The organism is Mesorhizobium sp. M0074 (assembly GCF_040322975.1).
Taxonomy (GTDB): Bacteria; Pseudomonadota; Alphaproteobacteria; order Rhizobiales; family Rhizobiaceae; genus Mesorhizobium.
Genome location: NZ_JAMYUM010000014.1, coordinates 112,762 through 168,860, shown reverse-complemented (window position 1 = coordinate 168,860; position 56,099 = coordinate 112,762). Strand labels below are relative to the sequence as shown.

Below are 56,099 nucleotides of genomic sequence, written 5' to 3'. Positions count from 1 at the left end.
CTCCGCTAAACACGGGGGCTGCGCGGCGGACACGCCGACGTCACCGCAATGCCACGCCATTTTGCAGAACTTGACGCACACAACTGTCTTGTGTTTGGAACGCAGCCACCGGCGCAACCGCACTGCAGTGTAACTGTCGAGTGCCCGGTATGCCTTGCTGGTGGTTCCTAACGAGAAGTGGTTCGCCCATCCGCGCAGCATCCGGTTTACCTTCGCTACCAACAATGTGGTCTCTTGCCATATACCCTTTCGGTCGGTCAGCGCGTGGATGTTCTCCACAGCGCGCCTGATGCTCTTCTTCGATGGCCGTTGCGTCAAGCGGGCCGCTGACGATCCTTTCCGGTCGATCTTCCAGAGAATAGGTGGAAGGGGATCTCGCCGTGTGATGGCGCTCGGGGTGCGGGCACTATAGCTCGGGCCAGAGTGACGCAAGCAAAAGCAGCACAATTCGAACGAATGCGAGATTCCAGACGAGCGAACGAACCAGCGGAACCCAGCTGCGTAGGGCGAGAGATAAACCAGCCTGGCTGAGAGCCCGCTCCCGCCCCTATCTTCCCGCCGACGTTCCCGGCATCGGCATGTTCATTGTGCTTCCCAGCCGTAGGGGGAAATGGCAGCCGAATGAATACGCCCCAACAAATGCCAGCGCTACCCGAATTCGAGGCCGATTCGAATCCTTACGTCCTTCATCTACGACTGCTCACAAGATTGTTAACAATCGGAAAAAGTTTTGTTGACAGGCAATTGATTTGAGCCTTCACTTACAAGAGTCCGCGTATCGGTCGAGTTCTGTCGCAACAATGCGCGGCCTCCAAAGGGGAAAGAACAATGATCAACAGACGTTCAATAATCACATCCGCGGCGCGCGGCGCCGTCTTCGCGCTAGCAATCATGGCCGGCGGTACAATCGCGGTGCACGCCGCCAACAAGGAACTCAAGATCGGCTTTGTCGGCGTGACGAGTGGCGCGGCCGCTGCGTGGGGCACATCCAACGTGCGCTCGATGCAGACGCGCGCCGCCTGGATCAACGAAACCGGCGGTGTGAAGATCGGTGACGAGACCTACGACATCAAAATCGTCACCTTCGACGACCAGAAGGACCCGAAGCGGGCGATCGCCGGCATGGAGAAGATGGCCCAGGAGGGCATCCACTATGTGGTCGGTCCGAATGTCGACGACGGCGCGGCGGCGGTGCGTCCCGTGGCTGAATCCAAGGGCATCATCTATTTTCCCTACGCATTCCCGAAGGAACTCTACACCCCGCCGGCGTCTAACGCCGTGCTCGGCATGATCGCCAACTACCAGTCAGCTCCGGCGATCTACAAATATCTCATGGAAAACAGGGGCGTGAAAAAAGTTGCCTTTGTCGCCGCCAACGAATCCGATCCGCTGAGCCAGCGGGATGGCGGTGTTGCCGCGGCAAAGGCGCTCGGGCTTGAGGTTGTGGCTGCCACGGACGTCTACCAAAACGATACCCGCGATTTCACGCCGGTACTGACGCCGATCGTTTTGCAAAAACCGGACCTGCTGGTGCTTTCGGGTGTCGCGCCCGGCAATGCGCCGCTGCTGATCCGCGCCGCGCGCGAGCTCGGCTACGAAGGTCTGATCTCCACCGAAACGGCGCAGGATGCCAAGGTGCTGGAAGAGGGCGCGGGCGAGTTGGCCAACGGCTTCATCTCAGTCGGCGGCGCATCGACGCCGGAAATCGCGTCCGACATGATGAAGGAGTTCGTCGACCGCTATACGAAAATGTTCGGCGAATACAATGACGAGTCCAACACCAAGGTCTACGCGCTTGAATACATCATCGAGACGCTGAAGGCGAACCCGGCCGCCATCGACAATGTCGAGGAGTTCAAGAAGACGATCGACACTTTCTCGGCGCCCAATCCCTACCTGAAGGACGATGCCAAGCTAACCTATGTCGGAATGACGTCGTTCGGCCAGAAGCGCCAGCTTTCGGTCCCGATGGTGGTCACCGAATACCGCGACGGCAAGTTCGAGACACTCTTCGTCGCCCAAGTCGATTGATGCAACTGCACTGAAGCGGATTGCCGCAGAGGCTCGTGCATTCGTCTTGAGCCTCTGAATGGCCGGGGAACCATCCTGATGGAACAAGTCATCGCCAACGGGCTCTATCTTGGCGCGCAATACGCCTTGATCGCGCTCGGTCTGACCCTGATCTTCGCGCTGATGAACGTGCTCAACTTTGCCCATGGGCAGATGTACGTTCTCGGCGGCTTCATCACCTACACCGTCTATGGCCAGCTCGGCATGCCTTTCGTCGTCGCGCTCGTTGCGTCCGGGATCACGCTGCTGGTCATTGGAGCGCTGGTCGAGAAATTCCTTTTCAGAACGGTGATCAAGCGAAGCGTGCGGGAGGAAAGTACGATGCTTCTCGCGGCGGCGGTCGCATTCTTCCTCGACGCCGTGATCCTCCTCCTGTTCGGTGAAAAGCAGCGCGGCGTGCCGAAGATCGTCAACGGCGTCTTCGTCTCCGACAGCCTCATAATGCCTTACGACCGGCTGCTGGTCGGCGCTCTTGCCATACTGTTCATCGCATCCTTCGTGCTTTTCATGCAGTACAGCAAGCCGGGACGCGCCATGCGGGCCCTGGCGCAGGACCGGGTCGCGGCGCAGCTTATGGGCGTCGAGGTCGACCGTTATTCGATGATCGGCTTTGCGCTTGGCGCCATGCTTGCCGGCATAGTCGGCGGGCTGCTGGTCGCAATCACCGGCGTCAATTCGGGCATCGGCGGGCCGATCTCGATCAAGGCGTTCTTGATGGTGATGATCGGCGGGGCCGGCGTCGTCAGCGGAGCAATCGCCGGCGGCTTCATCCTCGGCATGATGGAATCGGTCGGCCTGACAGTGCTACGCCACTATGGCGACGTTACCTATCTCGTCATCTTCGCCGCGCTGATGGTCTTCCTCAGCATCCGTCCGAACGGGCTCATGGGCAAGCCGTGGGGGTGATGGACATGAAGCGTACACGCAACATCCTCGGCGTCGCTGTCTTCCTGCTGGTCGTACTCATCGGCGTGCCCTGGCTGATCGAGGCGACCGGTCGGCTCGACCTCTACTATACGCTGACCTCGGTCGCGTTGCTCAGTATCGCCAGCGCCGGCGTATGGGTGACCTTCTACATCGGCCGCATCAATATCGGCCAGGGTGCCTTCGCGCTTATGGGCGGCTATGTTTCGGCTATCCTTGTCGTCCAGTATGGTGTGTCGTTCTGGCTGACACTGCCGCTGGCCGGGCTGTTCTGCGCCGCTGCAAGCGTGCTGATCGGACTGCCCATCCTCAGGCTCCGCGGCGTTTATTTCGCCATGGTCACACTGGTTTTGACCGAAGTAGCGCGGCTGCTGGCGCTGGCGCTGCCGATCACCAACGGTGCCAAGGGCATGGTGAGCATTCCGCTCCCCGGCGGCATTTCGATCGTCGGCCTGACCATCCTTCCCGATTTCGCGACGCTCGCCAATCCACGCCCGGCGTTCTATCTCGTCTCGGTGGTGCTGATGGTGCTGTGCTTTGCCGGGCTTTACCGCCTTGTCCATTCGCGCATCGGCAAGCTCTGCCAGTCGCTGCAGCAGAACGAGGAACTGGCCTCCTCGATCGGCGTCAACATCGCCTATCTGCGCGTCATCGCCTACGCCATCTCCTCGTTCCTCGGCGGTCTCGGCGGGGCGATGTTCGTCGCCATCTCGCAGTCGATCTATCCGTCCAGCTTCACCGTCACGGACTCGGTGAATTTCATGCTGAACTGCTTCCTCGGCGGGCTCAGCTATGTCTTCGGGCCGATGATCGGCACCTTCGTGCTCTATTTCGGCTGGGATTTCCTGTTCGAGACCGGCGAGTTCCAGTTGCTGATCTTCTCGTCGGTGCTGATCGCGCTGATGTTGTTCCTTCCCAACGGCCTGCTCAGCCTCCGGCTGTTCGGCAAGAAGCAGGGCTAGGACCATGACCGAGCTTCTCCAGATCAAGGCAGTGACCAAACGCTTCGGCGGGCTGGTCGCGGTCAACAATGTTTCCTTCGCCGTCCGCGAACGCGAAATCCTCTCCGTGATCGGTCCCAACGGCGCCGGCAAATCAACGCTGTTCAAGCTGATTTCCTCTTTCCTCAGTCCGACCTCGGGCGAGGTGCTGTTTGGCGGACAGCGGATTTCAGGCCTGGCGCCGCATATCGTCGCCCGGAAGGGCGTCGTCCGCACATTCCAGGAGACGACGATCTTCAAGGGCATGACCGTGCGCGACAACGTCATCATCGCACATCACCTGCGTTCCAATGCCACCCTTGCCGGCTTCTATCTCGGCACGACTACAGCGCGGCGCGACGAGGCCGAATTCGGGCGATCCGCCGACGAGATCATCGACTTCCTCGATCTCGGCGCGCAACGGCATGAGATCGCGAGCACGCTGCCGCACGGGCATCTGCGCGCGCTGGGGATTGCCATCGGCCTCGCCACCAACCCGACCGTGCTCCTGCTCGACGAACCCTTTGCCGGCATGAACCACGACGAAACCGTGCGTGCGGTGAAAATGGTGCGCGGCGTCCGCAAACGCGGCGTGACCGTGCTACTCGTCGAGCACGACATGCCCGCCGTGATGAACATTTCCGACCGTATCGTCGTCCTGAACTTCGGCGTCAAAATCGCCGAGGGAACGCCGAAAGAAATCCAGGAGAACGAAAAGGTCATCGAAGCCTATCTCGGCGCCGAAGACGAGACGATCGGATTTTAGCCATGAGCGAACTGCTGAGCGTCTCCAATGTCGAACTCTACTACGACCACGTCTATGCGCTGAAGGGCGTGTCGCTCAACGTCAACGAGGGCGAGACGGTAGCGCTGATCGGCGCAAACGGCGCGGGCAAATCGTCAATCCTGCGCGCCATCACCGGCCTGAAAAAAGTCCGCAGCGGCGAGATCCATTTCCAGGGCCGCCGCATCGACAAAACGCGGCCGGACGAGCTGGTCAGGATGGGCATCGCCATGGTGCCGGAGGGCCGGCGCGTCTTTTCCTACATGACCGTGCGCGACAATCTGATGATGGGCGCATTCACCCGCACCGACAAGGCCGACATCGCCAGGACGCTGGACATGGTGCTCGGGCGTTTTCCGCGCCTGAAGGAACGCTATTCGCAGACGGCGGGCACGATGAGCGGCGGCGAACAGCAGATGCTGGTGATCGGGCGGGCGCTGATGGCCAAGCCGAAGCTGCTCTTGCTCGACGAACCCTCGCTCGGCGTCGCGCCGAAGCTCGTGCAGGACATCGCCCGCTCGATCGTCGCGATCAACCGCGACGAAAAGGTCAGCGTGCTGCTGGTCGAGCAGAATTCGCGCATGGCGCTGCGCATCTCGCAGCGCGCCTACGCACTGACGACCGGAACGATCGCGCTGGCCGGATATTCGGCTGAGCTGCTTGGCGACGACCGGGTCAAGAAACTCTATCTCGGCGGCGAAATATGAAGGCGCAAATGGACATACTCGTCGTCAATCCCAACACCACCGCGTCCATGACCGAGAAGATCGGCAAGGCGGCACGCGGCGCGGCTTCGGCCGGCACCAGGATCATCGCGGCCAATCCGAAGGATGGGCCGCCGAGCATAGAAGGCTATTTCGACGAGGTCTTCGCCATCCCGGGAATGATCGGCGAGATCCAAAAACATCCGGCGGCGAGCGCCTGCGTCATCGCCTGCTTCGACGACACCGGCCTAGACGCGGCGCGCTGCGTCGGGGAGATGCCGGTGGTCGGCATCGGCGAAGCGGCGTTTCACATGGCGAGCCTGATTGCCGGCAGGTTCAGCGTCGTGACGACGCTGTCGCGTTCGGTGCCGGCGATTGAGCACAATCTGGTGCGCTACGGCCTCGCCAGCCGCTGCGCCAGGGTGCGAGCAAGCGACGTTCCCGTTCTGGAGCTCGAAGTGCTTGGCTCCAACGCCCGCCATCGAATTTCTGAGGAGATCGAGTGCGCCGTCCGCGACGACGGGGCCGAAGCGATTGTGCTGGGATGCGCCGGCATGGCCGATCTCGCCGCTGCGCTCAGCCGCGAACATAGCCTTCCCGTGCTCGACGGCGTCGCCTGCGCAGTAAAACTCTGCGAGAGCCTCGTCGGCCTTGGCCTGTCGACTTCGAAGCGCGGCGGCTATCAGGTTCCACTCGAAAAATCCTTCACCGGAATCTTTGCGTCCTTTTCGCCCTCCGGCCGTGTATCCTGATGCGTGCAAATTTGTTGACATTCCCGCACAGGATGTTCGATGTCCGGCCTGAAACGCGGTGTTCGCGCCGCTATGCGATCCGGCCGCCAGGACAATGAGACGATGGACCTGCTTGGACCAAAGACACGGGATGACGGCAAACCGGCGATGCGCTGGTTTCCGGTCTATGCCGGCCTGCGCGACGCCATCGTCAGCCACCGCCTCGCACCGGGTACAAAACTGCCCGAGGACGAACTCGCCTCGATCTATTCGGTGAGCCGCGCGGTGATACGCGCGGCGCTGCAGGCGCTGTCGCATGACCGCTTGGCCCGGCTCGAGCCGAACCGCGGTGCGTTCGTCGCCCAGCCGACCAAGCAGGAAGCGCGCGAGGTGTTCGAAGCGCGGGCGCTGATCGAGCCCAAGGTCGCGGCGCTTGCCGCCGACGTGGCAAAGCCGGCCGAGATCGCGCAACTGCGGCTTCATCTCGAAAAAGAGCACGAGGCCCTGCATGCCGGCCGCGACAGCGACGCCATTATGCTGTCGGCAAAATTCCATGTCGGCATCGCCGAAATCGCCGGCCATTCGATCCTAACCGGCTTCGTCAAAGACCTGCTGTCGCGGTCGTCGCTGATCATCGCGCTCTACTGGCGCCGCCGCGACACCACCTGCGAAAGCCAGGCCCATCACGCCCTTGTCGATGCCATCGAAAAACATGACGCAAAAGACGCGTCCGACCTGATGCGAAGCCATCTCATCGACCTGCTATCGGGCCTTGATCTGACGCTTGGCGAGAAGAAGCCCGACAGCCTGTCGGACATCTTGCGCTGATCTGCGCTGTCAAATCTTTCGCGGGAGTTCGCCTATGTCCGCGCCATGCTGGGCGTGATTGAAGGCATAGCTTCGGTCCATGACTACTACTGCTTGTTCGTTCCTGCCGTCATAATGGTAGCGCTCGTAGAGTCCCGCGGCGCTGCCCTCCGGCTGCCACTGCTCCTGCTGGGCCATAGAGTCAAATCAGTCCCTCCCGCACAACGAGCCGGTCGGGCAACGCGCCCGATCAGAGCTTGAAGCAATCATAAAGCGCGTGTTGGTCGCTCAAGCCGACCCGGTGAAACGCGATGCGCTCGAGCGGGACATCTGCGCAATGGCAGCAGTTCGTGGTGGACGGCTCCATGTCGCTTCAGGTGGGCATGATAACGGCGACAGCGCGGAAATAGACATGTGAGGTGAAAGAAGCGCTTTGGCAACGTGCGAGTCGAGGTCAGCTGGGCAAGCATCCAGCGGGACGACATTGCGAATGACAATATGTGCCGATCCGGACTTTGTGTCTCTTTCTTAGGCGTCAGGAAATGGCGCAACCTCCTGGTTCAGGAACCGGAACATCTGGTACAGTCGAGGTGTGGCGCGGTGGCGGTAGGTTGAACATATTTGTTTGCCGCCCGTTTCGTCCGGCGGTGCCTTACTGGTCCTCCTGAATCGATCAAAGGCCACGGAACGCTACGGTCGTGCGATCCTTCTTTGGCCCTCACACCCTGACCTGATCACCCCCCCCAGCCGCCTCCCCCGCCTCCGCTCCCGCCGCTCCCGCCCGAAGGAGGAATGATGACAGGCGCAGGAACAGGCTCCTCTTCAACCGGTATAATCACTTTCTTGGCGGCCCTGGGTTTGGGAGCGGGCTTGACGACCTTTGGCGGAGGAACCCTGCGAACGACCTTCGGCGGGGGCGTGCCGACCAGCGCCGTCGGTTCAAATTTGGGTGTCAGAGAATTGCAGCCCATGAGGCCCGCCAGGACGCCGGATAGCGTTGTTCCGATGATTGCTCGCTTCAATGCCCTTTCCACCATTGCCTCCTCCTTGATCAAAACAAGTCCCGACGCGGATTGGCTTCTTCCCAGACTCGTCTGGCCGCGCGAACCAGTTGAGTGTCGAGTGAACCGGACCCGGGGATCTTCGATTTCAGTTCCTGGCGCAGCTGCTTCAGCGCCGCCGTTTTCGGCTTCGGTCCGAATTTTGCCAGCGTCCTTTGGGCATCCGGCAGTTCCTTGCGCAGGTCGAGCGCAACCGCAAACGCAAGGAAACGCACTGCAATGGCCTGATCGGCCTTGTCGCCCTTTTGCAATTCGAGGGCCGCGCGATCGTAAGCTGCGAACTGATCGCCCCGCGCGATCCCAATTTCGAACAATCTTTGCGCTTCCGCTAGGTTCCGTTCCACGTCGACACCGTCCCGATACATGCGTGCGAGGCTGCCCGGAGCGTAGGGCTGGCCGAGATCGATTGCCTTCTGAAAAAGCGCCAGCGCCTCTTTCGGGTCCTTCTGAACGCCCTGCCCAGACAAGTAATTGCGGCCGAGCAGGTTCATCGAATACATGTCCTGCCGCTGGACGCCGGCCTCCAGGAAGGCAACGGCGCGGGCCGGATCGGCGGTCACGCCGTTGCGGCCCTCGGTGAAAATTGCGGCAAGATCGTTCATTGCATAGGTGTGCCCCATCGCCGCTGCCTTGAGCAGCAGGTCCAAACCCTTGCTGGTATCAGGTTTGACGCCATACCCATTGAACAAGGCGCGACCCCACGACGTCATGCCATAGGGATCCCCCTTGTCGGACGCCGCCGCGTAAAGCGCGTTGGCCTGTGCGCGGTCGACGGCCATTCCGGTTCCGGTCGCATACATGTAGCCGAGCTCGAACACGGCACGGACGTGTCCCTTCTTGGCGGCTTCCTCGATGGCTGTCCTGCCCTCCTGGACCTTGCCTGCCGCAAGGAGCGCGCGTCCCAGTTCATAGCGAAAGCGCGCGACATCGGGATAAGCCTTGACCGCGGCTTCGCAAACCTCCACCGCGCTGGCGCCAATTTCATTTGGGAGCAGGCCGGGGACGACGCCTTGCAGGTCGAGAGGCTCGCCGGCTGCCGTATCGCACGGATCCACTGTTGGCGATAATTTCATTGTGGCGGGCTTGGATGATCTGCTGTCCGCCCGGATTTCGAAGCCAACCTCGACCGTGGCTTCGGCGCCGATCTGGGGTTCGTAGCGCAGCCGGTCGACTTCACCGGACCTCAGGCTCGAGTCGGGCGCCAAGGTTCGATCGGGCAGCGAGAGCGTTCCCGTTGCCGGATAACCCGAAACTTTCAGGCTGACCGCGGGATCATCGGTCGGGAAGTCCAGGTTCAGCGCAACCGGACCGACGCCCACGGGAACATCGATGTCGCGGTTTTCGATCGCCTCGGCCGCACCGGCGATATGGATGCCACGCTCCAGCACCTGTTCCTTCTGCTCGGCTTCGAGCGAGGCCATGATCTGTTCGCCTTGCGCACCTTCGCCGCTCTTGACCCGAAATACCACGATGCCCTGGGTTTGGCCGCCCCAGTTGTCGTGCGTGGCATAGGCCAGCATATCCACCTCTTCCTGTGCAGCGACACCCTTGGGAACATCCATCTGCAGACGCGGCAAATCCTTGCCTTGGATCGGCACGCCCACCTCGACAGGCTTGCCGTCCAGCATCAAACGCCCCAGGGCGGGCGGTCTTTCGATGCTCAGGGTAATCGTACCGCCATCGACATCGACCGGTTCAGGCAGCCCCAAGTCGACGGGTCCGACTCCTGACAGCACGACCTTCTCCAGTACGGGCGGCAGCGAGGGGCGATTGCTGCGGCGCATTAGCACGACCTCGTCGATCAGCGACGAGTTCTCCCAGGGAACCTGGAGGCCGTTTGTGGCTTCCACCACATCGCGGCGCACCGCCGCCATTACGGTGCGGATCTCCTGATTCGGGGCCAGCGCGCGACGGGAAAACGCTGCCGAAAACGGGCTGAGTTCGCCGGCGCCGTCATAAGCCGCCGCCCCGGGTTCGGTGGCAAAGGCAATCAGGGTATTGAGCGAGCTTCTCACCTGTGCGAGCCCGGTATTGCCGGCGGTAATGAGCTGGTCTCTCAGCCAGTAATTCTTGCGTGGGAACGGATTGTTGCGGCAGGCATCGAGGATGATCACCTGGATCTTCGATTTCGAACGCAACTGTTCCAGCACATCGTTGAGTTTGACGGTCTGGACTTCGATGTCTGCCGCCTGCTTCAAGGAGGCATCGACCGGGATCAGGAAGTTTTCGCCGCCGATCTGGAAGCCGTGACCGGAATAGTAGACCACGGCTAGGTCGGCGCCGTCGACCGCGGCCAGATAGTTGCGAAACTGCTCCTCGAACTGCAGCTTGGTCAGATCGCTTGCGACGAAGACCTCAAAACCGGCCAGTCGAAACGTTTTGGATACGTCCTCGGCATCCCTGGCCGGGTTCTTGAGAGCGGGGAATTGTCGGTAGTCCGAATTGCCGATGACAAAAGCGACCCTTCGGTCGGCGCAAGCGTCAAAGGTGATGAAGCTCGCGAGGAGGAAGGCTGCGACGATTCCGCAAAGTCGGAGCATGGCAATTCCCTTGAACGCTATTGCCTCGCCCACAAGAACACGGCATGTGCTAGCAAGGTCCGTCAGAGAGCATGCAATCTGCCGAGACAGAAAGAGAGAAAAGCCGTCGCGACAGCGGGCATATTCCTCACTTGATCGAATGCTAAATTACATCAGGGACCGAGTGTCTGCAACGTCTGTCACACCTCCAGGCGTGCTCTTCCGATCCCTGGCGCTCTGCTCGGTCGGCCACGCGCGACTTGCGAGCCTGCCAGTTCAAGCACAGCGACGGATCGAATCCGGGTCACGAACAGTTCACGGCGACACAGAGCTGGACCCGCGCCCGCGCCAAACCATATCTCGCTAGTACAGTCGACCGGATTGAGCACTACGGCGGCCGTCGTAAGCAAACTCGTTCCCGTTGCCCAGCGAAGCGGCATTTTGACGATTGTCCCGGCAGCTAGAATTGAAAAGCCCGGCGGTTCTGCGCGGTTCGTGCACCATCGAGCCGAGGCAAGATTGTTGGGTCCGAGTGTATGGCGGAGGGGGAGGAACTCGTATCCAACCTTCTCCGGTCCGGAAGACCTCACCAGACAATCGCGTTCATATACGCGGAACGGCTCGCCGGAACAGCGATCGGTACGAGCCAGGTTGCTTAGCTGCGGCAGGCGGGCCCAAATCACGCCATGCTGTGGTCGCGTGACAAGAAGGGTACGCGTGGAACAATGGCTTCTCTAGAAAACGCCGCCAATCCCAATTCCGCCATTGATATCGGGAGGAGCAGCTGCGGGAGGCGAGGATTGCGGCTGCGAGTTTCTGGGATTTTTTCGGCTGGGAGCACCCTTTTTCCGCACGGGCGCGACATCTGAGGCGACACTTGCTCGCCTGGGCCTCTGCGGTACGGTCACAGGGTCTTTGCAGACGCGGCCGGAGTGCAAAAAGAGCTCCCCCAGAAGTTCAACGGTCGGCTCGGAGGCCGACGGTATTCGCTTGGTGTTCGTGTAATACCTGCTGAGAGCATGGAGCGAGCCCTTGCCCCAATCTCCGTCGACGGTCATGCGATAACAACCTAGGCGGCGCAACTCTGTCTGGACACTGCGTACGAGCTCGGCTTTTTTTTCAGGCTTCGTCGCATCAGCCTGCGTGCCAACGATCAATGTTTCAAGACCGGAGATCACACTTTTCCGGGCCCCTTCGAGGCTGGCAGTCTCCGTACCGACCGCATCGGCTGAAGCGCCGGATGGCGCCGAAGCGTCCACCGATCGTAAAGTCTGTCCCACGATAATCACCGCAGTCTGCAAGTCGTTGGAAGCAAGTTCTACCTGCAGTCTTTGCTTCGCGACAGGATCCGACAGGATACGCGACAAGCTGGCGCTCAACTGAGCCGGGTCGAGCACTTGCTGCTCGGTGAAGTAAAACTGCTCGCGAAGGTTGGACTGATCCCACGGGACCTGACGACCGACAGTGAGTGCTTCAGTCTCGTTGCGCACGCGGATCATCATGTCCGAAATGCTGAGCCCTGGGATCTCGACATTCTTCAACAGGGCTGTAGTGAACGGGCTGTTGTCTCCCGAGCCGTCCGCCGTGATGTTGCCTGGCTGGGTTGCAAAGGCAACAAACGTGTTTTCGCCCACTTCGACCTGCGCAAGCCCATCCATTACGCTTGGGCCTTTGCCCATCGGGTTGTTTCGGCACGCGTCGAGGAAAATGAAGGTCTGCCGTTCCCGACTTGAGAATCGTGCGATCAGGTCGTTGAGCTTGATTGCTTTCGCAGTCAGTTCCCCGATGGTTTCAGGATCGGGCGTGTCGACCGGCAGCAGGTAATTCTCGCCCTGAAGCTGCACGCCATGCCCGGCGTAGAAAATCAGCACCGCGCTGGCGCCCACAAGCTTGCCATCGGCCTGGCGAAAGAGCTTGCCGAAACCGGCAAGGGAGAGATCCACTCCCAGCAGCACATCAAAATTCAGCCGTCCCAGGCTTTCGGAAAGCCTTGTGGCGTCGTTCACCGCATTGGGCAAGTGTGGGAGACGAACACTTTGGTAATCGGAGTTGCCGATGACAATGGCGAGCCGCTTGCTTGACTGTGGCGTTGGTTCATCTTCGACCGCCGCTTGAGCGCGTACCGATCCAACCAGTGCCACCAGCAGAACCATTGTGATGCGCAGGAAGGGACTGTGGGTCATGTAACAGGCTCGTTTCAGCATGCGACAATCTCGGAGTCGTCGAAGTATCGAACCGGCTCACGCTACTCTTGCGCGTGAAACTTATGTCTCGGAGTGCAGCGGTTTTTTACACCAGAAATCACCTCAAAGAAAGCGCAAGGGTGGTGCTAGCCCGCTTTCTGGACGCAGTGCTCATCCGACAAAGTAGCGCTGGCGCGTGCAATCGACAGATCCGGTCGGCAAGCTCCGCCGCAGGTTCTAGCAAGCAGAAATCGAGCAATGTGCGAAACCCATATCCCGAGCGGCGAGAACCTGCTACACTCTTGCCAGCGCCGGTGCAATATGTTGCACCCACGCTGCCACAGCCAGATATTGCATTGAGGATCTTCTGCGTATCGCATCCCTTATTACATTAGCTTTGTAGTTAAGAGGGGAAAGGACAATGAAGGAAAGCTTCGCTCGGCGCTTATGCGCAGCGGGCATGTTCTCGTTTGCCGCTGCATTGATCTTGCTGCCTTCTCAGGCAAGCGCCTGCATTATCGACAGTGAGGGCATCTTTCTGGACACGAACTGCTATCTTGGAGGTGCGACCAACAGCGTAATTGTCGACACGTCTTTGGGGGCGCTTGGTGATGTAGTTGACAGCGTAGTCGAAGCGGACGTCGGCCTCGCGAACGGGGTTCCGCTCGCTCAGTCGACGCCGTTCGGTGTTTTCGCTTCCGGTCAGTTGGCTCGCACGGAACATGACGGCTTCTCGATTTCGAATAGCTTGGGCGTCCTTGATGGGCCGAGCTTCCGCGTAGATGAATTCTCCGCTGCCATCAGCGTCGACTTCAATGCCGCAAAGCGTTTTGGATTCGGCAGCGAGCATGGGCTGAACCTCGGCCTGTTCGCCGGGTATGCCTCGGCCAAAGTCGATTCCGATGCATTCGGGTTCATCGGGGAGGGTGAAGCAACCAACAGAAGTGGGATGTTCGGCGGCTACGGGCTCATTCGACGCGGCACAAGTTATGCGCTCGTGGCAGCATCTGCGTTCCTTGGGAACACCGACATCGAAAGGGCGGGACGCACTTTCGGCAGCTACGACACACAGGGCTATGCACTGACAGGCTCAATTGGTCGCATCTTCAACCTGACCGATCGGGTGCGACTCGACATCCGCGGCGGATTGTTGGGCGTCATCTTTACCGGCGATGGATACACAGACAGCTTTGACACTGTCTATGGAAAGAGCCGGTTGTCGTTTGGCGCAGTCAAATTCGAACCTGGAGTCTACGCTGATTTTCTGCTCGGCAATGGCATGGTGATCAGCCCCTATGCGCGATTGGATATCCAGGAGCGCTTCGGCTATTCCAACACGGCAAGCGCCGACGGTAGAGAGAGTGACTTTGACGACGCGGACTTTTCGGCTGCACTGTCGTCCGGCTTCAACCTGAAAATGTCTCAATCGATAATGCTCAGCAGCGAAATTCGCGGTAAGTGGTCTCAAGACAGTTCAACCGTCAGCGGCAAGCTGGGTGTGAAGATCGCCTTTTGAATTCGGGATTCGGATCCCGGTAATTGGGCTGACCAGCAAAAGAGCTGATCATCGCCACTGCGTATCAGCTATTCTGCGGCAGGATGCTTTTTATGCGGCTGGGTCAATAGCGCGGGCGATGACCCGGGAGCGGGTCCAGCAGGGTGGCTAAGCGCGGATGGTGGCCTTGCCGCTGGCGATGAAATGCAGATTGGCGAATCCTCGTCATCGCGTTGGTCGCTCCGCTCGGTCGGCCGCGCGAAACCCACGAGCCAACCAGCCCAGCCACAACGACGGATCAAACCGGGGTCGCGCCGAGGCAGTGCTGCTTTTCCAAGGCGCCATAGGGTCGCCAGTATCCCGGCCTTTGTGTGCCGAGCGGTCGCTCCGAACCCCTTAGCGGCACCCCATTTCTCAGCCCGCACCCGCGCACTGGCCCCGTTAACGGAATTCGGTCGAGGGGTATGGAGGCCGAGCTCCTACATCTTCGAAAGGAAGCGAGCGCCTTTGCTTTCTTTCAGGCTGCCGACGCCAGAGGCAATCCTCTAGTCGAGATTATCTTGGCGACAAATGCGCCTGGTGCCGGCTTGGAGGGGGGCCGATGTGAAACGGTTCATGGGCGGTACAAGGGCTCGATCCGCGGCCGGCCCAGCCACACATCTTGATCTGCCAGTACAGTCGGTCCGTGGATGACCGGGTTCAGCGCTGGGGGCATGCGTCGTAGGGAACTCAAACGAGCTCTCTCGATTCAGCAGTTCATCGAGGCCTCGTTAGCCGCACTTTCCGCGCACCCCTGTGCGCCGCCAGCAATCTCGCGTAGACATGCCTGCCCGCATCCGGCGCTGTGACGTGAGAACCTCATGCGAATCCTGTTGCCTGTCTTCTTCCTCTGCCTGACCAGCCTGTCGCCCGCCAAGGCCGCGGCGGGCGATTGCGGCGATGCCGCCGCGCTGGTGCAGCAGGCCTATCCCAAGGCCCGAAAGAGCGCCGACGGCACCTCGTTCACGCTTGAACCTCATACTAGCATCACCTCAACGCTCCCGGAGAGCGAAGCGCCATTTGGCCTGGTCTGCAAGATTTGGCCCGCCCATGTCGACCTGCTGTTGGTCGCAGTGCCGCTGATTGACAGGGCTAACGGCGACCACCTGCATGTCGGCGATATCGAGCTTCTGGTCGTCGACAGGAATACGCTGCGTGTGCGCCAGCGCCTGCTCCAACCCGGTCTGATGACCGATGACGCGATTGTCATCGAGAAGGTGGAATTCGACACCGGCCGCTATCCACTGGCCCCTGAGGTAACCGCCTTCGGCCTGAGCATCGAACTGGCACACCATTCGCTGACCGCTCCCTTCACTGAAACCGACGTGCGGCTCTACGCTCTCACCGGCGATACGCTACGCGTGGTGGTCGACGGCCTCGTGGTGGCCGGCTCTGGCGGCGATAGCGATGGTAGTTGCGCCGGATACTTTCATTCCAGCCAGGTCAGCCTGGCGATAAGCCCGGCGAGCCATCATGGCTATCACGATATCACCGCGGTTGAGCGGTCGAATACCGATAATCCCTCCCCCGACCAGAATGGCGAATGCCAGTCCCATCCTGACAAGCCTGTGAAGCGGACCTACCGGATGCGCTATGACGGCAGCCGCTATGCGGTTCCCGCGGCACTCAAGGTGATGGGGTTGTGACGCGGCCGCACACGTCCCTGCCTTGGTTCGTCAATGTGATCAATTCCAGTTGAAAGGGTATCGACCATTAATTCTCTCGTGGTAGGAGGCGCTCAAGGGGGCTCTTCCCAAAGGAGCTGATGATTTGTGGTGGTCAAGATTCAAAAGGGGTTTTGCAGGAACGTGGGACGACAGACTTGACGGGCTATTCTCCGCAAGGGTCGACTACGCCGGAAAATCCATTCTCGATGTTGGCTGCAATATGGGTGTTGTCGCCTATGAGATATCCAAGCTGAAACCCAGCTCGATCCACGGGATCGACATCGCCAAGCCGCACATCGAGACTGCAAAAATGTTATTGAGCGGCTCCCCGGTACATGCCCGGTTCGATCGCCTGAATCTCGGCAGCCGACGCCTCGGCAATATCCTTCTACCGAAATACGATATCGTCCTGCTGCTGGCCGTCTATCAGCACATGCAGCGCAACATCGGCCCAGGCAAGGCGCGAAGGGTGCTTTCCAACATTGTGAGGCGCACCTCAAACGTCGTTGCCCGCGTTCCGCCTGGAACGGATGGCGAATTCATCGAAACGCTTTCTGACGAGGGGTTCCAGGTCAAGAGCACTCACACATCGCCTCTTGGTAGTCATGTGCTCGTGCTTGAGAAACCTGCCTTCGGAAATCCGCAGCCATGATGACACATTGCTTGTGGTAGTCTGCCTCTTCAACATCCATGTACCAGCAGCGGGCGCAGACCCGCTGCCTGGCTGCAACTCGGCTCGGGCAGCGCCGATTCGCCGGCAGAAAGCATTTTGCGGATGGACTTCGCGCCAATGCCGTTGACATTGAGGGCCGCGGCTGCGGTGTTCTCTGCCACTAACAGACTGGATGCGCCCGTTGGCGCAGACGAATTTGGCCGTCACGGCGAGAGCACTGGCCGTCCCGCCTGCGGTCAGCGCGCCGCCGGTGTCGAAATTCAGCCATGTGCGCTATCAGCTCGCAGGCGCCCGTCCAGCGCTCTGGCTCAGGGCGCCGGGCGAGTGAACAGGGTTCGGAATAGCTCCTCAGCACGCCGCAGTCCTTCATCTGTCAGAACCACTGACTTCGCCTTGTTTGCCGGATGCGCGATCAGCCCCTTCTCGTGCAAGCGATCCAGAGCATTCCAATCCAACCCCTTCCAGGCGCGCCTGTCTTCATGCAGCGTCAGCCAAAGCAGGCCCATAACGGCATCGTTCGATCTTGTCGGTGTCGATCTCCATGCAAGCAGTTTAACACGCGAAGCGCCGCTGCCACGATCCACACCGTAGGGTTATTCCTCGCGCAACGGTTCGCCTGAAAATAAATGCTTCACCTAGGCGTCGCATGCGCGACGGCGTCATTTGGGGGGACGAGCCGGGACGGGATCCGAGTTCATCATGGTGCCTAAGCGGCCGTGGCAGCTCTTGCCGCTGGCAATGAAATGCGGATTGGCGAAATCCTCGTCGTCGCTCTGGTTGCGCTGCAGGCGAGCGGCTGACCGTCCAGCGTACGCGTCATGCCGCCGGCAGCGCCCAGTGCCACGTCACCCGCCGCAGGGTCCCATTCCATAGTGCGGCCGAAGCGCGGATACGTTTTGCGGGACGCTTTCTTTTCCGACCCGCTCTCCGACCGCAGAAGTCTCAACCTTGCCAGAGGTGAATTTTTGACCCCTGAGCGGTTATCGCGGAGCGCATTCCAACCGACGTTGCGGCATGCCTTTCACTGATCACTGTCCGTCTAGCGCCAGAATGCGAAATCCGCTGTGAGGGTCGGGGCTTCGCAACAACCGCTCAAGGTCGGTCCGACCTTGCAGGGCTGACGTGTTTTCATCGAGCCACGACTGACTCTGGTACCGTGCCGGGAATGAGCTATAGTTCAGATACTAGACTAAGACGGCCGGGCGCCTGCACAATGGCTGGACTGGGTGAACAGATTGCGCGTCAGCAGCGCACCATGGGACCGCTCCTGGTGGCGGCAGTGGTCATCGGCCTTATCGGTCTGCCCGTCGCAGCCTGGCTCGACCTCCGAGACTTATCGGAACGGATGCTGCGCAGGCAAGCCAGCGAAATCAGCCGCATCATCGACGAAATGCGCGGATTCTACGGCAGCGACGTCGTGGGACGCGTGCTGCAAGCTAACGGCGCCGTGACTGCGACGCACAACTACCGGGACGTGCCAGGCGCGATCCCTATTCCAGCAACCCTCTCGATCGAACTCGGCAAGCGCATCAGCGCTCATGACGGCTCGGTCAAATATCGGTTCGTCTCGGATCTGCCTTTCAAAGGTCGCGCGCCCCACCAGCTCGATGCGTTCGAGCGGAATGCAATCTTGGCTTTGCGCGCCAACCCGAAGGAGCCGATCATCGAAGTCTCGGGCTCACTGTTTGACCGGCAGGTCCGCGCCGCGGCCCCTGTCATAATGGGACAAGTGTGCGTGACCTGCCATAACTCACACCCGGACAGCCCCAAGACGGACTGGAAGGTAGGGGATGTCCGAGGGATCCAGGAGATATCAGTCAATCAGCCTATCGCTGCGAACGTGCTGACCTTCAAGTATCTGCTGCTATATTTCGGTTTCGCGGCGGCGGCGGGCCTGACGTTCATTCTCCTGCAGCGTCGGCAGTCCGCGTTGATTCAGGGCATCAACAAGGAGCTTTCGGAGGCAAACGACTTCCTGGCCGCGATTTCATTGAAGATCGCGAAATACCTTTCGCCTCAAATCTACAAAAGCATCTTCAGCGGCCAGAAGGACGTCACCATCGCGACCGAGCGCAAGAAGCTCACGATCTTTTTCTCCGACGTCAAGGATTTCACCGCGATCGTGGAACGGCTCCAGCCCGAGGACCTGACGCTTCTCCTCAACGAGTACTTCACCGAGATGTCGACGATCGCGCTCAAACACGGCGGCACCGTCGACAAGTTCATCGGCGACGCGCTTCTTGTCTTCTTCGGAGACCCCGAGACGCAAGGCGTCGAGGAAGACGCGAGAGCCTGCTTGCGCATGGCTGTCGACATGCAGCGTCGGCTGGAGCAGTTGAACAGGGTGTGGCATGACCGCGGAGTTGAACGGCCCTTCCGAGCTCGCATGGGCATCAACACGGGCTATTGCAATGTTGGGAACTTCGGTTCCGATGATCGGATGGACTACACGATCATTGGAGCCGAGGCGAACTTGGCGGCCCGGCTGCAGTCGATTGCCGAGCCCGGCGGCATCTGCCTCAGCTATGAGACTTACGCGCTCGTGCGCGACCTTGTCCGGGCGCGTCCATTAGCCCCTATTGCCATGAAGGGGATCAGCCGGGAGGTTGTCCCTTACGAAGTCGAGGGCCTCCTGGGTGAACTCGCCCAGCGCCCTCAGGTCATCAGCGAACATGCGACTGGTCTCGACTTGTTCCTCGATGTTGAGGCAATCGACGAGAACGGGGTGGAGCGGGCGAAGAAACGACTTTCGGAGGCGCTCCTGGCCTTAACCATCCGAAGCAAGCCCGCCGCATTTTAGGTTCTTGAACGTGATCCAAACTGGACCGTCGCCAGCCAAGTAAAGTCCGGTTCAACACCGTTCAGCCGCGCCGGGTCCCGGCCAGGAGTTCGCGCGCATCCTCATTGGTCATCAGCGCCGTCAGGGCCGAGATGTCGATGAACATCAGTCATCTCGTACAGGCTGTCGCGAAACGCCTTGTCGGCGGGCCTGCCGTGATCAGGCTTGCCCCGGGGATCGCAGATCACGGCAGAACCTGACGCCGATCTCTACCAAGGACGGTCTAGCCTGTTCGCGCTCAAGCTCATGCTTGAGCGCGGCATGGACGGCCTCTGTCAGACCAGTCCTCTTAAGTGCGGCGACCCGGCGGGCCAGTGCGTCGGTCTCGGGATTTTTGATGTGGAACGCCATCACTCGCTCGTATAGCCGTTCAAGTGTATCGGTATACAGCAATTTGGATACACCGTGTGAAGGCCCCGCAGCGTCGACCGGACACGAAGCGAATCGGCCACGCCGACCCAACTGTCGGCTGGATGGGGATCGTACCGCTGTGTTTACAGATCTAGAGCAGTATCTGAGGTCGCTTGCATAAGTCACTTGCAACACCCGCACTTTCGTACGGGTCCGGAACTGCGCAATCACCGTCTAGCCAAATCCAGCAGCCTTGCCGCTGGCGATAAAATGCGGGTTGGCGAAATCCTCGTCGTCACTCTGGTTGCGCTTGCCGTAGGCGAGCGGCTCACCATCCAGCGTGCGCGTCATGCCGCCGGCGGCGCGTAGCACCGCGTCACCCGCGGCCGTATCCCACTCCATGGTGCGGCCGAAGCGCGGATAGACGTCCGCCTCGGCGCCGGCGACAAGGCAGAATTTCAGTGACGAGCCGACCGAGACGATCTCGGCGGCGCCAAGCGCGCGGATATAGGCGTCGGTTTCCGGCGTGTTGTGGGAGCGGCTGGCAACGACGGTCAGCGGCACCATACCGGCCCTCGCTGAAATCGGCTGGCGATCGACGATCTCGTAGTCGTCATTGATCGCGATCGTTTCCGCTTTGCCCGGCCGGCCGGAAAAGAAGCGGCCGGTGCAAGGCGCGAAGACGACGCCGATCTCAGGCACGCCATGGCGAACCAGCGCGATGTTGACAGTGAAATCGGTCCTGCGGTTGACGAACTCCTTGGTGCCGTCGAGCGGATCGATCAGGAAAAAGGCGTCGCCGAGATCCGGCGCCATGATGCCGGCAGAGGCTTCCTCCTCTGCCACGCATGGAATCTCTGGAAAAGCGGCGCGTAGCCCGGCAAGGATGATTTTTTCGCTCTCGCGATCCGCCTCCGTCACTGGCGAACTGTCCGACTTGCTGTCGACCGCACAGCCGACACGAAAGACACGCATCACCTCGCGCCCTGCCGCCAAGGCAAGGTGCTCGAAGACGGCGAGCATCGCTTCGTCGTCAGATACCGCCGCCGCTGTCATATTGGTCTTCGGCAATGTCGCGCTCTATCAGCCAGTGTTCCAGGGCCTCTACCATCTCCTCGGCGGATTTGCCGAGTGTCTTGAGATGAATTTCGGGTTTTTCCGGCACCTCATACGGTGAATCGACGCCGGTGAAATTCTTGATCTCGCCGTTCAACGCCCGCGCATAGAGGCCCTTCGGATCGCGCCTGGCGCATTCCTCGAAGGGGGTATCGACAAACACCTCGACGAATTCGCCGTCGGCCATCAATTCGCGCGCCATGCGCCGCTCGGCGCTGAACGGCGAGATGAACGACACGATGACGATCAGCCCGGCGTCGGCCATCAGGCGTGCCACTTCGGCGACGCGGCGAATGTTTTCGACACGATCGGCGTCGGTGAAACCGAGATCGCGGTTGAGGCCGTGACGGACGTTGTCGCCATCCAGAATGTACGTATGGCGCCCAGTGGCGAACAGCTTCTTTTCGAACAGATTGGCGATGGTCGACTTGCCCGAGCCCGAAAGCCCGGTGAACCAGAACACGGCCGGCCGCTGGTTCTTCATATCGGCGCGGGCGCGCTTGCCGACATCGAGCGACTGCCAGTGGATGTTTTCGGCGCGGCGCAGCGAATGCAGGATCATGCCGGCGCCGACCGTGGCGTTGGTGATGCGGTCGATCAGGATGAAGGCGCCGGTGGTGCGGTTTTCGGCAAACGGATCGAAGGCGATCGGCGACCGCGTCGAGATATTGCATATGCCGACTTCGTTCATTTCAAGCGACTTGGCCGCCTCATGGGCAAAGTCGTTGACGTTGACGCGGTATTTCAGGTCGGTGACGGTGGCGCTGGTCTGGTCGGTCTCGGTGCGCAGGATGTAGGAGCGGCCAGGCAGCAGCGCATGTTCGTCGAACCAGACGATGTTGGCGGCGAACTGGTCGGCGACCTGCGGCCGCGCCGCCGGCGATACCAGCATATTGCCGCGCGAGACTTCCACCTCGTCGTCGAGGACAAGGGTGATGGCCTGGCCGGCAATAGCCTGCTGAAGATCGCCGCCATGCGAGACGATACGCCTGACACGGGAGGACTTGCCCGATTTGGCGACGACCACCTCGTCGCCCGGTGCAACCGACCCGGAGGCGATGGTGCCGGCGAAACCGCGAAAATCGAGATTGGGACGGTTCACATATTGGACAGGAAACCGGAACGGCAATTCGACCGCGGCCTCGTCGACCGAGACGGTTTCGAGATGTTCGATCAGCGTCGGGCCGGAATACCAGTCCGTCCTATCGGAACGGCCGGTAACATTGTCGCCATAACGGGCCGACATCGGAATGGGGACGATCGTCTGGAAGCCGAGGTCACGTGAGAACTGTGCGTAATCCGCGACGATCCGTTCAAAAACCGCCTCGTCGAAACCGACAAGATCGATCTTGTTGACGGCGAGCACGATGTGGCGGATGCCAAGCAGCGAGGCAATGATCGAATGCCGCCTGGTCTGACGCAGCACGCCCTGGCGGGCATCGATCAGTACGATGGCGAGATCCGCCGTCGATGCACCCGTCGCCATGTTACGCGTGTATTGTTCGTGGCCGGGCGTGTCGGCGACGATGAACTTGCGCTTTGGCGTGGCGAAGAAGCGATAGGCGACGTCGATGGTAATGCCTTGCTCGCGCTCGGCCTCGAGGCCGTCGACCAGCAGCGCGAAGTCGACGTCATCGCCGGTGGTGCCGTGCTTGCGCGAATCGCGCTCGAGCGTGGCCAGCTGGTCCTCGAAAATCTGCTTGGTGTCGGAAAGCAGGCGCCCGATCAGCGTCGACTTGCCGTCGTCGACCGAGCCGCAGGTCAGGAAGCGCAGCAGCGACTTTCGTTCCTGCGCCGCCAGATAGTCGCGGACACCGTCGGTTGGGGCGAGGCTCTTGGCCATGATGTGGCGCATACTCAGAAATACCCCTCGCGCTTCTTCTTTTCCATCGAACCGGCTTCATCGCGGTCGATCAAGCGACCTTGCCGCTCGGAAGTGCGCGCCGTGAGCATTTCGCCGACTATCGCCTCCAGAGTGTCGGCTTCCGAGTCGATCGCGCCCGTCAGAGGATAGCAGCCGAGCGTGCGGAACCGCACCATCCGGTTCTCCACTGTTTCGCCCGGCCGCAGCTGCATGCGCTCATCATCCCTCAGGATGAGCATGCCATCGCGCTCGACGACGGGCCGCTCCTTGGCCAGATACAGCGGCACGATCGGGATGTCTTCCTGAAGAATGTACTGCCAGATGTCGAGCTCGGTCCAGTTCGACAGCGGAAACACCCTGATCGATTCGCCGGCAGCGATGCGGGTGTTGAAAATCTTCCACATCTCCGGCCGCTGGTTCTTCGGATCCCAGACATGCTGGGCGTTGCGGAACGAGAAGATGCGCTCCTTGGCGCGCGACTTCTCCTCGTCGCGACGGGCGCCGCCGAAGGCTGCGTCAAACCCGTATTTGTCGAGCGCCTGCCGCAGGGCAACCGTCTTCATCACATGCGTGTGGGTGTTGGAGCCGTGGTCGAACGGATTGATGTTGTCGCGCACACCGTCTTCATTGACATGGACCAGGAGGTCGAAACCGAGCTTTTGCTGCATCTGGTCGCGAAAGGCGATCATCTCGCGGAATTTCCAGGTCGTGTCGACATGGAGAAAGGGAAAGGGCGGCTTGGCGGGATAGAATGCCTTCATGGCCAGGTGCATGAGCACGGACGAATCCTTGCCGACCGAATAGAGCATCACCGGCTTGGCGAAAGCCGCGGCCACCTCGCGAAAAATATGGATGGATTCGGCCTCAAGCCGCTGAAGGTGCGTAAGTGCGATGTTCATGGACTGCGAGCGTTCTTTCGTACCGATCCACGGAAGGGCCTGCATCGGAGGCGACCTTCAGCCGCCCGATTCAAACTGCACTTCCGGACAATCTATTCTCGTGCGGGCGTTCTAGCAGATCGTTCCGGTCCAGAACAATGCAAGACAGGCTTGCGGCCGAATGGTTCGGGAATGAATTTTCCATACAGCCGGCAAAATCGGCAAATTTCTGCTCAGCGACCAATTGCGCTTGAGAGGAGCAGGAAAATATTGCTGGGCTGGGAAGCTGAGAGCCAGGAGCCGGCTCGCCTGACCGCCGTCCGCCTCGTTCAGGCGACACCAGCCGTGGCGACGAGGTCGCTAGGACGAACGTTCGATGGGAACAAATAGCTTGTCACCATTGTGATCGATCTCGATCATCTCGCTCTTGCGGCTCAAGCGTTCTGCAAATCCTCTATGAAAGATGATGGCGTTCATATAGGCAAAGGTCATCGCCAGCGCCCCGGTTCGCAATGGGTAGTCAACCAGCGAGTGAATGAGAAGAAAAGATACCGAGAGGAATGCCGCTTTCTGCAGTGGGTCACGGCGAATTCTAACCAATGCAATCAAAAGCAATACGAAATAGCCTACCATAAGCAGGATAGCAGGAATTCCCCCCTCGAAGGTAATTTCAAGATATTCATTGTGAGCATGATTCACATACTCCCTGAAAATCATGCCTGCTCTTTCGTATATCTGATAGGCTTTCTGGAAATTCCCGAAACCAATGCCTGTCGCCCAATTGTCTTTGATGCCCTCGATTGTGGTTCGCGCAAATTCTCCTCGCCCGAACGCCGGATCAAGGGCCTGTGCATCCAGCTTGGTCCAGGCGCTTATCGTGTAGATCGAAAGCGCGATAAAAATCAGGAGAACGCCGAACCCGCTCACCCTCGAACGGGCTGAGAGAAAGACCACGGATAACACGGTGATCGCCAACCCAATCAGAACACCGGCGCGGGAACCGGCGGCCAAAAGAAGCAGCAAAAGCGCGATCAGGCCGAAGGATCCAGCCAAGAGATGTCCACGGAACAGACCGTAATAGACGACGAATGGGATAGACACAAAAAGCAACGCCGAAAAATGATTCACGTTGGCGAAAAGCCCGGCATTGATCGTAAAAGGCAACAGCCCGACAATAGCGACATCGTCGGAGAGCGAATATTGAATTGCTCCCGCCAAACCGTTGCAGATAACGCCCATGAAGAAAAACGGCAGGAGCGCGCTGACCTGCTCGGCACGCAAACGCAATACGGCCAAAAAAAACGCCGTCGCGGCCAAAAGGTAAAGCAGACATTCGACCGTGCGGCCGAGCCCAACGCTGATGAAGCGAAAACGGCTTTCTCCAACCCAGGCATCTCCGAGCAACAGCTCCGGCCGCAACCCGTTGAATATGGCTGCCGGCAATGGGACGATTTGCAAAACGATCAAAGCCACGGCGAAGATCAGTAGCCACAGAACAGAATGGGGGCTTCTCTGGCCAGGAGCTTGCGAAAAGACGGCCGCCGCCGAGGCAATTGCCGCGACTTCGATCAGCGTGTCGGTAAGGAGGCCGCTTGCCGTGCCGCCGCCGATCAGCAGCGATACGAACAAGACCGAGCCGAGGAAATATTTATTCCATTCCGACGAACGGTCATTCAAGATGGAAGTCTCTCGATGCTCAATTTGTGCATTACCAAGGTGCCGACATATCGAAATCGCCAGCTCTCGGCAATGGCGGCCGTCTGCAGTGTCAACAGTTGCATGGGGCAGTTAGTCGGCCCGACCGAAAAAACCTGACTCAGACTTTGTCGGTTGAATGTGCCCTCAGGAATGTTGAACCGTGCGATCTCACCGGCCGGCCCCAGACATCTGATCGACCAGAACAACTCCTTTGGAAGCTTCAGGTTGCGTGCAGAGGCGACCAGCGAAATCCTATAGGAGCCTGGGGGCAGCGCGACGTACTGCTGAAGGGCTGTGTTCTTGACCGGTGTGTTCAAAAACCGGACCGTCGCGCCACTCTCGCCTTCCACCGCATCCTGGGATTTCGCAAATGTAATTTCCAGGCCCGATTGATCGCGAGTCTGCCAATCGAACGGTTTGCCGCCGGCGACCGGCTCAAACGTTCCGTTGAAAATATATCCAACCAGCTTCCGTTCTTGATCGGACAGGCTGAAAAGAAATAGCCGATATGCCGGTCCATATTCCCTCTGGCGAAAATAGCCGTTGATGACGGCACTGAGTTCGCCCGAATTTGGTGGCGCGTTTGATCCGGTCAAGTCGAGCAGCAGCCGATTTGCGAAATCGAGCCCCTCGGAGGTTTTGCTAAGGGCGTAGATCAGACTGACCCTCCAGGGCGCCTCCGCCTTGATGGCCGTCAGCACGGCTTGGTATCCGTCGGGATCTGAGAGGATTTTCGGTAGGCCATCGGAGATCGCCGGAAATTGGTCTGGCCATCGCCGCAGCAATGTGTCGATCTCGCCGACAGCCCTTGACAGATCACCTGTCTCGGTCGCGTGGCCGATAGACCTCTGGAGCGCATGGATTTCCGTCTTGGACAATCCTAGGGCCTGATCGAAAAGCTTATATGCTTCGTCTTTCTCGCCTTGCCGATATTTGATCTCACCGATCAGGCTGTAGAGACGTGCGTCGGCCAGATTGAAACGAAGCGCATCCTTGGCCCTGGCAAGCAAGGCCTCAAGGTCCGGAGCGTTATTCGTGTCGTTCAGATCGCTGGTGATCTCGCTTATCAGCGCATCGACGTTCAGCGGATCCAGCGCAAGAGAAACGGCTGGCGTTTCCGTCTCAAGTAACCGACTTAGCCCGATCGACGAAGCCGCCAATACTAGAACGGATGCGACGAACCAAACGCTTGAACGCCGGAGATTTTGCATAAGCGGGCTGGTCTGCTCCATGATCCACGTTGCCCTCAATCTTCGCTGTATCCGCGCCGTAGTTGTAATATTGGTAGTTCATGTACTTGTAGGCGTAGTTGTAGTCGAACTTGTTCACCGCAAATTTGGACATCGCGGCCCCAACCACATTGGCACCGGCGGCTCGCATGCGCTTCAACGCCGCTTTGGCCGACTTGCGCGTCACCTGATTTGTAGAGATGACCATCAATGTGCCCTCAGCGAGCCGGCTGAGAATAGGAGCATCCGAAAGGCCAACGATCGGCGGCGCGTCGATGATGACAAGATCGAAGCGCTTGCCGAGATTGGTTATGATAAGAGCCATCTTCGGTGACGAGAGCAGATCCGCTGGGTTTGGCGGGATCGTGCCAGAGGTCAGAACGGTGACGTTGGGATATTTCGTCGCCCTGAAAATGCTCGCCAGATCCTCCTTGCGAACGGTGTTTGTCAGCAGATTGCTCAGTCCGATCGTATTGTCGAGACCAAACAGGCGATGGAGGTTCGGTTTGCGGAGATCGCCGTCGACAATGAGAACCCTTGCGCCGAGCGCGGCAAAATCCTGGCCGAGTTTGAACGATGTGGTCGACTTGCCTTCCGAAGGCTCCGAACTCGTGACGACCAGCGATCGTGGCGCGCCTTCCGCACCGGAAAACTGCAGCGATGTTCGAAGCGAACGATAGGCCTCCGACAGGCCGGATTTCTGATCGGCAATAGCGGCCACGAGTTCCCGGTCATCGACGAGCGGCAAGATGCCGAGCATCGCCAAGCCGAGCTCCTTTTCAACCTGCTCGGGATTGGTGAAGGTGTTGTTCAGGAGTTCGATGACATAAATGACAGACGCGCTCAGAGCCAGGAAAAGCGCCAGCGCTATGGCGACGTTGATGCCTAGGCGCGGCGAATATGGGCGATTCGGCTGGGTGGCAAAATCTACGATTGCGGCGGTTTGCGTCTTGAGTTCGGAGCTGACACCAACCTCGTTCAGCTTGGCGATGAGGCTGTCATATTGAGAACGATTTGAATCCACTTCGCGCTTGAGGATCGTGTATTTGATGTTCTTGTCGTTGAAGATAACCTGCTGCTTTTCCATCTCGACAAGTTTGGCCTTCAAATCGGCCTCCTTGTTCTGTGCCTCCTGGTATTTCAACCGCAGCGAATCCGTTATGGCTAGGACGCCGTTGTTATAGAGCCGCTGCAACTCCTTGATCTGCGACTGGAGCTGCTGCATTTCCGGAAAACCAGGCTTTAAAATACCCAGTTTCTGCTGGTACTGGCTGGTCAAATCCGCCAGCTTTTCACTGAGCTTCTGCAGACCTTCGCTTTCCAGGACGGGGGCCAAGCTCGAACCGCGGCCTTTATCTATCTGGTCTACCACCCGCCCTGCATCGAGACGATCCTGGATCGCTGTCGCAAGGGCGGTGTTCAGCGCCTCGATATTCGACCCTATCAGAGACTTGTCGTCACCGGTTGTCGTGATGCCGGCATCCTTCGCGTACGCAACCAGTTCTTCTTCCGATTTCTGAAGCTTCTGCTTCACCTGCAGGACCTGTTCCTGGATGAACTGTCGTGCCAGATCGGATGTTTCGCTTGTCTGGTCAAGGCGCTGGTCAATAAAGCTTTGCGCGACCTGGTTGGCCACATCGGTTGCATATTTCGGTTTCTGATCGACAAACGTGATCGACAGCAGGCTCGTGTTGGGAACAACGTTGACGGTGAGATCACTTAGAATGCGCCCGATCGCAATCGCCTCGCGTTGCTCCGGCGTTTTCTCCTCAATGGAGGCCGATTTGGAAATTCCAAACGCGCGGTAGAAGATGTTTCCGAGGGAAAAATCCGGCGTGGGGAACAGGAAATCCGGTTTTTCACTAAGCCCTAACTGGAAGACAACGCGCTGGGCCAATGCACGGCTTTTGAGCTTTTCACGGGCCGTCAGGAAGGCCCGGACGTCCGCGTTTTCAGAAACCACCTCGATGTCCTGGAAGACCTTGGCCGAAGGAACAAGCACCTCCAATTGCGTGGTCGCCTGATATTTTGGCGTCTGCATCATGGTAACGATGACGCCGGCGACAAGTCCAGCCGCCGCCATCATGACGATCAACCAGCGGTACTGGACAGCGTAAAACAGCAGCTTTAACGGGCTGAAGCCCTCATCCTGCTCCGAGTGGTCGCGACCATAGGGGCTATAGTTTTGCGCACCGTCATAATAGAGGTCCGCGGACAACGCCTGGCTATGTCCTGGGCCTGCAATTTGATGCTGTCTGTTACGATCGAGCATGGTGCGAGGTAATCCTAGGTTTCGTCTGTATTCCGAAATACGACCGCGATTTATAGTCCTGGGATCACGGCAATCCGGGCAGCACTTGAGGCAACACCGAGGGCGTCCTTGAGATTGTTCATCGCGATTTTCGACTTCGAGGCGAAGACGACAATCTTGTCGCCACCATAGATCCGTGGATTGCCGCTCTTGCCACCACGAATCTCCTCGACGTTGTAATTGGCGACCAATGTGGTTGGGCCGATAGTGCGATAGACAAAGACTTTTTTTGCATCCCCAACGGTATTGAACCCTCCAGCAAGGGCGATCGCATCGATGAGAGAAGAATTGCTCGACACCGGATAAATACCGGCCCTGTTGACTTCGCCATCGACGGTTATGCGCTGTCCGATCGATTCCTTGACGAAAATCGTCACGTCAGGCGACTGCAGGTATTTGGCGCCGTAAGTGGTCTCGATCTCCTGCTCCAACTGACGGACGGTCTTCCCTGCCGCGGTAATGGTGCCAATAAGCGGAAGCGAAATCTGGCCAGCAGAGTCCACTTGAACCGTTCTATTCAAGTTGTCGACCTGAAACACGTTCACCTCGAGCACATCGTTCGGAGATAGAGGCTGCTCGCTGCCGTTCTGTGTATTTTGCGGCGCAGGCAGTTCCTTCACAACCCGCAGAGCGCCGCCACCTGAAAGTGGCGTGGACGATGATGTCAATTGCAGCGCATCAACGGACGAAGATGGTGTCGTCGACGAAGTGCTCGTGCATGCGGATATCGCGAGTGAAGCGAGAAGGACCAAAGCCGTGCTCATATGGCTTGCGAAACGGAAAATGCCCATCACGCTGTCCCGCCCTTGAACAGACGGCCCAATCCTCCAAATCGGCCGGCGTTGCCGGCGTTTGGTTTCTGCGGGCGTGCTTTTCCGACCGGCTCAACGGGTCGGTTCGCCAATATTTCGCCTGGACGTTTCAACACCATGTTGCGGGCCTCGTCTTCCCCACATCGCTTGGCAGCGGCAGCGACCGCCTGCGAAAGCCCAGGACGCCGGCGCGTAGCGCTATGAGTGTCCGATGCGATAATGTCCACCCTGCCCTCGTCAATCAGCTTTTCCGAATAATAAAGTGCCGTGCGCCCAAAAGCACCAACAATCGAGTCGGCAGTAAGCTGGATCAGGCAGCCCATTGCATTCAGCCTCTCGATAACGTCGTAATTCGTTTTGATCCAGGTCAAACGCTCAGGATGAGTAAGAATTGGGATGAACCCGGCGTTTATGAGGCGCAGAACAAGATCCTCCATTCGTGGAGGTAGAACATGATGCGGCGGTTCGAACAGAAAATAGCGGGACCTGTTTAAAGTTGGCACACTGCCGGCCGCCAATCGGTCCGGAAGATCTGGCGCTATGTGAACGTCGGCGCCGATGTAAAGAGCAAGTGGTATGGCGGCGCGGCGCAGCGCCTGGTGCAACTCTTGAACTGCTCGAACGATGTTCGACGTTCCGTTTTCGTATACGCCGGGTGTCACGTGCGGCGTGCACGCCATGTGGCTCGTTCCGTCGGCCACCGCCAGTCGAGCCATTTCCAGCGATTCGGCAAGACTGGGCGAGCCGTCGTCAAGGCCGGGCAAGATATGGGAATGCAGATCGATCATAGGCGTTTGTGACTGCAACGAAGCAACGTGGCGACGTCATCCCCAAAAAGTATAAATGCGTCACCCGCACAACGGCGAATGACGCATTTGTCAAGTTCACGCGATGCGATGGATGCCAGGTCCCAGCTACTGGCGGACAGAGTTGTCGTCATCATGCGGGCCGATGATCAGCGCCGCACCGGTGGCAAAAGCGGCGCCTGATGTTTCGAGCGCTAGACACACGCCGCCCTCCGCAGGATTGATCTTGACCGTCGCGTTCGTTGTATCCGAAACTTGCACCAACACGCAGCAGCAAAAGATTGCGATTCAACAAATTTGCCTGGATAGACCGGCACTTCGCCTCTCATCCCGGCGTGTTCGCCAGCCTCGCCTTGGCTTACGCGATCCGACCGATCCGGCAGTCGCGATACCAGCATACACGCCAGGGTCGCTCTGTCGCCAACAACAGACACAGCAGAAGCGCCACACGCCTCTGCTGCCGTTGCCTTATTTAACTACGCGGTCAACTTAGTCGCTAACGGCGTGGCCGTGATCTTTGTCCGCCGTTGCAGCTAGAACACCAGCCCCAAGAGCCATGCCGCCAAAAATGAAGAGCGGCGTGTTGTTGTTTGTGTTAGGATTGCCCGTCTGGGCGGTCTTCTCAGAACCCAGGACATTGAGGCAAATCTTATTCTCGACCCGCGAGATATCAAGCGTCGAATTCGCCGGAACGCTCAGATTGCAGCCACCGACCTGAACCGAAGCCGAGCCCTTGGCGCCAACCACGACACGACTGCCGAAATCCAGCGCGCCGCCCGCTTGCGCCGGGCCGTAGCCAGCCACCTGCGAGACCATTACGTCGCCATTGACGCGGCCGAGCGATCCAATCGGATTTACGCCGTTATAGGCGGTTGCACAGGTGCACGACCCGTCCTGCGCGAAAGACGACACCGGGGCGAAGCCGGCCAACACAACAACTCCGGCCAACGCACTTTTCAAAACTAGGTTCATCCGCATCAATCCTTCTGTCCCACGTTACCTGAGGCCCACCCAACCACCAAGCTACTCATCAGCGCGTAACAGCTTTTTGCGCCAATTCCAACCCACTTCGCAAATGCGAGATAATTTTTGGTTTCTGTGTGGTTGATTAAACACACCATTAGAATATCGAAACGTATCGTCTTTACAGTCGGCCGCAAGAGCGGGCTGCCAGAAGCCGCAACTAGCGTTCATTGTCGCCCGCCGACATCATCATCGCTCCAACGCTTTCCGCAGAATCTTGCAGCCGACCACGGCCTGATATTATGCGCATTCGCGCCGTTGCGCTGAGCCAGAGAGACAGCATCACGCGCTAGCCCAAGATCAACAGCCGCGCCTGCTGTCGCTGAGAACTGGTAAATGAGGTGAGTGAGGAAGCCGGTTGAATTGATCCGACCCCGCTCGTTGCCGGTTGCACTGAACCCCAGCATGCCGTCAGCGCTGCAGAATTAACGTTGGCGCTGCGACTCGTGCCTTTGTAGAAGAATGATGGCGTGCCAGCGGTTGTTGTTGACCAGCCGCGCACGCTTCGTGTTTTGGAAATCGTCAGCATGCTTGCGCTGCCAATTTGGAAATCAGCGAGCAGCGAACCGGCGGCGCTCGCCCTATCTGTCACACTGACCTTGAGGGCGGTGAAGGTCGTGGCGATGTTGTTCCAGACGATCGCCGGCAGATTGGCCAGATCGGTGAATAGTTGCCAGATCCTCATCGCCTACCACTCCGTTGCAATGAACTTCTGCGCGGTCGTGGCCCCGATGGTCGAGATGGCGAAGACCGTCTCGATCTCGAACATGCTGTTGGTCGGGACCTTGTAGGATCCAGTACCATCGACCGCAGCAGTGCCGCCGGTCTCATTGATCCAGAGATCGCCGACGGAAATGTTCTGGCCGTTCAAGCACGGCGATCGGGATTGGCGGCAGCCAGGACCTGGCGGTACCACCTACGGTGATCGAGCCGGACCGATCCGTTCCACTGCTAAGGGTCATGACTGCGTCCCTCCTTTTCGCCGGATCAGTTTGTGACCTTTTTCCAGTCCGTATTAGTCAGCCCGGTCGACATGTAGAACTCGGCCAGGGCGGTATCGAAGTGGAACTTGCCGATGAAGGTCGGCGTCACCACGCCCGACGGCGAGGCGGCGCTGGTCGAGTAGGTCCTGCGATCCTTGATCTCGGTGCCATCGACGTGCCAGGCCGAGCCGAAGATGGCGTCGTAAGTGGATTCCGACATGGGCATTTGCGTATCTCCTGGTTGGTTCCGCGCGCGTGCGAGCATGTTGTTAAGACTCGCTCGGATAGATTGAATTTCTGCAGCGGATAGTGTGGAGTGCCCGCCGTTTGGAACGACCGGGGGTCAGATGAAATTTCGAGCCGATATCAACGGCCTTCGGGCCGTCGCCGTATTGCCTGTCGTGCTGTACCATGCCGGGTTTTCATGGATCAGCGGCGGCTTTGTCGGGGTCGACATCTTCTTCGTCATCTCCGGCTTTCTGATCACCTCAGACATCATCGATCGCATCGACAAGGGCGAATTTTCCCTCATTGAGTTTTACCATCGGCGCGTTCGACGCATTTTCCCGGCGCTGTTCGCGATGCTGGCCGCCTGCTTTGTCATGGCCTGGCTTGTGCTGCCGCCCGGCGAACTGATCGCCTTTGCAAAGAGCGCGATCGCCGCGGCGTTTTCAGCCGCGAACCTCTACTTCTACCGCAACACCGACTATTTCACCGAAGCCGCCACGTCGCTGCCGCTGCTGCACACATGGTCGCTCGCGGTCGAGGAACAGTTCTATCTACTGTGGCCTCTGGCGCTCATGGCCTTGACGCGTTGGCTGCGGCCATGGTCCTTGGTCATCGTCGCTGGGCTGTGCGTCTTGTCGATCGACATTGCCCAGCGCTTGCTGCCGGTCAGCCAGCCCTTCGTATTCTACATGCTGCCGACGCGAGCTTGGGAACTGCTCGTCGGCGGGTTGCTTGCGCTGCCTGCTGTGCGGGCCGTGGATATCGGCCATGCGAGGGCAGAGATCCTATCCGCCTGCGGTCTGGCGCTCATCATCGGGTCGTTGTTCCTGATCAACGATGACACGCCATTTCCCGGCCTGTATGCGCTGCCGCCGTGCCTTGGCGCCGCGTTCATCATCGGCATCCATCGCCAAACGATGGTCTCGAAAGCGCTGTCGATCCGCCCAGCCGGCTTTATCGGCCTGATCTCCTACTCGCTCTATCTCTGGCACTGGCCGCTTCTGGTGTTCGCCGGGATCTACAAAAACCGCGATCTGCTTGTCTCGGAGCGGATCGGCATCGTCGTTGCCGCGCTGCTGATCTCCACGCTCTCATGGCGCTTTGTCGAGCGCCCGTTCCGCCAGAAGCCGGGCGCGCATACCGCCCGCTGGAAATGGATGCTGCCGGCCGCCAGCGCCACGGTCGCGGCTTGCTGCCTCTCCCTGGTCATCATCAAAGGCGCTGGCTTTCCCGGCAGAGGCCCGGATGGCGGCCCGTCCGTTCAAGCCGTCAAGGTAGAGAGCGCCAAGTTCCAAGCCTCTACATGCCTTGAGCGTGGCGCGCTCATCCCCAAGACGGGCGAGTGCATTCTCGGCAGTGGCAACGTGCCTCCCACGGTAGTCCTATGGGGCGATTCCCACGCCGCGCATCTGGCTTCCGCCCTGGATGAGGCCGCTAAGGCAGCCGGGGTCAGCGTCCGGCAGATCACCAAGGCCGGTTGCGCGCCCTTTCCCGGAATGTATCTGCTGCCATCAAGCCCGATGCGGGCGGATTGCCCGGCTTTTAATTCGGCTGCGCTGCAGTCCATTCTTGACGACCGGCACGTCGCCCTCGTGATCATGGCGGGCCGGTGGAATACCTATTCGGTAGGCCGAAGCCTGCTTTCGCAGGATGGCCACTGGCCGTCAGAAACGGCATCGAAGGCCAACTTCACGGGCTCGATCGCGGCCACCGCCGCCAAACTCGCCGCCTATGGCATCAAGACCGCTGTTGTTGGACCGGCACCGGAACCGTCAACCGACGTCCTGACTTGCCTGGTCCGCGCTAACTTCTTGAAGGAAGACGATGCGCCCTGCTCAACGATGCCTGCCGCCCAGCATTGGCGGAACAATCAGGTCTTGGCCGCTCTGCTCCCGCCAAACGTCGGGTTCATCCCAATCATTCCAGCCCTGTGCAAGACTGGAGAATGCCCGCTCAAAGTTGGCGACGATATCCTTTACCTCGATGCGACCCACCTTTCGCGAGCCGGAGGGCATATTCTGGCCCCGCTTTTCGCGAAGACTTTTTCGCCTGCGGCCGGCAATCTCGCCGCCAAGTAGCTATGGTTTGGTGACTTCGACGCGCAACGGCCGCTGGCGAGATCGAGCGGGTTTTGCCCCGACATCATCGCGGAAAAAATACTCGACCGTATCGGCCGCGCTGACGTAGGCGTGGAGTGAGACGCCGGCCTGCGCCTGGCTGAATGATGCCCGCACGAAATCGCCGAGGACCGCGCCAGTGACGGCAATGGTGGCTGGCGTCGTGCAGGCGCCCAACGCGATGCTTGCCGGATCGACCGCGGCCGACGCGCGCAGCTTGCGCGAGGGGCTTATCTGCCGCCAGAACCCGCCGACATTGATAAAGTCCAACACGTCGCCAGAGACGCAAACCTTGTCGACGTTGTCGAGCAGGTGGAATCGGCCAGCGCCGCCGACCTGGTTCCGGATCGTCGTGAAGGCGTCGTTGATGATAAGGGTGAGCCGCTGCCCGTCGATCAGCGCCACGGTGCTGGTTATGTTGGTCATGGAGGTGCGATGGTTCGCGGTTCGCAGCACATTGATCGGCGTCGGCATCGCGTAGGTAGCCGCATTCGAGTTGGCGCTCCCGGCGTTGCCGCCACAAAGCCGGCCTCACGCCCCGACTTCAGGCGGGAGATTTGCAAATCCTGTTTGCCGAGATCACCGCCGCGAACCTGTAAGATCGATATGTCGGTAAGCAGCGAAGATGTCGTATTATAGAAGTCCGAGAACGCCCCTGTCGTCGTATTGAGTTGTTCTCAACGAGGAACGAACGCCGGTACCTTGAATATAAGAATTGCCGCTTCGGGTCGCCCCCTTGGTTGTAAAACGGGTGTTGCCACGTATCCAGACGTTGCACCCGGTTCCGCTCAAGATCTCGATTGCTGTGACAAAGGTTCCAGTAGCGCGGGCGACCATAGCCAGATTTTCAATAACAAGCTGCCCGGAGCTTTCGATAGCGATTGCCAAAGTCTTCGGCATTGCCGCCAAGAATATGAACCTAGAAGACTGCAGTTGTTGCCGGTAAAAAAGGATCGCCACCAAGCGAAAAATATAATTTTTACCTGTAATTTTATCACAGGCAAGACACTCAATGACCGTGGCGTGACCGCCGATACTGAAGCCGGCTTCACCTTCGCCGCAGTTCTAGGCATAGCAGTTTTCCAGGGCCGTACTGTTTCCAGCAAGTGGGATACTGTCGCCGCCTGTGGAGCTGAAAGAACAGCCAGACCACTTCGTTGCAAAGTGGAGATTTGCTATCCAGCCGGCCTTCTTCCATTCGAGGCAAGAACTACGAGCCCGGCGCGCAAGACTTGTAGGTTGAGCCCGCCTGCGCGGGCTGCCCGCACAGAATGCCTGCCTCGACGAGCTTTGCAGCCAGATCCGTGCCGTCGGAGGTGAGGCACTGCACGACGACGGCGTCACGGAATTTCGGCGCGACATTGCCGTCGCACGGTGTCCCCAAGCCTACGGGTTTGCATGTCAATGCGAGTCCTTGATAGTCCCGGCGCATGGACTCGGTGACCATGACCCGCATTGACGGGGGCTTGGCAAATGCGACGCCGCACAACACGATCTTGCGGCTGGCGACCCGCAGATCGTCGATTGATTGGACGTCAAGCTTGCCATCGAACGATGTGAGAGCTGCCGCCGGCTTCGGTGCCTGCGCGCGAATATTCGTTCCCTTGTTGATGACGACGAAAAGAAAGCCGCCCGCAAACGCCAGCGCTGTGAATGCAAGTGCGGCTATCTTCCCGATCGACAATTCCCTACTCCCGATTAAATGATCAATGCGCGGCAGTTTTGGTCTTCTCAAACAAGGCTTCGAGTGCTGCCGCATAGTCCCGTCGGCGGGTCTGTTGCCGGCCTTGCAGCACCGCGACGCTGTCGCGGACCAAAATTGGCCGCTGCCCAACTTCAAGGAGACGCTGGGCCAAGTCTTCCGCGTTGTCTGACTCGAAAAAGAGCGCGTTCGGAGCCTGCTCGCGATGCAGCCGGATGTCGGACAGCAACATGGGCGCGCCCAGCGATTTCGCCTCTTCAACGGTGGTCGACCACCCCTCGAAATGGGACGGGTTAATCAGACAGTCCGTTGCACCTATCAGGGCAACGACATCGTCATAGGGGATCAATCCGAGGTGTCGAAAATGGCTCTCCACCCGATACGTTTGCGCAAGGCCTATCAGACGCTTGAACAATGTCGGGTCGCGCGGGTCGGTCGTGCGCCCCGTGAGGATTATCGGCGGCAATGAGCCCAACGCCCCAAGCCGGTCTATATGCCTCAATGCCTCGACGACCACTTTGTGATTCTTGTGGATCCAAAGCTGGTTGGGGAGGAAAAAAAAGCGCTCGGGCAGATTGTGCGCCCGGCGCGCACCTTCGGTGCGCGCCATGACGGTGCCTGGATCGAGATCGATGGCGAAGCGCACGACGGCGGTCTTGCCGCGCGAGGCCGGATAGAATGTTTCGCAGTCGGCGAGCGCATCCTCGCTCGAGAGCATTATCGTGCGATTGCCGGACGTCTGCAGACGGAAACCGAGATCTCTGCGCCACCAGGCGCGGCGTGGAAACAGATGCGGCAGGCGACGGTGCTGAAAATCAGGTATCCAGGAAATGACGGGCAGCGGAAACCTGTTGCCGAACCACTGAGCGACTTCAAACACGAGATCGACAGCGTTCCTGGCGACGAGATCGGCAAAAGCGCGGTCACTTCCGCCGGCGAGTGCGACCAGCCCTCGCTTGCCAAGCCCGGCGCCCGTGACCCGATCGTCGACGATGGCAGGCGCGGCCAACATGTGATCAAAGGACGTGCCAACGCTCGCATGCTGCTCGGGCGTCAAAAACAGCTTCCCCTGGACCTTGCCGCCCAACTCGGAGGCGATGACGCTCAGCATGTTGCGCAGATAGGATTCGCCGCCGGACCAGGTTCCACGGCCGATAAGGGTGAAGCCGACGGTGATCAAGGCGCGAAGCGTCGCAAATCGCCGACCGGCTGGCCGAGAACCTCGGCGCGGTACCAATCGACATATCCGGCAATGCCCTGGCCAAGCGGCACCTGCAATCGAAGCCCCTCCGGGACGCCGGACGGATCGGAGATCAGATCGACAGGGTCGCCCCGCCGGGATTCTCCGGAAAACGAGAGGCGATGCTTGCCTCCCCAGGCTTCCAAAACCATGCCGGCAATCGTGCTGACGGACGCAGCGGCGCCGGCACCGCCATTATAGACCGCGAAGCGCGCTGCATCGGCAGGCAAAACGCGATGGATCAATCGCACGACATCCGAGACATGGTGCCAATCGCGCATTTCCGCTCCGGTGCCACCAAGCACAATGTCGGTCTCGCCTGCCGCGAGCCTGCCGCAGAGGTCCCAGAGCAGTTGCTTGCGCAGTCCCTCACCATAGACCGAGAAAAGCCGAGCCACCGAGACCGGCTGCCCGTATGCTGCACAATATGACCGGCCGAGCTCCTCCACCATGCGTTTGTGATAACCGTAAGGGGAATAGGGATCGAGCACGGCATCGACCTTGATCGGGCCGAAATGGCCGCCGCCATAGACGGCAGCGGAGGATGCCAGAACAACGGAGGCATCCGGTGCGTGACGACGCAGGAAATCGAGGACGCAAGCCGCGGAAACGGCGCTTTGTTCAAAATCCTTCAGCGGATCGGCAATCGACTGGCCAACCGTAGAGCCGCCTGCCAGATGATATACGGCCGCCGGCCGGCCGTATGCGGCCAGAGCCGCGCCCATCGTTTCCGCGGTCACGCCGCCGGAAAAGAAAGCACCGCCAGTCGCCACGGCGAAGCCAGGCGCTTCGCTTCGGCCGAAGCCGAGGACAAGGTGGCCTTGCTGGGCAAGAAATCGCGACAGGTGCAGGCCAATGAAGCCACCGGCTCCAGTCACCCAGACAGGCTTCGCCTCCTTCAGCTGTGTCACCAAATCAGCCCTTCCCTTGCTTATGGCAAAGGAAAGAGAGCAGGCGCCCAGGCCGGCGGTCAAGCAGGGCTGCTGCTCCCGCGACGGCACCGAAGGGTAGCGGGGACAAAGTCAAGCGCGCGAGCCCCGACAGGGGACCGAAGACTCCGGCGAGCCTCTTGCGAATTGCTGTCATCGGGTCATAATTCACTACGAGATTGATCCCATCGAATGTTTTGGTCTGGGTTCGGCGAGCTGCTTTATCACTCTCGCGGGATTGCCTGCTACGACGGAGTATGGCGGGACACTTTTGGTGACAACGGCACCGGCTGCGACAACCGACCCATATCCGACTGTCACACCCTTTAGAATGATTGCATTGAACCCGATCCACGCAAAGTCTTCGATAATTACGGGGCTTGAAACCACATTTGACCAGTCTCGAGCCACTCGCCTAGTGTGATTGGTAATATCGTCCCGCCTTTCGTCCACATATATAGAATGCGAATTATGATCTACAATAGTAACCCCCCACGACATTAGGACATCGTTACCAATTACTACTTTGTTTGCCGCAATTATCTGACTTTTGCCTATAAAGCACCTATCTCCTACCGTTATGATAGCAGAGTCTCGATCAAAATAGAAGCGGCAATACAATGCGTTATCTACACCTATATTCAACCGTTCTGGCACAATACGAAGGGCATTCCGTATGCGAACCTTGTTGTGCCGCTTAAGAACAATAATCTTTAGAATGGATCGCAAAAATCTCAGCACGGCTATCCACCAGTCCAATCCAGAGACGTCTATCACCTCAGATGGGCGTCGATCACGCTTCCGTAAGGACGTTGTCCGAAGCGTCCAGCTACGCTACCGTTTCTCGACTCGTCAAGTTCGGCTTATGAGGAACTCAAACTGTGCAAATTTCGGTCGCACAAAAATTCGCGGACTGGCGACGCCGGATGCCGGACGCAATGTTTTTCAAGACAGTATTTTGTATGTTGTGCCTTTTGGCCGGCGCAGTGCCCGCGACCTCGCAGATGCGCGCACCGTTCAAGCTTTTCGAGGCCATACGATTCATCGGCGGGCCTAATTTCCAGGCGTTTGGTTTCGAACACCTTACGATTGCCGACCCTCATGTTCTCGGACCGGATGTTCCCGATGCCGGCCAGGTGCGGCAAGCGCTGACTTTGCCGAGGAGCAATGAATACCTCAATATCGACATCGAAAGCTGGCCATTGGAAGGTCCCGGTCAGGCATCATCCCTCGCGAATTACCAGAAGACGCTCGGCGCGTTCAAAAAAGCGGACCCGAACGTCAAGATTGGGCTCTATAGTGTTTTGCCAATTAGGGATCATTGGAGAGCGATCGGCCACAAGGGACCTGCGGCCCTGAACGACTGGAAGCAGCAAAATACCGTTGTTGCGTCCTCTCTCGTCCCTTACGTCGATGCGCTCTTCCCCTCCCTCTATACGTTTTACGGCGACAAGGATGCCTGGGTCGCCTACGCGACAGCCAATATCGGGGAAGCGCGAAGGATAGCACAGGGGAAGCCGGTCTATTGCTTTCTGTGGCCGCAGTTTCATAAGACACTTGCCTTTTTGCCGGGCGACCTCTGGTATGCCCAGCTGGACACCTGCAGGAGACTGGCCGACGGGATCGTCATCTGGGGTACTATCGGCGGCGATTCGCCGTTTCGGCCGGCCCAATGGGACGACAAGGCGGAGTGGTGGCAGGCTACCTTGAAGTTTCTTGAGGAACTTGGGAAAGCCCAAAAAACTTAATTATTGCTGCGCGAGAATCGAGCGTCGCTATACCAGTTCAAGAAACCGCTCAAACTGGCGTTTCTTGCTGTATTCCTCACGTATGGCGCGATTGCCGGCCCAACCGATCATGTCCCAGCTTCCGTCGTCCAGCCGACGTTCGATCGCCTTCGATGCCTCCTGCGGCTCGTCATAGACGGCCATGGTTTCTCCATTGCGCATCGGTGCGGGATAATTGCCGGAGTCGGACACCAGCAGAGCGCCCGCGCCCATTGTCTCGAAACAGCGCATGTTACCGCGATCGGGGCCCGCCATGTCGATCGAGGCATTGACCACGACCTTGGCTCTTCCGAGTTCGGCATACATGGCGCGACCGAATACGGGAGGCGCGCTGACATTGCGGATGCTGCGCGGACGGCGCACCGCACCCAGGGGACCGAACCAGCCAAGCGGCGTCTCGGCGAGCGGCGTATAGCGCGACAGATCGAGATGGAAGACGACGCGGCGGCGGCTGGATAGACCTGCGACAGCTTCCAAGATCTCCCTGCGGCGCTGGTGATGACGACTGTAGCCGCCGAAGAAAAGGACATCGATATCCCTATTTCGGTTCGCGGCGACGTCATCGAGTTCCGGATCGTGGGCGGGAAAGAAGTGGGCGGTCCTGGCGCCCTGCTCTTCCCAAAGCCTTCGCATCGACGGGAAATTGCAAACGACGAGATCGTACCCCGAAAAATCGATCCTGCCGGGTGCGGCGCGCCAGGCGATCTTTCGCTTCACATGCCGCGGCAGCCGGCGCACGAAAGAGGCGTCGTAACGAAATGGATCGAGATTGTAGAAGATATCCGTTTTGTGATGCTCGATCTGGGCAAGAAGGATATCGGCCAGCGACACATGTTCGCCAAGCCCGTGTTCGAGCGCCCATGCCCGCTGCAGCGATTCGTCGTCTCCATTTGTAAAGAACGCTTCAGGGCTGCCGGCATACACCGGCAACAGGATATGCGCCGCCCCGTAGCGATCGTTCAGAAATACGTCCTTCTGCTGGTCGAACTGTTGGATTCCCGCGACAAGGGCCACGAGTCTAGCCCGATAGCTTGGCGAGAGGCCAGCATTTTGAAAAATTCGCATGGCAGTTCCTGTTGGTTCTGAGGTGCTGATTAGGGACACGGCATTAGCCGGTACGGCGGAATTTCCACCTTAGTAAGCGCGAATTTCCGAATTACGAGCTTTGGCGAGAAAACCCTGATATCCATACCAAAACGATATCGTTAGGGCGGAGGTGACCCAGAAAATTGAATTTCCCCACAGACCCCCGCTCGCCATGCCGGCGATCGCTTCCCTGACGAACAGCACGGCGGTCAGCACCGCAGCGAGCGGGAATTTGCCGGACCGAATGATACCGACAGTCGATCTTAGCGCCAAAATTATGTGAGCCGCAAACGGCAATGATCCCAGCGCCCCCATCGCCATCAGGGATTCAAGATAAATGTTGTGGGGATAGAAATTGAACTGCATCTCGACCGCATAACGCCCGAACACCGGGTCTTCTAAAAACTGTCTCCAGGCTCCAGCGAACAATTGGCTGCGTATCATTGTTGATTGATCGGCATCCACGTCGATCGTCTGAAGTCTTGCAATGACAACGTCGATGAGTTCCACGCCACTCGTGGCTAGAATTGCCAGGGCGACAACTAATGCCCCCAATATGGCGAACAATCTTTTTGACCCTTTAAGCAACAGTATGTAGATCAATAGAGACCCCGCACCAGCAATGTAAGCACCGCGAGACCTTGAAAATACAACAACCAGCAATAACATCGGTCCAAGCACCATAGATTGAATCGTCAGTCTTTTTGTCTTTCCCAGAACTAGGAAAAAGTATATCAAAAATGCAAAAGCTGTGTGCCCCATCGCTATCGGATTTATTTTGTCTATAGACATCCTCTCGCCTTGTCCGGCGAACAGGATGTCTCTGTTAAAATAGAGTCCAATCAAAAAGACTACGCAAAGCGCATTCATTACAAGGGTCAGATCTGTGTTTATTATAGCTCTATCCATAGGTGCGATAAGGAGCGTAGCGCCGACGCTAGCAACCAGGAAAACACTAAATACAAGCCCAGGACCGGGTGAGATTATTATCGAAGACAGGTAAACATTCTCAACAAGTCTCCAGAGATATAGAACGAAGAAAATCTTCATCGGAAGAAGCGCTGCCGTTGACGACCTTAACTTCGGCGGAAGAAGTGCATATGAGGCCACAGTTACCAGGGCAATGGCTACTCTTACCAGGATCGACCCGGCACTGCCTTCTGGATCAAACCTGTTTACAAAGCCGGCAAAAGCATATGTCCCAACAATGGCGAGCGCGAACGCCGTTGCTGGGGAAAACAAAATGCGCCAGTCAACATAGCCTCTCAAATGCGCAAGCCGAGTGAAATCGGCGGATATGCCGTAACGAAGATTGGGTCTCCGGGTCATGCGACTGTTCGCGCCTCAGTAGTCACACGGTGAAGTGTGCCACGCCGTGCACACCGCGGGCTATGTTCCCCTTGGAAAAAAGGGACAGAAATTTGATGCCGAAGTAATCGGCCCAGAGCCGCAATATCTGCTTTTCGCCAAGCCGATGGATATCGTCGAGAAACACGGCGTAGTCTGGCGCGAGTTGTGCCTGGAGTGCCGGAAGTGCGGGATAGCGGGCCAGTTCATATCCAGTCTTGTAGGCAGGCGGACCATCGACAAGCACACAATCGACCGGCAGATCCTGCACAGCCGCTGCAACGGCCGCTTGATCGTACCAGTCCAGGCCATTCTTGCTCAAGGTGCAAGGTCCTAATGGCGCGTGAACGACCGAGGCGAATTCGGACAGACTCAGTGCTGCGAGCCGATCTTCAACGAATGTTGCCCATTCCGCGTCGCTCTCGAAGCTGACAATCCGGCCGCCACGCTGTGACAAGATTTGGGCAATGTAGATCGTGGAAATGCCACTTCCAAATTCCACAATTGTCTTGCGGGAATTGATTTCAATTTCGTTGAGCACCACCTGCAGCGCTGAAGGAAGAAGGGACGCATCGGACCACGGCATGTACGGCAGACCCAACCGGGATAACTCGACCGCCGCTCGCGTATTGTTGGAAGCTTGCGCAAAGTGGTTCCACTTTGCCGCCATTCTGTTCAACACCGTCATGCGCTCATAGCTCCGCTCTTGCTTCTGGTCTGCCTTGGAATTGCCCGGTCAGGCATAGGCGCCTCGTCTCACGAACTTAAAAAACTCTTTAGGGGCGCGCCACGGCATTAACACAGAGCGCGACATCATTATGAAAACCGGCCTCGTTCGGCGCGGGATGGCCAAGGTAAGGTAGGAGGCCGTCGCATAGGAGAGGAACGTCGCAAGAGCGGCACCAATACTCCCATAGTGGGGGATGAGCAGGAAATTAAGCGCCACGTTCGTCAGCGCGCCCAGGCCTTCAGTGATAAGGAAGAATGTGGCGCCACTCTTTATGATCGTCCATCGCGTGAATGCGATCCGCATGAAATAGAACGGCGCAGACAGGACATGAACCATTAGCACCGGGATCGATGCCTCGTACTGAGCTCCAAAAAAAAGACGGATAATCGGACCGCCCAGCAAGAGCATCGTCGCGATGAGGCCAAGCCCCGCCAGCCACAAGACGTCGAAAATCGTCTGAAGCCGTTTGCCAAACAATTCTTGATCACTTTTCGCGGACTCGATCAGCTTGGGGAACACACTGGCGACCAACGCAGCCGGCACGAAGTATGCTGCTTCGGAAAGAGCTGCTGCCACCGCATACGTGCCAACCTCCGACGGCCCCGCCAGCCAGCGAAGCATGATCACGTCGATCTTCAGGTAAATGAACGCAAAGATAGAGCCAAGGAAAAGCAGCCAGCTCTCGGAAAGCAGGGTCTTGGCCAATGCCCGTGAGAACCGCAATGCCGATAAAGGCGGACCTTTCTGCCGCTTGTAAAAGCGGAACGAGAGCGCGGCCGCGATCAAGACCTGAACCACATTTGCAGCGGCGAACGCCACCACTCCAGCGCCTGTCCACACAAGCCCGAGTTTTCCCAGGCCGACCACCAGCGTGGATATGCTGGAGGAGATGGCACTGTACCGGGCCTGAACGTGCGCGTGAAACCAAAGTCCGAGGAACGCGGATAGCGCCGCCAAGGGTATGAAGGCCGCTGCCCAAAACAACAATACACGCTCCGTCGGCTCCACGCTGACGGACAGGGCGTAGACGACCAAGCCCGCGGCTCCGAGCAAATGCCCGGCGAACTTCAAAACGAACACCGTGCCGAGTACGCGTGGCACGTCGTCGGGGCGGTTGACGATTTCTCGAATGACCAGCCCGTCAAGCCCAAGTTGTCCGGCGACCGCAAAGAGGAGTGCCAAAGAGAATGCGTAGGAAAGTAATCCAAAATCGCTAGGCCCGAGATAGCGCGCCACCGCGGCAGCCACAAAAAGCGTCATCAAACTCGTTAGCAGCTTCTCAGCAATCAACCAGAGTGAGTTTGAAATGTATTTCCAATATCGTCCGACAAAACCTGACAATTTCTGGAGCATCATGAAGCTCTTATGTACGGCAAAATCGAGGTCTCGCGGTACGCGGGCCGCACGTGATCACCGGAGGCATAACAGCCGCCCACCTCTTGACTAGCCCCCTCAGCCTTTGCGGCACACAAAAATCCTTTCGCCTCGCCACAAGCCATATGTAACGCAGTCTTCACCAACGGCAGTATACTCGTCCAATAGGAAACCAGCAGACAGTATACGTTCGCGGAGGTCACGTCCGTAGTATCGCAGATGATCATTCTGACCAAAGTGCAACTCTCGCTCCAGCGCTCCTCTAGCATGCTGATGCTCGTAAGTTGCCTCCCATCCGTCAATAACCGGCGTCATCAGGTAAAGGATACCCTTTGGCCGCATGACACGATACATCTCGGATAAAGCACTCCGATCGTCAACGTGTTCAAGAACGTGACTACATATTATCGAATCGAATGAACTGTCTGGAAAATCGATCTGTTCTATATTGATTGTGTAATCCACGTGGTGCCCACTGATATCGGCCGTGAGATATTCTGCAACAGCTGGACGAACAAATCGCGTTATGGCGCGCTCAGGGGCAAAATGCAAAAGCCTTCCATCGGATTTTAACGGGAATTCTGACTGCGTGGCCAAATATAGCAGCCGATGACGTTCCAGCGACCCGCAACCCGGGCATTTTGCGTCCCATCTCAGTGGGGAACCGTGCGCTCGGAAATATCCTCTGAACTTGCAGATGGGACAAGTTCGCTCAAATTTCCCATTCAGTGACTGCGCTATCTGCGTGAGTTGGACAATGTCCACTTTGGGTAAGACCCTTACAAAACGTGCACTTGCCGCGAGTTTTAACCAAGCATCCGCCACCTGCGTATACAGGCTTGCCGGTAACACGCGTTTAGCTGTCCCCTTTAACGTATTCATTTTTAGCCTCCGACAAAGAATATAATCAGCGCACAGTCTGTTCTTATTACGTCGCGCCTCAGCCCACCGACGGTCCTGCTAACTGGCACTTAGCAGGGATTCATACAGGTCGATATAGCGATGGGCGATAGCCTCTGGTGAATATCTGTCGATCACGGCGCTGCGTGCGCTCACTCCAACACTCCTTAATGATGCAACTGGCAGGGCGCGTGCTGTCTCAACAGCAGCCACTACCGCGTCAGCATCACCGTGCTTTGCCAACCATCCGGTCTGCCCGTGGCTAATGATCTCCTCGGCTGGCGTTTTGATGAGCCCGATTACAGGAGTTCCACATGCCATCGCCTCGACCGTGACCTTGCCGAACGACTCCTGAAGTGAGGGCATCACGAACACGTCGGCGGCCGAATATATCTGGTTGAGAATGACGTCGTCGCGGATGAGGCCAAAACCTGTGCAGTTTTCCGGCGCCGGATCGACTAGTTCTGCAAGTCCGTTGCCAAACAAACACCAGTGAACTTTTTTGTCATCTCGATAAACGTTGAGCATGTGACGCATAATATTCGCGCCTTTGCGCGGATCGGCCAGATTCAAAGCACCGGAGGCGATTATGAATGTGTTCGCTGGGAGCCCCAATGCGCTACGCGCCTGCGCCTTGTCCATCGCTCGAAGCTGGCTCATTTGCACACTGTTGGGGATGACATGTATAGCGCGCCCGCACAGGACCGTACTCTTTCGGGCCTGCTCGGCGATCGTCTCGCTGATCGCGACGAATACCGATTGTGGCCCGTAGTGCTCGGCTTTAAATGCAACATCGTCGGATGTGATCCTCTCGCCTCCTCCACCCAAGAGTGGGCACTGGCCACAACCACTGGCATATTTCTCGCAGGCACCAGAGAAGTGACACCCGCCAGTGAACGGCCACATGTCGCGAAGCGTCCAGACTACCGGCCGCTTTTCATATCTGATCGCGCGCCAGAATGCCGGCCCCAGCGTCGGCGCGTGGGCCCATTGGACATGGATAACGTCAGCTTTCCGATATTCACGCGAATTGTGGAGGTGGAGGCCGTGGGAAATAGGGTGGAAATTCGGTGGGATCTCGCCGAACCGGCGCATTAAATGCCACATGTAGAAACGGTTCTTAACACCAACAGGCAGACGTTGCAGCAAGGGAACTCTCCTGGCGAACAAGTCCTGCGGAAGGTCCCGTTCAACCCTCCCTAGGATGCGTGAACGAACTCCTGCATCCAATAAGGCTTCGTGCACAGCGCGGATTCCTCGACCCGCACCAGTGTTGAGCGCGCAGCCGACAATCTGGACAACATTCATGGTATTCGAACAATCTGTGCGGCAACCGTCCCACTCGTCGCTTTGATGATTGGAAAGCTCCTGATTGGATCTGGGTTCACTCTCAAACCAACTTGCACATTGTTCAAGTTTCAAGTCTGGCTTTCGCGAAAATACAGTGCATCAATCTGGGTTAAGCGCTGCGTCCGCGGGTTCCGATACCCTTGCCAGACATCCCACAATTCGAACCCACCGCCGGCAATGAGTTGATGCACCTCCAGAGCTGTCGCTTGCCCCGCATAAAGTTCGACCAGCGACAGTTCCGACAGGACGCCTCGCAGTTGCGGCAGGACGGCGGAAGCACCTGCAAGAACGGCCGCTTCAGCGCCCTGCACGTCAAGTTTCAGGAACGCTCGTTTACCGGCGAGGTCGATCATATTGGCGAAAGCATCGAGCCGCTCTGTCTCGATCTCGATCCGTTTGGCGACGGCCACTCGAGGAGTATGCTCAACAAACGACTCGCGCGGTTCGTGCAACGAACTGCTCGTCGCTGCCTCCGTGACGTGGAACGTCGCCGTCCCGGTAGTGTCGCTCAGCGCAACAGCCGGTCCGACCGTCCAGCGCCCGTCAAACGCCTTGGCCGTGCGTATGAGTTCGGAATGCGCGTCTGGGAGCGGTTCGAACGAAATCATCGAGCCTTGGTATCCAGCCGCAAACAGCATCGTGCCGAACTGGCCTTTGTTGGCACCAACGTCGATTACGAGATCGATTTCGTGCATGTGAAGAAAATGCACAAGACGCAAATCATCGCGCGAATTAATGCCATTCAGGCGCACGTCGAACCCGAACCGCCGCCCCACGTCACGCAATGATATCTTCGCCTTGGGACCCAAGAGGTGTAACATGATCAGCCTTTATCTCGATCCTCAGCACTTATGCAGCCTGCCAAATACCGGCTATCAGCGGTATTGACGCACATCCGCCTGCAGGTCAAAGGGCCCCGCGGATTTTCTGGACAAAATCGGACCGCCACCCGCCAACAATTTCGCCCAGCCGCTCGGGCTTGTCGGATCGATTGTGTGCGGCAGTTGCAATATGGGCGGCAGCGTCAACGGTATCGCCGTAAGCTAGACATATTGGCGCAACCACACCTTCTTGCGCATATTTCTCAAGATACGCGCCCTTACGGATGATCGGACGCGTGCCCAATTGTATGCTTCGCCCGAATATACCCGAGGCCTGATCGTAGTCCGGCCCGTAGCAGCACCAGGCGAAATCGCAGGTTTTGTACAGGCTCAGGAGTTCGTCGTCCGACACGAACCGGTCAACCACCATTCCGCCGGCAGCAATCAAGCGAGCGCAGTCCCCGTCACAGGCCGGATCGACGCGCCCCGCAGCAACCACAAAAACATCTTTAGCGAGGTCTGGGTGGTCGGAAAAAATATCGACCAAGAATCCGAAGCCCTTTGATTTTCTCACGCTGCCCAGGAAGCACAAAATTGCGCGCCCGCCGGCCGCGGCCAGCACATCGCGCGACAGCTGGCTGGTTTCGGCAAGCGCCGCGCCGTCATGCACGTCCCACATCTGAGGGTCGTGAACCCACCCATGGGCGATCTGGGCAAATCTGCGATCGAATTCAAAGGGCAAAATCGTAAAGAGCGACAGTCCAGGCAGGTACCGCAAGCACCGAAAAATCCATCTCTTGAGTCGGCTAACGAATCTTCCGTTCTCGAAGCAACCGGACGGCCTTAGAAAAAGCCCTACCGTCCGCCGTCCAATCAGCGATCTTGTCAACGCAACTGCGATAAAACCAGCGTAGTCGTCATCTATGGTGCCAAACAGGAGGTGGCGGGCCTGAACCATATCAAGCCACAGTCGAGGTTCAATGCGTCCTGTTACAGGTTCGAGATCAAAGAGGCCGGCAAGGAGGTCCCTATAGAATTGGCGATGGCCATTTGGAGCAGACACGTGAGCGTAATCGCGCCTTCCCTTTGGACTGACCTTCGATACATCGGAACTGCCTACCGAAACCACTATTCAATTTACTCCGCGCGGCTTTGCTTGACGGTGCTGCCGCCGTCAATGCCGAAAAACTGCCCCAGCTTGCGAACAGGCTTGGCAACAAGCGCATAGTCGATTGGTCCGGAGCGCAGCCACTGGCGTCGCGACTGCAGCGCCTCAAAGTTGTGCCCGATATAGGAGCCAAGGCTCCGCGTGCTGGCCCCGCCGACCATCATGTCGACCAAGACGTGGTCGGTGATGACGGCTTTGAATCCATGTAGCTCAACCGCTCTCAGCATCCAATCGTAATCCGACGCCACCTTGAGTCTGAGGTCGAACGTGCCGACGGTCTCCGCCACTTTCCGCCTGACATAAAACGTCGGATGAGCCGGCATCCAGCCGGTCCGGAAACCCTTGGCGGGCCGGGGTGCGGCACGCCAACGGCGTACGACGCGCTTGCTCAGATGGTCTTCGACAAAATCCAGATCGCCATGCACGATGTCGGCCTGTTCGAGTTCTGCCGAAATTCGGCTCAGCACAGTATGGTCATGGAAACAATCGTCGGAATTCAACACGCCCACCGCGTCACCAGTATAGAGGCGCAGCCCCTTGTTGAGCGCATCATACATCCCGCTGTCCGATTCGCTGATCAGCCGGATCTGGTCCTGTGGGTAAGACCGGACTATTGCCAGCGTCTCGTCCGACGAATTGCCGTCGATGATCACCAGCTCCTTGTCGCTATGATCCTGGGCCTGGAAGCTGTCGATAGTATGCCTGATCGTCGCCGCCGAGTTCCAACAGACAGTCAAGACCGAGATTTTCATGTCGAACCGGCCCAACGCCGCTTACTGTGCCGCCACCCGAATGCGATCCTCGTCGAGGCGCCGATGTTCGGATTCCCGCCTGACTGTGTCGAGGTCGGACTGGATCATTTCCTGGACCATCGTGGCGAGCGGCGTTGTCGCCTTCCACCCGAGAACGCGCTCGGCTTTCGAGGCGTCGCCGATCAGAAGCTCTACCTCGGTCGGCCTGAAGTACCGCGGATCCACTTCGACCAGAACAGCGCCGGACTTTGCATCGATGCCTTTTTCGTCGATGCCGGAACCAACCCATTGGATCTCGGTCCCGACCTCGCTGAATGCAAGCTCGACAAAACGGCGGACCGAGTTCTTCACCCCGGTTGCAAGGACGTAGTCATCGGGCAAGTCATGCTGAAGAATTCTCCACATGCCTTCGACATAGTCGCGGGCATGCCCCCAATCCCGTTCAGCCGACAGATTGCCGAGGTAGAGCTTGTCCTGAAGGCCGAGGCTTATCGCGGCAGCCGCGCGCGTGATCTTGCGGGTGACGAACGTCTCGCCGCGCATCGGGCTCTCGTGGTTGAACAGTATGCCGTTAGAGGCATGAATATTATAGGCTTCGCGGTAATTCACCGTGATCCAATAGGCATAGATTTTTGCCGCCGCATAAGGCGACCGGGGATAGAAAGGCGTCGTCTCGCGTTGCGGGATCTCCTGCACCTTGCCGTAGAGTTCGGAAGTCGATGCCTGATAGAAACGCGTTTTTTTTGTCAGGCCAAGCAGCCGGATGGCTTCGAGGAGACGCAATGTGCCGATCGCGTCGGCATTCGCCGTATATTCCGCGGTCTCGAAGCTCACCTGGACATGCGATTGCGCGGCAAGATTGTAAATCTCATCGGGCTGCACTTCCTGCACGATGCGGATGAGGTTGGTGGCATCGGTCATATCACCATAGTGCAGCGACAGCCTTACGTTCTTTTCATGCGGATCCTGGTAGAGATTATCGATACGGCCCGTATTGAACGACGACGATCGCCGCTTGATGCCGTGGACGTCATAGCCCTTTGCCAAAAGAAGTTCCGCCAGATAGGCGCCATCCTGGCCGGTGATGCCGGTAATGAGCGCGGTCTTCCTAGTCATTGTGCTTCTCCGAGGTCGATAGGACGATATTCTCAATGCTAATCAGCGTGACGTCAGACATCCCAAATATCCCTTTCAAAAAAGCTGGTGCTTATCCCCATCTGTAGCGCTCGTGAGTGCTGGTTTGGCTGTGTCGACTAGCGATCTTTGCCGCTTTGTCAACGCGCGCCGAACCCCGTCAGCATGGTTCGGATCGTACGAAACACAATCAGCACATCGAGCCAAGGGGAGAAATTCTTGATGTAGTAGAAGTCGTAGTGAAGCTTCTCCAGGACATCGTCGACGGCCGCAACGTGGCCCTGGTTGACTTGCGCCCATCCGGTAATGCCAGGCCGAACGATGTGGCGGTAGCGATAGAATGGCAGTTCCGCCTCGTACCATCTCGACAGTACGAGCGCTTCGGGCCGTGGTCCGATCCAGCTCATGTCGCCGCGCAGGATGTTGAATGCCTGCGGCAGCTCGTCGATCCTGGACTTTCTCAGGAACTGTCCCAGGCGAGTGATGCGTGAATCGCCTACCTTCGTGATGGCCGCTTCCTTCTCGTCGACAGCTGTATCGCTGAGTTTCATCGTTCGAAACTTGTAGACCTCGTAGGGATGGCCTCTATAGCCCATTCGCTTCTGTTTAAATAGCGCCGGTCCAGGCGAATCAATCTTTACGGCAATCGCTACTAACAACAGCAACGGCGAGAAAGCAACAAGCACAAATAAGGCAGAAGCCCAGTCTATCGCCTGCTTTATCTTAAGGTAGGCCTGGTTTGGATTCAGAGAGCCTAGGGTGTTTTCAGAAAGATGCTCGATTTCTACCCTGCCGGTGAGCGATTCACTGATTTGCTTGACATGGTAGACCGGCGTTCCCGAGAGAGCGCGATCGGCGATATACCGCTCCCACTCATCCGAAAGGTCGGCTCGAAGATCGGCCACCACCCCGCTCGCGTGCTCGACAACCGTGCTGGTCGAATGAATCCTGTGCCAGCTCACACCTGGTACACTCTCCAGCCTGTCGACGTCTCCGCCGGGAATTATCGCCAGCCGGTATACATCCAGCCTACGCGTCACCAGGCTCAAGCCAAAATACCACAATGTCGACTGAATAAAGCTCGCTGCCGCCTGGAACCGGCTGTAGTCGAATCTGAAAAAGAAGATCGTCGCGAACACGAGGCCGTAGGTCAGGGCAAAGGTTGGCAGGATGTAGCCAGCCGCTGCAACGCCCGGGAAATTGCCGATGCGCTTATAAAACAGATAGCCTGTCGTGTGGGCGATGAATGCCGCGAAGATCGTAACCTGCATGTTCGATTGCCAGATCACTTGTTGATCAACCGACAGGCGTAACAACGCCGGCAGCAGGATGGCGAATGTCAATCCGCCAAGCAGCTGAAAGCGCATCCGGAGCAGGAGATGCCGTTTGTTGGGTAAATGGATGGTCGTGGCAATCAATTTGAATCCCGCGAATCGGGCCCCATGAAAACCTGAATGTTCACTAGACAGGATGCCGCTCTCGGCCAACGCTCGAATAGGCTATACCTTCCTTCACGACGTCCTCGCGGCGGTAGACGTTTCGTAGGTCAACCATCACCGGCGTTGCCATGAGTGCGCGGAGCCGCTTCAGATCCAATGACCGAAACGCATTCCATTCGGTGACGATGACGATTGCGTGCGATGCATCAGCTACCGCGTAAGCGCTTTGCCCGAATTCAATGCCCTCGATCATCTTGCGCGCCTGCTCCATGCCGACCGGATCATAGGCCTTGATCGAGGCGCCCGCGTCCTTGAGGGCCTGAATGATGGCCAATGAGGGGGCGTCGCGCATATCGTCGGTGTTCGGCTTGAACGTAAGGCCAAGGATACCGATGGTTTTGCCGCGCACAGAGCCGCCGCAGGCCTCGACCACCTTGCGAGCCATCGCCCGTTTGCGCTGGTCATTTATCGAGACCGTCGTTTCAATCAGCCGCACGGGGCTTGCCGCGTCCTGCGCGGTCTTGACCAGCGCCAGCGTATCTTTCGGGAAACAGGAACCGCCATAGCCCGGCCCGGCGTGAAGGAACTTTGCGCCGATGCGATTGTCCATGCCGATGCCGCGCGCGACGTCCTGAACATCGGCTCCCAACCGCTCGCAAAGATCGGCAATTTCGTTGATGAAGGTGATCTTCATGGCCAGAAACGCGTTGCCGGCATATTTGGTAAGCTCCGCCGTACGCCGGTTCGTATAGAAGATCGGAGCGGCGTTCAGCGAGAGCGGGCGGTAAATCTCGGCCATGACCGCTTTGGCTCTGTCGGTATCGGTCCCGACAATGATACGGTCGGGCCGCTTGAAGTCCTCGATTGCCGATCCTTCGCGAAGAAACTCCGGATTGGAGACCACCGCAAAATCAGCGGTGGGATTTTGCTCGCGGATGATCCGTTCCACCTCATCGCCGGTACCGACAGGGACGGTCGATTTCGTCACCACGACCGTAAATCCTTTGAGCGCGCGGCCAACTTCGGCGGCCGCATCGTAAACGAAGGACAGATCGGCGTGCCCATCGCCACGCCGTGACGGCGTGCCGACGGCTATGAAGACGACATCCGATTGAGAAACGGCATCGGCCAGATTGTCGTCGAAACGCAAGCGACCTTGCGCGGTATTCGTGGTGACGAGGTCGTCGAGCCCTGGCTCATAGATCGGTATCTTGCCAAGTTTGAGCATGGCAAGCTTTTCCGCATCCCGGTCGACGCAGCAGACCTGATGGCCAAAGTCGGCGAAGCAGGCCCCCGAGACGAGCCCTACATAGCCGGCACCAATCATTGTTATCCGCATATCGCGTACTCTCATCAGCGCCGACGAGACGATCTCGTCAGACAACGCCTAGTCCCACCGAAGAACGGCTACCGCACTCCCGGGTGAAAACCCGAGAGCCGATCCTACAACAATTTGCATCGCCTCGCCGCACCTCGATGCTTACGACTATGCGATGGCGACGAGATCCCTGGTATCAAGGTCGACAGGTATCTCGCCATTCATGATCGCAATCAGAACCCGAGCCCTTCCGGCTGGATCGAGCCGGTCAAGGCGACCGATCATTTCCGCGAACGGGCCGGAAAGGATCCGAACCGAAGCACCGGCTGCGAGGCCGCCACTGAAGTCGAGCAGGCCGTGCCTGCCGGTCAACGCAATGAAGCGCTCTACCAGACCCGAGGGGACAGGCAAAGGCCGGTCCCCTTGCATGACGAGGGAGCGCACACCGAACGTTCCGTTGATCGAGCGCCAACGTTGCAGCGCGACGTCAAGGGCGATGAACATATAACCCGGGAAATAAGCTGCGGACCGTGTTGCGAGACGCCGGGCATGACGCACGGTTTTCTCGCAGCGAGGCACAAAGGGCTCGAATCCCTGGATCCGGAGATGCCGCTCTGCGACATGCTCCTTCCCGGGAAAGACGCTGGCCGCATACCAGCGCGTTGCCGGCGCGGCGGTCGGCTCAGGCGACAGGGCTGTTGCCTTGCTCGTTGTTTTTTCCGCGCTACTCACGTGTCTTCCTTCGGCGGTCGGCGGCATGATCTCAGGTCAACGGTTACGACAGTGTGTGGATACCAGCAAGCAACCAAGCCACTAGAGTCAAGGCGGTTGGGTTAAGAATTTCCTACACATTGTCCAGAAATTTAGCTGTGCCTAAATAATCATCGAGCCGCTTTCTTTTTCAGCTGGCTGAGATGCTATGTCGAGCAATTTATTTCCATACGTAGGTGCTTGGTTACGCTGGTCGTGACGAATCGCCCGTTGGTTCTGGTACTTAGTCCGTCGACTTGAAGCTAATATGACGGATGGCGTCGCGCACAAGGCTGCCGCCAGCGACAAAGATCCTGCACGGCCACACCAACTACGGCGAAAAATCACTGTCGCGCAGAACAGGTTATCACCGCTCGACCGGCTTCACGAACGCTTCAACAGCGACCAGACAGCCGGCACCAGGCTCGCGGCCAGCGCAACCTTGATCAGATCACCGACGATAAAGGGCAACACCCCGAACTGCCAGGATTTTTCCGGGCCGATCAACAGCGCCAGCCAGGCAAAGCCCATTACCATCATGACGATCTCGGCCACCAGCATGGCATTGAAGAGCTTGATAGGATGGCGATCCCAGCCACGGTCGGCAGCCCAGCCGACGATCGCCGCCATGACGACGAAGCCGGCTAGATAACCGCCGGTCGAACCGAGCATGTAAGCGATACCGATGCCCTTTTCGGGCGTGCTCTGGAAGACCGGAAGGCCCAACGCGCCCTCGGCCATGTAGAGAAGCAGCGTGGCGACGCCAAGGCGCATGCCAAAGGAGGCAGCGATCAGGAAGACGGCGAGCGTCTGCATCGAGATGTCTACCGGTCCGAGCATGACCTTGGTCTTGGCAGACAAGATCATCAGCAACGTTCCGGCGATCGCCAGCAAAAGCTGTCCTGCCAGCCGGGCCGCGCCCTTTTCAGGCAAAGCGAGAGAAATGAGCGGACGCATCGTCGTTGCAATTGCCATAGTCTTCCCCGTTCCGGATTGCCGCCGAACGCGGCCTTGCGTTTTCCTATATTGGCTTCCGTGCTATGCGGCAATCGGTTTTGCCCTCGCCCCAAAAAAGGTCGCGACGTTCGCATGGCGCTGAAATTCGATACACGCTTCGATCCGGCCTATGGCCATGGCGTAGCCGTTGCGCCTGGTATTCAACGCGTCACCGCCAGGAACCCAAGCCCGTTCACCTTTCACGGAACCAACAGCTATATCGTCGGGCGCGAGACGCTGGCGGTGATCGATCCCGGACCGGATGACGAGGCACATCTTCGAGCACTGCTCGAAGCGATCGGGACCAGGCCGGTCAGCCATATCTTCATCAGCCACACGCATCGCGACCATTCGCCGCTGGCGGCTCGGTTAAAGCAGCATACG

At 58.4% G+C, this 56,099-nt stretch carries 50 protein-coding genes and 2 pseudogenes (1 of these 52 running past the window's edge); 15 read left to right on the top strand and 37 right to left on the bottom strand.

Annotated elements, in window-relative coordinates:
* On the bottom strand, positions 1 to 279 hold a 279-nt coding region (locus tag NKJ73_RS20065), incomplete at its 3' end, for a group II intron maturase-specific domain-containing protein (protein WP_352570814.1).
* A gap of 549 nt (positions 280 to 828) precedes the next feature.
* On the opposite strand from NKJ73_RS20065, the gene NKJ73_RS20060 reads away from it, so the two are divergent.
* From NKJ73_RS20060 to NKJ73_RS20030, 7 genes are all read left to right on the top strand, one after another.
* The gene (locus NKJ73_RS20060; RefSeq protein WP_352458637.1) at positions 829 to 2,031 is read left to right on the top strand and encodes an ABC transporter substrate-binding protein; all 1,203 of its coding nucleotides are present in this window, start codon (positions 829 to 831) and stop codon (positions 2,029 to 2,031) included.
* A gap of 78 nt (positions 2,032 to 2,109) precedes the next feature.
* The gene (locus tag NKJ73_RS20055; RefSeq protein ID WP_352458638.1) at positions 2,110 to 2,976 is read left to right on the top strand and encodes a branched-chain amino acid ABC transporter permease; all 867 of its coding nucleotides are present in this window, start codon (positions 2,110 to 2,112) and stop codon (positions 2,974 to 2,976) included.
* A gap of 5 nt (positions 2,977 to 2,981) precedes the next feature.
* Positions 2,982 to 3,956 (top strand): branched-chain amino acid ABC transporter permease, encoded by a 975-nt coding sequence (locus NKJ73_RS20050; protein ID WP_352570812.1) that lies wholly within the window; start codon positions 2,982 to 2,984, stop codon positions 3,954 to 3,956.
* 4 nt (positions 3,957 to 3,960) lie between these two features.
* Positions 3,961 to 4,740 carry an ABC transporter ATP-binding protein gene (locus NKJ73_RS20045; protein WP_023678634.1) on the top strand — a complete coding sequence of 260 codons (780 nt, stop codon included), beginning with the start codon at positions 3,961 to 3,963 and terminating at the stop codon, positions 4,738 to 4,740.
* A 2-nt stretch (positions 4,741 to 4,742) separates the two neighbouring features.
* Positions 4,743 to 5,465 carry an ABC transporter ATP-binding protein gene (locus NKJ73_RS20040; protein WP_352458640.1) on the top strand — a complete coding sequence of 241 codons (723 nt, stop codon included), beginning with the start codon at positions 4,743 to 4,745 and terminating at the stop codon, positions 5,463 to 5,465.
* Between the two features lie 8 nt (positions 5,466 to 5,473).
* On the top strand, positions 5,474 to 6,214 hold the full coding sequence (locus NKJ73_RS20035; RefSeq protein WP_352570810.1) for an aspartate/glutamate racemase family protein: 741 nt from the start codon (positions 5,474 to 5,476) through the stop codon (positions 6,212 to 6,214).
* 102 nt (positions 6,215 to 6,316) lie between these two features.
* Entirely contained in the window at positions 6,317 to 7,021 is a 705-nt protein-coding gene (locus tag NKJ73_RS20030; protein ID WP_352570844.1) for a GntR family transcriptional regulator, read from the top strand.
* A gap of 1,030 nt (positions 7,022 to 8,051) precedes the next feature.
* Here NKJ73_RS20030 and NKJ73_RS20025 read toward each other — a convergent pair.
* Positions 8,052 to 10,601 carry a caspase family protein gene (locus tag NKJ73_RS20025; RefSeq protein ID WP_352570808.1) on the bottom strand — a complete coding sequence of 850 codons (2,550 nt, stop codon included), beginning with the start codon at positions 10,599 to 10,601 and terminating at the stop codon, positions 8,052 to 8,054.
* Between the two features lie 713 nt (positions 10,602 to 11,314).
* Positions 11,315 to 12,763 carry a caspase family protein gene (locus NKJ73_RS20020; protein WP_352570806.1) on the bottom strand — a complete coding sequence of 483 codons (1,449 nt, stop codon included), beginning with the start codon at positions 12,761 to 12,763 and terminating at the stop codon, positions 11,315 to 11,317.
* Positions 12,764 to 13,184: 421 nt separating this feature from the next.
* Between NKJ73_RS20020 and NKJ73_RS20015 the strand changes: the two genes are divergently transcribed.
* From NKJ73_RS20015 to NKJ73_RS20000, 4 genes are all read left to right on the top strand, one after another.
* Positions 13,185 to 14,279 carry an autotransporter domain-containing protein gene (locus NKJ73_RS20015; RefSeq protein WP_352570804.1) on the top strand — a complete coding sequence of 365 codons (1,095 nt, stop codon included), beginning with the start codon at positions 13,185 to 13,187 and terminating at the stop codon, positions 14,277 to 14,279.
* Positions 14,280 to 15,118: 839 nt separating this feature from the next.
* A complete protein-coding gene (locus NKJ73_RS20010; RefSeq protein WP_352570802.1) occupies positions 15,119 to 15,943 on the top strand; it encodes a PA3715 family protein in 825 nt (274 codons plus the stop codon).
* 124 nt (positions 15,944 to 16,067) lie between these two features.
* On the top strand, positions 16,068 to 16,616 hold the full coding sequence (locus tag NKJ73_RS20005; protein ID WP_352570799.1) for a class I SAM-dependent methyltransferase: 549 nt from the start codon (positions 16,068 to 16,070) through the stop codon (positions 16,614 to 16,616).
* Positions 16,617 to 16,818: 202 nt separating this feature from the next.
* Positions 16,819 to 16,965: a hypothetical protein gene (locus NKJ73_RS20000; RefSeq protein WP_352570797.1), complete on the top strand. Its 147-nt coding sequence runs from the start codon at positions 16,819 to 16,821 to the stop codon at positions 16,963 to 16,965.
* On the opposite strand, the pseudogene NKJ73_RS19995 reads toward NKJ73_RS20000, so the two are convergent.
* Together NKJ73_RS19995 and NKJ73_RS19990 are read right to left on the bottom strand one after the other, a co-directional pair.
* A pseudogene (locus NKJ73_RS19995) lies at positions 16,946 to 17,180 on the bottom strand (DUF6429 family protein). The gene NKJ73_RS20000 and the pseudogene NKJ73_RS19995 sit on opposite strands and share 20 nt — an antisense overlap.
* A 116-nt stretch (positions 17,181 to 17,296) precedes the next feature.
* Positions 17,297 to 17,529 (bottom strand): annotated as a pseudogene (locus tag NKJ73_RS19990) (hypothetical protein); the annotation flags it as partial.
* Between the two features lie 321 nt (positions 17,530 to 17,850).
* On the opposite strand from NKJ73_RS19990, the gene NKJ73_RS19985 reads away from it, so the two are divergent.
* Positions 17,851 to 19,437, top strand: coding sequence for an adenylate/guanylate cyclase domain-containing protein (locus tag NKJ73_RS19985; protein ID WP_352570795.1), 1,587 nt, complete (start codon positions 17,851 to 17,853; stop codon positions 19,435 to 19,437).
* A 198-nt stretch (positions 19,438 to 19,635) separates the two neighbouring features.
* On the opposite strand, the gene NKJ73_RS19980 is transcribed toward NKJ73_RS19985, so the two are convergent.
* The 13 genes from NKJ73_RS19980 to NKJ73_RS19920 all read right to left on the bottom strand — a co-directional run bounded on the left by NKJ73_RS19980 (position 19,636) and on the right by NKJ73_RS19920 (position 32,773).
* A complete protein-coding gene (locus tag NKJ73_RS19980) occupies positions 19,636 to 19,827 on the bottom strand; it encodes a type II toxin-antitoxin system VapB family antitoxin (protein ID WP_352570793.1) in 192 nt (63 codons plus the stop codon).
* 234 nt (positions 19,828 to 20,061) lie between these two features.
* Complete coding sequence (gene cysQ, locus NKJ73_RS19975) at positions 20,062 to 20,850, bottom strand: 3'(2'),5'-bisphosphate nucleotidase CysQ (RefSeq protein ID WP_352570842.1); 789 nt, start codon at positions 20,848 to 20,850, stop codon at positions 20,062 to 20,064.
* Between the two features lie 10 nt (positions 20,851 to 20,860).
* Positions 20,861 to 22,798: a sulfate adenylyltransferase subunit CysN gene (cysN, locus tag NKJ73_RS19970; protein ID WP_352570791.1), complete on the bottom strand. Its 1,938-nt coding sequence runs from the start codon at positions 22,796 to 22,798 to the stop codon at positions 20,861 to 20,863.
* A gap of 2 nt (positions 22,799 to 22,800) precedes the next feature.
* On the bottom strand, positions 22,801 to 23,706 hold the full coding sequence (cysD, locus tag NKJ73_RS19965) for a sulfate adenylyltransferase subunit CysD (RefSeq protein WP_352464033.1): 906 nt from the start codon (positions 23,704 to 23,706) through the stop codon (positions 22,801 to 22,803).
* A 339-nt stretch (positions 23,707 to 24,045) separates the two neighbouring features.
* Positions 24,046 to 25,362 carry an O-antigen ligase family protein gene (locus tag NKJ73_RS19960; RefSeq protein WP_352570789.1) on the bottom strand — a complete coding sequence of 439 codons (1,317 nt, stop codon included), beginning with the start codon at positions 25,360 to 25,362 and terminating at the stop codon, positions 24,046 to 24,048.
* The gene (locus NKJ73_RS19955; protein WP_352570787.1) at positions 25,359 to 26,615 is read right to left on the bottom strand and encodes a tetratricopeptide repeat protein; all 1,257 of its coding nucleotides are present in this window, start codon (positions 26,613 to 26,615) and stop codon (positions 25,359 to 25,361) included. Before NKJ73_RS19955 ends, NKJ73_RS19960 begins: the two co-directional genes overlap by 4 nt.
* A complete protein-coding gene (locus NKJ73_RS19950) occupies positions 26,506 to 28,884 on the bottom strand; it encodes a GumC family protein (protein WP_352570786.1) in 2,379 nt (792 codons plus the stop codon). Before NKJ73_RS19950 ends, NKJ73_RS19955 begins: the two co-directional genes overlap by 110 nt.
* Before the next feature lie 50 nt (positions 28,885 to 28,934).
* Positions 28,935 to 29,714 carry a polysaccharide biosynthesis/export family protein gene (locus NKJ73_RS19945; RefSeq protein ID WP_352570784.1) on the bottom strand — a complete coding sequence of 260 codons (780 nt, stop codon included), beginning with the start codon at positions 29,712 to 29,714 and terminating at the stop codon, positions 28,935 to 28,937.
* The gene (locus NKJ73_RS19940) at positions 29,714 to 30,523 is read right to left on the bottom strand and encodes a tyrosine-protein phosphatase (RefSeq protein ID WP_352570783.1); all 810 of its coding nucleotides are present in this window, start codon (positions 30,521 to 30,523) and stop codon (positions 29,714 to 29,716) included. The genes NKJ73_RS19945 and NKJ73_RS19940 overlap by 1 nt, the downstream gene beginning before the upstream one ends.
* 507 nt (positions 30,524 to 31,030) lie before the next feature.
* A complete protein-coding gene (locus NKJ73_RS19935) occupies positions 31,031 to 31,513 on the bottom strand; it encodes a hypothetical protein (RefSeq protein ID WP_352570781.1) in 483 nt (160 codons plus the stop codon).
* A 340-nt stretch (positions 31,514 to 31,853) separates the two neighbouring features.
* Positions 31,854 to 32,249: a hypothetical protein gene (locus NKJ73_RS19930; protein ID WP_352570779.1), complete on the bottom strand. Its 396-nt coding sequence runs from the start codon at positions 32,247 to 32,249 to the stop codon at positions 31,854 to 31,856.
* Positions 32,250 to 32,252: 3 nt separating this feature from the next.
* Positions 32,253 to 32,435 (bottom strand): hypothetical protein, encoded by a 183-nt coding sequence (locus tag NKJ73_RS19925; protein ID WP_352570778.1) that lies wholly within the window; start codon positions 32,433 to 32,435, stop codon positions 32,253 to 32,255.
* Positions 32,436 to 32,551: 116 nt separating this feature from the next.
* Positions 32,552 to 32,773, bottom strand: a complete 222-nt coding sequence (locus tag NKJ73_RS19920) for a hypothetical protein (RefSeq protein ID WP_352570777.1) — start codon at positions 32,771 to 32,773, stop codon at positions 32,552 to 32,554.
* Between the two features lie 121 nt (positions 32,774 to 32,894).
* Between NKJ73_RS19920 and NKJ73_RS19915 the strand changes: the two genes are divergently transcribed.
* A complete protein-coding gene (locus tag NKJ73_RS19915) occupies positions 32,895 to 34,853 on the top strand; it encodes an acyltransferase family protein (protein ID WP_352570776.1) in 1,959 nt (652 codons plus the stop codon).
* Here the strand turns inward: NKJ73_RS19915 and NKJ73_RS19910 are convergent, their stop codons facing one another.
* The 5 genes from NKJ73_RS19910 to NKJ73_RS19890 form a co-directional block, all read right to left on the bottom strand.
* On the bottom strand, positions 34,854 to 35,366 hold the full coding sequence (locus NKJ73_RS19910; RefSeq protein ID WP_352570774.1) for a hypothetical protein: 513 nt from the start codon (positions 35,364 to 35,366) through the stop codon (positions 34,854 to 34,856). It lies immediately after the preceding gene.
* A 736-nt stretch (positions 35,367 to 36,102) separates the two neighbouring features.
* On the bottom strand, positions 36,103 to 36,576 hold the full coding sequence (locus tag NKJ73_RS19905) for a hypothetical protein (RefSeq protein ID WP_352570773.1): 474 nt from the start codon (positions 36,574 to 36,576) through the stop codon (positions 36,103 to 36,105).
* A gap of 22 nt (positions 36,577 to 36,598) precedes the next feature.
* Positions 36,599 to 37,774, bottom strand: a complete 1,176-nt coding sequence (locus NKJ73_RS19900; RefSeq protein ID WP_352570772.1) for a glycosyltransferase family 4 protein — start codon at positions 37,772 to 37,774, stop codon at positions 36,599 to 36,601.
* Positions 37,771 to 38,745, bottom strand: a complete 975-nt coding sequence (locus NKJ73_RS19895; RefSeq protein WP_352570770.1) for an NAD-dependent epimerase/dehydratase family protein — start codon at positions 38,743 to 38,745, stop codon at positions 37,771 to 37,773. The genes NKJ73_RS19900 and NKJ73_RS19895 overlap by 4 nt, the downstream gene beginning before the upstream one ends.
* 189 nt (positions 38,746 to 38,934) lie before the next feature.
* Positions 38,935 to 39,264 (bottom strand): acyltransferase, encoded by a 330-nt coding sequence (locus NKJ73_RS19890; RefSeq protein WP_352570840.1) that lies wholly within the window; start codon positions 39,262 to 39,264, stop codon positions 38,935 to 38,937.
* A gap of 380 nt (positions 39,265 to 39,644) precedes the next feature.
* Here NKJ73_RS19890 and NKJ73_RS19885 point away from each other — a divergent pair, with 380 nt between their 5' ends.
* The gene (locus NKJ73_RS19885; protein ID WP_352570769.1) at positions 39,645 to 40,511 is read left to right on the top strand and encodes a hypothetical protein; all 867 of its coding nucleotides are present in this window, start codon (positions 39,645 to 39,647) and stop codon (positions 40,509 to 40,511) included.
* A gap of 27 nt (positions 40,512 to 40,538) precedes the next feature.
* Here NKJ73_RS19885 and NKJ73_RS19880 read toward each other — a convergent pair whose 3' ends face one another.
* The 14 genes from NKJ73_RS19880 to NKJ73_RS19815 all read right to left on the bottom strand — a co-directional run bounded on the left by NKJ73_RS19880 (position 40,539) and on the right by NKJ73_RS19815 (position 55,694).
* On the bottom strand, positions 40,539 to 41,654 hold the full coding sequence (locus tag NKJ73_RS19880; RefSeq protein WP_352570768.1) for a glycosyltransferase family protein: 1,116 nt from the start codon (positions 41,652 to 41,654) through the stop codon (positions 40,539 to 40,541).
* Positions 41,655 to 41,684: 30 nt separating this feature from the next.
* On the bottom strand, positions 41,685 to 42,965 hold the full coding sequence (locus tag NKJ73_RS19875) for an O-antigen ligase family protein (RefSeq protein ID WP_352570767.1): 1,281 nt from the start codon (positions 42,963 to 42,965) through the stop codon (positions 41,685 to 41,687).
* A gap of 22 nt (positions 42,966 to 42,987) precedes the next feature.
* Positions 42,988 to 43,671: a class I SAM-dependent methyltransferase gene (locus NKJ73_RS19870; RefSeq protein ID WP_352570766.1), complete on the bottom strand. Its 684-nt coding sequence runs from the start codon at positions 43,669 to 43,671 to the stop codon at positions 42,988 to 42,990.
* Between the two features lie 48 nt (positions 43,672 to 43,719).
* Positions 43,720 to 45,069, bottom strand: coding sequence for a flippase (locus tag NKJ73_RS19865; RefSeq protein ID WP_352570765.1), 1,350 nt, complete (start codon positions 45,067 to 45,069; stop codon positions 43,720 to 43,722).
* A gap of 96 nt (positions 45,070 to 45,165) precedes the next feature.
* On the bottom strand, positions 45,166 to 45,969 hold the full coding sequence (locus NKJ73_RS19860; protein WP_352570764.1) for a class I SAM-dependent methyltransferase: 804 nt from the start codon (positions 45,967 to 45,969) through the stop codon (positions 45,166 to 45,168).
* 78 nt (positions 45,970 to 46,047) lie between these two features.
* The gene (locus tag NKJ73_RS19855; RefSeq protein WP_352570763.1) at positions 46,048 to 47,136 is read right to left on the bottom strand and encodes a glycosyltransferase; all 1,089 of its coding nucleotides are present in this window, start codon (positions 47,134 to 47,136) and stop codon (positions 46,048 to 46,050) included.
* A gap of 269 nt (positions 47,137 to 47,405) precedes the next feature.
* Positions 47,406 to 48,158 (bottom strand): FkbM family methyltransferase, encoded by a 753-nt coding sequence (locus NKJ73_RS19850; RefSeq protein WP_352570762.1) that lies wholly within the window; start codon positions 48,156 to 48,158, stop codon positions 47,406 to 47,408.
* 85 nt (positions 48,159 to 48,243) lie between these two features.
* Positions 48,244 to 48,936: a glycosyltransferase family protein gene (locus tag NKJ73_RS19845; protein ID WP_352570761.1), complete on the bottom strand. Its 693-nt coding sequence runs from the start codon at positions 48,934 to 48,936 to the stop codon at positions 48,244 to 48,246.
* 359 nt (positions 48,937 to 49,295) lie between these two features.
* Positions 49,296 to 50,078, bottom strand: a complete 783-nt coding sequence (locus NKJ73_RS19840; protein WP_352570759.1) for a glycosyltransferase family 2 protein — start codon at positions 50,076 to 50,078, stop codon at positions 49,296 to 49,298.
* 21 nt (positions 50,079 to 50,099) lie between these two features.
* Entirely contained in the window at positions 50,100 to 51,194 is a 1,095-nt protein-coding gene (gmd, locus tag NKJ73_RS19835; RefSeq protein WP_352570758.1) for a GDP-mannose 4,6-dehydratase, read from the bottom strand.
* Positions 51,195 to 51,352: 158 nt separating this feature from the next.
* The gene (locus NKJ73_RS19830) at positions 51,353 to 52,630 is read right to left on the bottom strand and encodes a sugar transferase (protein ID WP_352570757.1); all 1,278 of its coding nucleotides are present in this window, start codon (positions 52,628 to 52,630) and stop codon (positions 51,353 to 51,355) included.
* Positions 52,631 to 52,673: 43 nt separating this feature from the next.
* Entirely contained in the window at positions 52,674 to 53,990 is a 1,317-nt protein-coding gene (locus NKJ73_RS19825) for a UDP-glucose dehydrogenase family protein (protein WP_352570838.1), read from the bottom strand.
* Between the two features lie 147 nt (positions 53,991 to 54,137).
* Complete coding sequence (gene nusG, locus NKJ73_RS19820) at positions 54,138 to 54,728, bottom strand: transcription termination/antitermination protein NusG (protein ID WP_352570756.1); 591 nt, start codon at positions 54,726 to 54,728, stop codon at positions 54,138 to 54,140.
* A 375-nt stretch (positions 54,729 to 55,103) separates the two neighbouring features.
* Complete coding sequence (locus NKJ73_RS19815) at positions 55,104 to 55,694, bottom strand: biotin transporter BioY (RefSeq protein ID WP_352570755.1); 591 nt, start codon at positions 55,692 to 55,694, stop codon at positions 55,104 to 55,106.
* 114 nt (positions 55,695 to 55,808) lie between these two features.
* On the opposite strand from NKJ73_RS19815, the gene NKJ73_RS19810 reads away from it, so the two are divergent.
* On the top strand, positions 55,809 to 56,099 hold the 5' portion of the coding sequence (locus NKJ73_RS19810; protein ID WP_352570754.1) for an MBL fold metallo-hydrolase. The gene runs 618 nt beyond the window's last position; only the first 291 of its 909 coding nucleotides appear in the window; its start codon is at positions 55,809 to 55,811; its stop codon lies off the right edge, out of view.

Coding starts and splice junctions, on each gene's coding strand:
- nusG (WP_352570756.1), bottom strand. CDS start 54,728: ATGCCGCCGACCGCCGAAGGAAGACACGTGAGTAGCGCGGAAAAAACA.
- NKJ73_RS19950 (WP_352570786.1), bottom strand. CDS start 28,884: ATGCTCGATCGTAACAGACAGCATCAAATTGCAGGCCCAGGACATAGC.
- NKJ73_RS19935 (WP_352570781.1), bottom strand. CDS start 31,513: ATGAACCTAGTTTTGAAAAGTGCGTTGGCCGGAGTTGTTGTGTTGGCC.
- NKJ73_RS20050 (WP_352570812.1), top strand. CDS start 2,982: ATGAAGCGTACACGCAACATCCTCGGCGTCGCTGTCTTCCTGCTGGTC.
- NKJ73_RS19865 (WP_352570765.1), bottom strand. CDS start 45,069: ATGATGCTCCAGAAATTGTCAGGTTTTGTCGGACGATATTGGAAATAC.
- NKJ73_RS19980 (WP_352570793.1), bottom strand. CDS start 19,827: ATGGCGTTCCACATCAAAAATCCCGAGACCGACGCACTGGCCCGCCGG.
- NKJ73_RS19915 (WP_352570776.1), top strand. CDS start 32,895: ATGAAATTTCGAGCCGATATCAACGGCCTTCGGGCCGTCGCCGTATTG.
- NKJ73_RS20040 (WP_352458640.1), top strand. CDS start 4,743: ATGAGCGAACTGCTGAGCGTCTCCAATGTCGAACTCTACTACGACCAC.
- cysN (WP_352570791.1), bottom strand. CDS start 22,798: ATGCGCCACATCATGGCCAAGAGCCTCGCCCCAACCGACGGTGTCCGC.
- NKJ73_RS19875 (WP_352570767.1), bottom strand. CDS start 42,965: ATGACCCGGAGACCCAATCTTCGTTACGGCATATCCGCCGATTTCACT.
- NKJ73_RS19815 (WP_352570755.1), bottom strand. CDS start 55,694: ATGGCAATTGCAACGACGATGCGTCCGCTCATTTCTCTCGCTTTGCCT.
- NKJ73_RS19985 (WP_352570795.1), top strand. CDS start 17,851: ATGGCTGGACTGGGTGAACAGATTGCGCGTCAGCAGCGCACCATGGGA.
- NKJ73_RS20055 (WP_352458638.1), top strand. CDS start 2,110: ATGGAACAAGTCATCGCCAACGGGCTCTATCTTGGCGCGCAATACGCC.
- NKJ73_RS19945 (WP_352570784.1), bottom strand. CDS start 29,714: ATGGGCATTTTCCGTTTCGCAAGCCATATGAGCACGGCTTTGGTCCTT.
- NKJ73_RS19910 (WP_352570774.1), bottom strand. CDS start 35,366: ATGCCGACGCCGATCAATGTGCTGCGAACCGCGAACCATCGCACCTCC.
- NKJ73_RS20015 (WP_352570804.1), top strand. CDS start 13,185: ATGAAGGAAAGCTTCGCTCGGCGCTTATGCGCAGCGGGCATGTTCTCG.
- gmd (WP_352570758.1), bottom strand. CDS start 51,194: ATGACTAGGAAGACCGCGCTCATTACCGGCATCACCGGCCAGGATGGC.
- NKJ73_RS19955 (WP_352570787.1), bottom strand. CDS start 26,615: ATGGAGCAGACCAGCCCGCTTATGCAAAATCTCCGGCGTTCAAGCGTT.
- NKJ73_RS20010 (WP_352570802.1), top strand. CDS start 15,119: ATGCGAATCCTGTTGCCTGTCTTCTTCCTCTGCCTGACCAGCCTGTCG.
- NKJ73_RS19840 (WP_352570759.1), bottom strand. CDS start 50,078: ATGAAAATCTCGGTCTTGACTGTCTGTTGGAACTCGGCGGCGACGATC.
- cysQ (WP_352570842.1), bottom strand. CDS start 20,850: ATGCTCGCCGTCTTCGAGCACCTTGCCTTGGCGGCAGGGCGCGAGGTG.
- NKJ73_RS19870 (WP_352570766.1), bottom strand. CDS start 43,671: ATGACGGTGTTGAACAGAATGGCGGCAAAGTGGAACCACTTTGCGCAA.
- NKJ73_RS20060 (WP_352458637.1), top strand. CDS start 829: ATGATCAACAGACGTTCAATAATCACATCCGCGGCGCGCGGCGCCGTC.
- NKJ73_RS19850 (WP_352570762.1), bottom strand. CDS start 48,158: ATGTTACACCTCTTGGGTCCCAAGGCGAAGATATCATTGCGTGACGTG.
- NKJ73_RS19920 (WP_352570777.1), bottom strand. CDS start 32,773: ATGCCCATGTCGGAATCCACTTACGACGCCATCTTCGGCTCGGCCTGG.
- NKJ73_RS19930 (WP_352570779.1), bottom strand. CDS start 32,249: ATGAGGATCTGGCAACTATTCACCGATCTGGCCAATCTGCCGGCGATC.
- NKJ73_RS20035 (WP_352570810.1), top strand. CDS start 5,474: ATGGACATACTCGTCGTCAATCCCAACACCACCGCGTCCATGACCGAG.
- NKJ73_RS20045 (WP_023678634.1), top strand. CDS start 3,961: ATGACCGAGCTTCTCCAGATCAAGGCAGTGACCAAACGCTTCGGCGGG.
- NKJ73_RS19860 (WP_352570764.1), bottom strand. CDS start 45,969: ATGAATACGTTAAAGGGGACAGCTAAACGCGTGTTACCGGCAAGCCTG.
- NKJ73_RS20020 (WP_352570806.1), bottom strand. CDS start 12,763: ATGACCCACAGTCCCTTCCTGCGCATCACAATGGTTCTGCTGGTGGCA.
- NKJ73_RS19940 (WP_352570783.1), bottom strand. CDS start 30,523: ATGATCGATCTGCATTCCCATATCTTGCCCGGCCTTGACGACGGCTCG.
- NKJ73_RS19825 (WP_352570838.1), bottom strand. CDS start 53,990: ATGCGGATAACAATGATTGGTGCCGGCTATGTAGGGCTCGTCTCGGGG.
- NKJ73_RS20025 (WP_352570808.1), bottom strand. CDS start 10,601: ATGCTCCGACTTTGCGGAATCGTCGCAGCCTTCCTCCTCGCGAGCTTC.
- NKJ73_RS19890 (WP_352570840.1), bottom strand. CDS start 39,264: ATGTCGTGGGGGGTTACTATTGTAGATCATAATTCGCATTCTATATAT.
- cysD (WP_352464033.1), bottom strand. CDS start 23,706: ATGAACATCGCACTTACGCACCTTCAGCGGCTTGAGGCCGAATCCATC.
- NKJ73_RS20030 (WP_352570844.1), top strand. CDS start 6,317: ATGGACCTGCTTGGACCAAAGACACGGGATGACGGCAAACCGGCGATG.